Source organism: Dictyobacter kobayashii (genome assembly GCF_003967555.1).
Taxonomy (GTDB): domain Bacteria; phylum Chloroflexota; class Ktedonobacteria; order Ktedonobacterales; family Ktedonobacteraceae; genus Dictyobacter; species Dictyobacter kobayashii.
The window spans coordinates 1,095,761-1,152,653 of the sequence record NZ_BIFS01000001.1 but is presented as its reverse complement, the minus strand read 5'-3'; the positions used below and the strand labels follow the sequence as shown (position 1 = coordinate 1,152,653).

Here is a 56,893-nt window from a genome sequence, read left to right as displayed (position 1 = left end):
ACTATATTTATAGCCTGGAAGTGCCCGGAAGGAGAGTTTTTTAGCGCACGCTTTTGATTGGGATAATAATCACTGCGCCAAGCAAGGTTGCAATGCCAGCAATCGCAAATGCTGCTGGATAGCCATTAAAGAGGCTAAAAGCAATCGCGGCAATCAATGGAAATAACAACTCGGGCAGAATATTGGCTGCTGTGATCAAGCCTAGATCTTTACCCTGGCTTTGTGCTTTAGGTAAGACCTGGGTGGCCAGAGCGATATCTGACGAGAGGTAGGTACCGAAGCCAATGCCAAAGATAACGGCTACCGCCAGTACGACTGGCCAGCTAGGCACAAAGGCAATCAAAAATAGTGCCACCGTCATGATCAGGCTGGCCGCGATCACGAAAGGTTTGCGGCGCTGGAGCTTATCAGAAATGATACCAGATACAATAGTTGACACGATCAGAGCAAGGGTCTCGATACCCTGGAACATCGCAACACCCTGATCAGCTGTCTGGCCGGGGAAGAGTCTATCATAGTGGATTACATCTTGTAGATAATAAAGGATAAACTCGACCAGCACTGTTTGCGCCAGGATCACCAGGAAGCGGGCGATCCAGGTGTAACGATAGTCAGCTGATTTGAGAGGACTGAAGAAGCTCGTGAAGAACTCTTTCCATGAGAATGGAGGTAGAGCGTCTTTTGCTAGTGGCTCTTCGCGTGTTACCAGTAAGAATATGGCGAGCACGACTGTCAGAATACCAGCGATAACGTAGTAGGAGGTCTGAGTGGATTTAATGACCTGGGCGATCAAAATAATACCAATCAGAATACCCAGCGGCTGGGCTAAGCCGACAAAAGCCGAGACCACAGCACGTTGTTTGACTGGTACCATGTCTGGGATAATGGCCAGCAATGGCGAAAGAATCATGCCCATTACCAGGCCAAAGATGGAAAATAAGATAACCAGGGCGATGATACTATGGGCATTAGCCAGCAAGACCATGGAGATGACTGTCAGCATCAGGCCTGCCAGAATCCAGGGGCGGCGGCGGCCAAAGCGCGAGGTGGTTCGATCGCTGAAGGCACCCGCCAGAGGCTGGGCAATTACAGATGTGATACCGGACAGTGATAAGACCAGCGAGAGCATAGCTACTTTATTCTTTGGGTCAATCGCTGCGACCTGATTTGGTAATAACAGCTGTTGCAGTGGAATAATCGATAGCCAGACCACTGTATTAGCCAGTGAAAGGAGTAGCTGGAAGGGCAATTTGACGGGTTTGGTTGGTCCCGACTGCAAGTTCTGGGCTTCATTTCCCTGTAACGACTCTGCGCCAGTCGTTTGTGTACTCACAAGAATATCCCTTTCTTTGATAAAGAAAAGATAAAAAATAATAGAACTTTCAGATATAAGGTACCTGACGCCTTTGATGGTGTGAGAGATCCAAATTGATCCCTCGCACCATGGACGACAAAACGAACGCCAAAAATATGACTATCCGTTTAGTTAGTCAAGATGACTTTTCCGCGTGTTTTTCCAGCCTGGATAGCCTGGTGAGCCTCAACAGCCCTGTCCAGCGGAAACGCGGAGTCATGGATCACATGAAGCTGCTTAGAGCTGATGTACTTGAGCAGTTCATGGCTGGCGTGCATCTGATCTGCCAGGCTCTGTATATTGGTGTTATAACCAATGACACTGATGCACTTGCCGGTTAGCGCCTGTGCTGCGAAGAGCGTCGGTGCTCCAGTTAACGTTCCATATACCATCATGCGACCAAAGGGAGCAATACATCCCAGGCTCTGTTGTCCGATCTCACCACCGATCGTTTCGAGCAGGACATCAACTCCTCGACCTCCAGTCGCCTGTAACACCTGCTCTACCCAGGATGCATCTTTCGTGTTGATTACTACATCGGCTCCCAGGGAACGAATGTACTCAACTTTTTCAGCACTGGTAGTGGTACCAATCACTGTGCTGGCACCTAACAATTTTGCCAGTTGAATGGCGATTGAACCAACTCCTCCCGCCGCTGAGTGGACCAGGACCTGATCGCCCTGGTGCAGGCGAGCTGCTTGCAATGCCAGGTATGCTGTCTGTCCCTGTACTGGGATCATGACGGCTTCGGCAAAGCTGACAGCTTCTGGTAGCACTATGATATCGGTGGCGTTGGCCAGCGCATATTCAGCATAGCCACCATCGACGAGCGAGACCACACGTGTGCCCAGGCTCAATTCTGAGACACCCGCGCCCACCTCTTCAATTACGCCAGCCGCCTCGAAGCCCAGCGTCAGTGGTAGTGGCATCAAATAAGGATAAGCACCTGTACGCTGACCAATATCTGCATAATTGATGCCAGCCACAGCTACCTTGATCAAAACCTGGCCCTGGGCGGGTTGAGGCCGCTCAATCTCCGTAACTTTCATCACATCGATAGCACCACGTTCTTGAATACGTATTGCTTTCATATATTTTCTTTATATATCCTTTCATGAGCAGATCTGTTGTAAATATGATAAGTATCGTTATTTACGGCAGATCTAGTAATTTTTTTGTGCTGACTGTTCATCGATGGCCCGGCGTTGTTCATTGGGTGAGAACACTTCCATCGTAATGGCATCGATAACAGTGCCTGTGCGATTATATTGGGGACCTGGCATACCAGCCTTGCGAGCGCGGATCAAATTGATCAAGGTTGCTGCACTGTTGCGGGTTACTTCTAACTCTTTTTCTGTCGCGCGCGTGCGTTGCAGGCGTGAAATCATATTATTCAAAGCGCCACCTACCGACCACAGCACATTATCCTGTGTCAGTGGCACGCGGGCATTCAGGTCTCCATTGGCAACACGTGATTGAGTCTGAATAATCAGTTCAATGCTCTGTTCCAATTGTTCTTTTTCGCGCATAATCTGCATCGACTGCTCAGAGAGATCGCTCTCCAGCCGTGCGATCTCCTCGGCCTGGTCTTTCTCGCGCAATGCTCTACCAAGGCTGAGATTCCAGAGGAACGAAACGCCAGCTACAATTACTTGGACGGTTGCTGTCAGCGCTCCACCATTGGAATAAGCAAATTGAAGGTCCTGTTGTGAAAGGTTGGGAGCATGCATATAAGTAATGGCATAAAAGCTAAATACAATATTGATGAGAGCCATAATAAATACCCAGTACGCTGGGAGCATAGCGGCGGCCAGAATTTCTGGAATAACGAGAATCGCAAAGAGGGGTACAACCTGTACTGTAATGCCTCCAGGATTAGTTGCCACGTTGGCCATCATGCCAATGGCCAGAAAGAAGACCACCAGGGCACCTGCCCAATTAACATGTCCACGCTTATTCAGAAAAAAGGCCACTATGGTCGCGATGAGTTGTATTCCCAGGATCGGAAGTAAAATTTTGTTTGGACCAATGATAGCCGCTGGTAGGGATGGAAAATTGCCGATAAACACGATCAGGATAATGATGCTGGCCAGACGTGAGCGCCGTATAACCTCACGCTCTTCATATGGTGCCGCACCACCTGGTTCTGGTGGTGTCGAAATTCCATACCACCAGTTCGCGATACGTCTCCAGAAACCTACATCCTGTTGTACTATACTCCTGTCGAAATTACCTTGCATAATTTATGTCCGTTTATCCTCTCTGGAGGATGTTTGCTGTACATGTCTTATCCTCCTATCTTTAACTTATCTCATGGAAAACCCGAGGCTTGAACCCATGCAATGTTTTTTGCCGTAAATACATATCTGAGTTTGAATCCAGATCAAACAGGCCTTACCAGGCCCCACGAAACCAAATCGCGTAAGATGTTCTCGATCCTATCTGGTGTGGTTCTCAGCAGATAAGCTATCTCCGCTACTGAGCGTTTCCCATCTACATTGGCATACACCTGAAAATGTGGTCGCGGCAGTCGCGAGAGATCGGTTGATGAAAGTATGTCCACTTTTCCTGGTATCCAGGTAGGATTATTAACCGGGCGTGCTGGTGAGAATTGTTGTTGAATACCCGATCCACTATAGGGTGACCATGGAACTGGTGGCATAGCTGGTGGGTTAGCTGGAGACATTGTTGAGATTGATTGATGCGATTGGGTGTTAGTATTAAAGACGGTGTATACTCGAGCCGGAATAGAATTGACCGACCCCCAAGAAGGCGGTATTCTGAGGAAAATCAAAAACACAACCTCAGGAGACCGACATGCTCAGGAGTCAGACCGTGAATACAATACACGATTTACATCAACAAGGGAAGACGGTTCAGGAAATTGCCCAGAAATTGGAGATTTCGCGGACCACTGTGCGCAAATATCTTGCCCATCCAGAAGCGGTGATCCCGAAACCACGCCCGCCTCGGCCTTCAAAGCTTGATCCATTCAAAGAACAGATTACGCGTTGGGTGATGGAAGATCATTGCATCAATTGTGAAGTGATCTACGCACGATTACAGCCGATGGGGTACACCGGCGGGATCAGCATCTTGAAGGAGTTCGTCCATCCCTCCGCCGGTGGTGGCAGGACATGCGCCCGTGCAACGCTATGAAACCGAGCCAGGCCACCAGGTCCAATTTGATTGGGGCGAGTTCACGTATGAACAGGAAGGCATCATCCATAAATTCTATGGCTTTACCGCGGTGTTGGGCTATTCGCGCATGCGCTTTGTGACCTTTGTGAAGCGCTGCGATACTCCAACGCTCATTCGCTGCTTGATGGAGGCGTTTGAATACTTCGGAGGCCTGACCCGGTCTGCGCTGACTGACCGCATGAAAAGCGTGTTGCTCGAAATGCAGGAGAACAAACCTCGTTGGAATCCTCGCTTTGCTGACTTCATGGTCTCCATTGGGGTCACCGCCCGCGTCTGCAAGCCTTACACCCCACAGACGAAAGGCAAGGTCGAGCGCACCGTGAGTTATGTGAAGCAGAGCTTTTGGGCCGGGGTGACTTTCACCGATCTCGATGATCTCAATCGCCAGGCCCATCGCTGGTGTGAGCGCATCAATTCCCGCGTGCACCGCACGACTCATGCTCGCCCGGTCGATCGTTTGGAGGTGGAGAAGCTCCAGCCCTTGCCTCAAGCCTTTGCCTGGGAGCGCTTTGCCACCGAAGAACGCAAAGTCACCTGGGATGGCTATGTCTCCTACGATGGCGTGCTCTACGGGTTGCCAGGCACGCTGCATCTGGCCGGAACCACAGTGCAGGTTCGTGAACGCAAGGGTGTGCTCACGGTTTGGTCGCAGGGCCAAGAGGTGTTCGCCATCGAGAAGCGTCCTCGCTCACAAGAGAGTGTGCCGCATCCAGAGCAATGGACGGGTATTCCCTCAGCCTCGGCGATCCGACGAGCAGGAGCACCCTTAGGCCACCAACAGCAGGCACCACAGGTGCAAAGCCGGGCCCTGGCCGAGTATGACCAGTATTGTGGCGTGTCGGCCGGAGCGGAGGTGGGAGCATGAAGTCAATCACCGCGTACAAGCAACTGAACTTGACCCACCTGCAAACGGCGTTACCCCAGTTACTGGAAACGGCCCGGCGAGAACAATGGACGTATGAAACCATGGTGGAGCGAGCCTTGGGCGCAGAGCTGGATGGCCGCGAGCAAAAAGCCACAGCTCGCCGTCTCAAGGCTGCACGCATTCCCAGCAAAAAAACGGTGGAGGGTTTCGATTTTTCGTTCCAACCCTCGCTCTCCGAGCGGCGCATCCGGGAGTTGGCCGATCTGTCCTTTGTGCGGACCTGCACCAATGTGATCTTTCTCGGCCCTCCGGGAACGGGCAAGACGCATTTGAGCCTGGCTCTAGCCAATCGGGCACTGGCAGAGGGACACAGCGTCCTGTTTACGACGCTGGCGGAACTGGCTCAGTCCCTGGAGAGTGCCTCGCATCCTGGTCTCATGCGTCAGCGCCTGCGGCGCTACATTGCGCCCAGTTTGCTCATCATTGATGAGGTGGGCTACACCAGGCTCACCGCCGAACAGGCTCATCACTTCTTTGAGTTGGTGGCAGCCCGCTATGAGCACGGCTCCATTATCCTGACGTCCAATACCAGCTTTACTGGCTGGGGAGCGTTACTGGGGGATGAGGTACTGGCGACGGCTTTGCTTGACCGGCTCCTGCATCATGCAGAGGTCATCGCCATCAATGGGAGCAGTTACCGCATGAAGGAGCGCCGAACAGAGAGCCGAACCCCCTCAACCTTGTCAGACACAGCACGACATGCCGCCGGCGATTTGCCCACCGGCGTGTAGTCAACCGGCGTTCACGATGTCGGCGTTGGGATCGCCTGGATTCCGGCGCGGTTTGGTCGGCGTTTTCATCGCTGACGTTCTCAACGTTTGTTTTTTACCGTTCGTTTGATTGGGGCGACCAATTCCAAATCGGCTCGTCATGACACCGGCCTTGACATTAGTGGCGGCCGGTTCGAAGAGCCAGGGTAGCACACCCAACTGAGCAATCGTCTTCAATGCCTCATCCCCCCGTAAATATTTTTGAGCGCCTTTTATATCACATGACTGAATACGCCCATGGTCGATTGCCATCTCAATACGAAATGGTTCTCTTACTCCCTTTCCTTTTGGGACATTGGCAGAGAGCGTTCCTGAGAGTTGACGACGCATCAGGACAGATAGGACTGCTTCTAGATTCAGATTGTATGTTTGGTGCATTTCTCTTCCCGACAATATAGCTTATATCCCCCTTGCCATTTCGCAATTGGGAAGGAATTGCCGCTCTCCTTTCTCCTTTTTTTCTACGGCGGTAATCTTTCTTTGCTGAGCTTATCTTCAAGGGCTGCGAGGTAGCTTTCAGGAGAAGCGCGGAAGCGACGTTGCATACATCGAGCCTCTTGCCGCTGATTCAGCTCGCTCCGTAAAGCACGCCATCGAGTGAGGCTAGATGGGGAAAGTTGCTCCAGAAAAGGTATGCAGACGAGAGGCGACAGAGGCCACGACTCGAACCGCTCCACGGACGACAACACCGGGCGACGCCTGTTTTCGCCCGGTTGCTCGTCGTTCATGATAGCGCGCCGAACCAAAATACTGCTCTAACTCGTTGTTGGTACGCGGGAGATCAGGCTGGTTGTAGCAATGAAAGAGACCAGGCCAATAGCTCGCCGTCACTTTGCGAAAGGTGGAGAGCATGGTAGCGAGAGGTTCAGAGGAGGTCGGCGTCTGCTCCATTTCTGCCAGGAGTGTTCCGTAGGTCTGGCGTATCTCTGAAGCCGACAGGTTGTCATCGTTGGAGAGCAAATGCGCCGCCCGATGCACCCAGGCATAGCCTTGTTCGACATCAGGCCACAGGGCGGCGGTTTCGGTGAGTCCTTTCGTCAAAAACGCGCGCATGCGTTCGAGCTCACGCGGCAAGCCCCCTTTTTAGAGACCCGCGTGAGCGAAGTCGCAATGGCAGTAATCCGTTCATAGAGCTTGAGCCCTGGAGCCCCTAACGGTAGTCGGCCATCATCGGTCAAGGCACTGCGCACCGCCAGGCAATAGCCGCAGATAGCCTCAGCCTCTACGTCATTGCGTTTTTCGACGGCTCGTTCAATCGGACGGACGCCACGAACATGCTTTTTCAGTTCTTTCTTGGCGTGCCGATCTGCTTCATAGACTAGCTTGGCTGCTTCGCGCAGATAATGGAAGTGGCACAACTGATGTGGCATGTCCGGTAATACTGTTTGAACCGCATTGCGAATGGAATGTTGCCCATCCGAGACCACTCCCCGAATAGGGATGCCGTCAAGCATTTGCTTCACCTCACGCAGCAGATTTGCCAGATCGGCTTCGCATGCACTTAACAGACTCCGAGCGAGTAGCACCTCTCCAGAGAGACAATCTCGCACAACCCAGAGAACTTCGTGGCCCACATCTGGTTGTAACCCATCAAGTGCCAGGATCACCTGCCCCTGCTCTTTGAGCCGGTCGCGTAAACGAGCCTGATCAGTCAGATGAAGTGCCACCAATTCCTCGTAGCGCTGGAGCAGGTGGGTGACTGTTCGCTCAGCTATCGGCACACCTCGGCCACAGAGAGCCTGGTGGATTTCGGGAACACTCTGATGAGCGGTATAGCGCAGCGACCCCACCAGGGCAATCACATCCAGACCGAACTCCCCGTGCGGTAAGGCCCATTTTCCCTCCTCTTCAGGCCGAAAAGCGCGATGATACCACTCGCAGGCTGGATTGTGACACCGACGCACACGCAGAATGAGCCGACAATTGCCCTGCAATGTAGTAATGGTTCGTTGCGTGCGGTACGCCACTACTATCGGGTGACCACAATAGTCGCAATGAGTCCGCAGGCACGTCAGCGTTTGCTCTGCCGAGGCTGGGGCACGACAGTTTTTTCTCGCCATATTTGTGTTCTCCAGGCCGTAGGCAAGTTCCTTTCTCCTCCACTGAATCTGATCGAGGAATGCTCGACAGACACACCAAACACACAGAGACGCTTTTCACTTCACCTGATCCCCTCCCGACGAGGGAGAGGCCAGGGAACTGCCCCTGCCTCGCCAGACAGGGGTACGCAGGAGGAGAAGCGTGATCAGCGCCAGGGTTGCTATGCCATAGATACCGACCCCAAAGGAAAAAAGCGGGGTTGAACGGCTTGTAGCCCAGAAAGACGATGAAACCTGTCGTCTGGTCGTTGAGGGCATGCAGATAGGCTGCGAGCAGAACACTCCCTGATCTGAGCACGGCAGTACCGAGAACGATCGCAAAACCCATCGTGAAGAGCACAGTCAGCAGCAGACCGAGTAGTGGATAGTTTGGATAACTGAAGCCCATGAGAATGAGCGGCCAGTGCCAGGCTCCCCAGATCACGCCCACCAGCAGCACACCGCGCACCCGCCCCATCTTCAGCAGCTCGCTTTGCAGATATCCCCGCCAGCCGTACTCTTCGCCAAAAGCAATGACGAGCGCCAGGATCGGCGCGACCAGAATTGCTTCCACCCCGATCAGAATCACGAACGGAGTGGGGCTGATTTTTGGAGGGATGGCTACAAGCGACGGATGGACCGGACCCAAGCCAAAGAGGGCATTCAGCGCTACTTGCAGCACGTAAAACGCCACGATGGCCGGGGCAAAGCGCAGCCAATCTTGCCACTTTCCCCAGGACAGTCCAACTCGGCTCATCGCCTCGCGACCTGCCACACGGCGGAGTATCAGGAGCAGGAGCAGGCCCACCACAGCGAGCCCTTCAGGAACGACGGCGGCGACCAGCCCCGCTCTCCCCTGGACCGGACCCAGATACGTTCCCAGGATGGCCAATACAGAGATGACAGCGAACAGGAGGAAGAAGGAGTAAAACCACCGCTCCCGCCCGACAGGCCGTTTCTGATGGAGTGGACTGATCCGAAAAAAGAACCTCTGAAGCACGATCGCGCTGAATGCCGGGCAGAGCATTTGCACTTGCACGACGCCCAGGCTTCCTGGTGTGCCCAGGCCACCATGCATGTAGATGATCAGGTCAAGCAGCCAGGTTAACCCGAAGGTGAGGCCGAGAAACGCTCCGACATGGCCCCAGTTGGGCCGCTCCGTGAGGCGTTCTGGTATGTTTGGCGCTGTTTCAAGCATCTTGTGTTTCCCTTTTTCTCTGGGATGCGCAACGAAAGGTCGCGAAACGAAGTGATGTGAGATCATCCTGTCTTTCACCCATCATCTACCGAAAAGCTACCTCCTCCGGCGTGCCCTGGTGATGTGTGCGAATGTTACCGCCTCGTGCGATATTCATAGACATAGTAGAAAACGGCGGCAAAGATATTCAGAAACAAAAAGGCCGCAATCCAGTACGTCTTTTCGGTGCTCGACAAACGAGTATTTCCCCCTAAATCCCAGGCCATCCAAAGCCAAAAACTGGCTGCCAACAAGGTACAAATGATTGGAAGAACGATGAGCGGGTTCATGCTGGCTCCTTTTGAAACACGTCAGTTTCTTTCGTGGTGTTACCCCTGCGCTCTTGCCTCCACCGCACGGATCTGTTTCGCAATGGAGTCTCCAATGATGTGCAGCACGAGATCAGCAGTGAAATGGGCCAGCATCGCCGCCTCAAGGCCATACTGCCAGAAGAGGTAACCGAAGGCGATGCCAAGAATGCCATTGAGGAGGATAGCACGTATGACCAGCATGGGAGTCAGCTTAACCAGCGCGGCAGTCGTCGGCAGGTGCGCGAGGCCAAAGATCACCGCAGCGAGGATATTGGCAACCCAGAAGGCTCCCAGCGCCGGTCGCCCATCAGACACATGCCAGACCAGGCCGATGAGCCAGGCCAGCAACGAAAGCAAAAACAGGCGACACAGCAACTCCTCCGCGATGCCGCCATAGAAGCACGCCAGGAAGCGTTTCCAGAGGGCAGGAATTGGAAACGCGGTGCGCATAGCCTGCGGCAGGCGCGGCCAGAAGACCGTGATCTCCAGGAGCAAGAGGAGCACGGTGGGAACCCCTCCCAGGATCAGGGCAGGCACGATGATCGCCTGCGCCTGCGCCGTGACCGCTTTGCCTGCAAGCAGGCCCTCAAGCAACGGGGCGCCCAGGCCGAGATGATGCGCGATGAGCAACCCCAGGCCGGTCGCCACTGCCATCAGGACGGCGTTCTGCGCCCCTGGAGCAGCCCGAGCACCCACAGTGGCCGGCGCATCCGCTCCTGGGCCTTTCTGAGCGTATCGCGGCCCAGTTCCAGCGTGTAGGGGGTGACGCAGACGACGCCGAACAACGCTGCGCCGTATATGATGGCAAATTCAGACCAGGAGAAACCGAACATGATATTACCTCATTTCTCTCATTCAAGAGATGCTGACGGGGTCGTTCTCGTCGTTTTCGGACCTTTCCCTTTCCAACTCGGGAAGGAGAATGGTGGTTAGCAAATATCGGCTTCGACCAGGAGCAGGTTCTTGCTTGAGCCAGGGCAACAGGGCAGCGTTGATCTCACGACTAAATTGGACAAACTCTTCAGCGCTCATGTAGACGGTGTTCTGGTGATATCCGGCATCCGTATAATGGCTGTCTTCTTTGAGATCGAGGTAACGAGCGTGGTCACCAATGAGCTTCGAGACAAAGGCGAGAAAGCCTTGCTGCAACTCGTCTTTCGAGGCATGAGCGATTTCATCAGGACTCAGGAGTTCTGAGGCTTCCGAGAGCGTATAGACCTTTTCGTGTAAGGTGCCACGGACAAGACGCTCTTCAACGATCCTTATGATCCCGGCCTCGGTGAGCAGGTTGAGATGATGATAGAGGGTCGCCGGAGCCACATCTTTCAACTCAGCGGCCAGTTGTTTGGGCGTGAGTGTTTGGTTGTTTAAAGCCAGAATCACGCGCATCCTGACTGGATGGAGAATCAAGTCAGCTCTCTTCATAAAAACTTCCTTCGTTACAAATTTTTAGAGTGATCCCAAATGTAAGGATAGCATAGAACTTTGGAAAACACAAGAAAAGGGAGACCTTTCGCCATCTCTCCTCTGGGGGTTGGGAGATGCGCTAAAACCGGCGAAAGGGAGGCATGCCCATGTTGAAAGAGGACCGGTTCCCAGGCGCGAGATGGAAGAAGCCCATAGGGAACCGTTTTCCCAAAGTTCCACTGGTGTTTAGCCGTCATGCTTATGACTCCGGCCTCTCGAAGAAAAACTCAGCAAAGAAAGATTACCGCCGTAGTTTTTTTATCTAAATCGTTTTGCGTATATTCCAAACAGTAAAATGGTTGTCGCGCAACGCTGTGTTGTTTTATATATGCGATTGTATCGATTAATTGGGACAGGTCAGGTGTTGTTAATTTGGGAATAAAGAGAAGGTTGTGTTGTTTACTATTTTCCTGTTGTGGTGCCTGGATTAACAAAAGCAGATAGTGAAGGACAAATACTTACCCCTTATTATGAACTTTGGCTGGTCATTGCCAACACTTAAGGCTAGGAGTATTTCTATATTCGATTACTCATAACATAGCCTCTCAATCTGTACAAGAATTATCTTAGCACTACAAACAGAGAAAAGCAACGAATATCACACAGAAATTCTTAGTAAGTACTTTTGTAACATACTATGCCTTTATTTTTCTAACTAAGACTATTTATAAATTGGTAGATTAAAGAATAGCGTGAAATGATTGAATAAGATCAAGCCTTAAACGAATCTTTAACTTCTGCTTCCCGTCACCTATCAAAGACAGATCACGTACTCAATGCATCTGTCAGAGCATCAGTGAGCACGGTAAGCCTTATCTAATATATAAAATTACAATGATCATAAAAAGTAACTAAAAATTATTTTAAGTGGTAAATAATAGTATAAAATGTTTGATAGTTAGAGTGCTAAAATGTGTATTGATGAATCTAACAGGTCATCAAGGCATATAAAAATAGCATATACTTAAGTGGTATTTGATATTTTTTTCTACTAATAATGTTATTGGGCGTTGATGCCAGACAATTATTTGTGATGTTAAAAACAAACGAGAATTCAAAAGCATAGCGACAGTCTCTATTGATCATTGTGTGGTAAAGAGGGTATCACAAGAATAATTTACATCAGTAGTTTAAAGCGGAAATCTAAGGAGCGTGCAGGCTTCCCATTGGGTGGCATATATTCGTCTGCTGCTGGCAGGCAAATAAATGATAAAAGGTTGCCATGTTTCTCATACAGTACCTTCTGCCTGCCTTCTTATATCCGCACATCTACTTATCTATGCCAATCGTATTAGAGGTATCCTGGTTTTAATTAATGGGCGATTTTCCCTCCCTGTGGAGTCTTCTCTGCCAGTAGAGGGCATAAAAAGGAAGACATAGATGCACGAAGTACCAGAGTGGCAGGGAGGTTCTCTTTCTAGAGAGGATATAATCAATCTCACTGGAGCTAATTCTCAAACCAATATCCTTGAAGAAAATGTTAGACTGATGCATCGTGCTATCGATAGTGCGCGCAACGGTATCATTATTACTGATCATCAACAGCCTGACGACCCAATCATTTATGTTAACCAGGCCTTTCTCAATCTGACGGGTTATAGCAAAGATGAAATTATTGGTCGCAATTGTCGTTTTCTACAAGGACAAGATCGCGAGCAAGAGGCTCGTTTTCAACTGAAGCATGCTATACAGGCGGGCGAATCTCTCCATGTACAAATCAAGAATTATCGCAAAGATGGCACGTTTTTCTGGAACGATCTGCTGATTTCTCCTATTACCGATGAGCATGGAACGGTCACACACTTCTTTGGCAACCAACTTGATATCACTGAGCGTAAGGAAGCTGAAGATCAGCTACAGCACGAGAAGCATCAATTGGAGCAACGTGTTCACGAGCGTACCATCCAGTTACAGGAAACCAACGAATATTTGACGAGTATTGTCGAGACCATTCGTGAGGCACTGGTGATCCTGGATGGAACTATGCATGTGCTCGCGGCCAATGAAGCCTTTTATCGTACATTTCAAGTACAGCCAGCTGAGACGGAAGGGAAACTGCTCTATGACCTGGGTAACAGGCAATGGAATATCCCTGCCCTGCGTGAATTACTTGAACGGATCCTACCCGAGCACAATCCATTCGAGGATTTTGAGGTCACACATAATTTTCCCTCCATTGGTACGCGAACCATGCTTTTAAATGCCCGGCAGATTAAACACCAGGAAAACTATCAGGATTACATTTTATTAGCTATTGAAGATATCAGTGCTCGCAAAACTGCGGAAACCGACTCCATGCGAAACCAGGCTCTTACCCAGGCTGTACTCAATTCGTTAAGTGCGCATGTGGCTGTTCTCGATAAAGAGGGTGTAATTGTAGAGGTCAATGAGGCCTGGAAACGCTTTGCTCTTGAACAGTCATCATCTAGCGAGCAAAACACTTTTGCGGGACAGAATTATCTTCGTGTATTGGAGCAGTCCAGGGGAGAACAATCCGAGGAGGCACCGCAAGCACTGCGCGGCATTCAACAGGTCATGTGTGGCGAAAGGCCCTTCTTTTCTCTTGAATATCCTTGTTTTACACCACAAGACAATCTGTGGTTTTTGCTACAGGTTACTCCGCTCAAAGGAGATGGTGGTGGCGTAGTGGTAGCGCATGTTGATATCACCGAGCGTAAGCGGGTCGAACTGCGCAAAGATGATTTTATTTCGATGGCTGCCCACGAGCTTAAAACTCCTCTGACCAGCATGAAATTATTTGTGCAAGGGCTTAGCAAGCGCTTTGAGAAGGAAGGGCAGCGGGATGTTACTGTTCCATTGCAGCGCGTTGATGCACAGATTGAGAAACTTACCCGCCTGGTAAAAGAGCTACTCGATGTCAGTAGAATATATGCGGGAAAACTCCTTATTGAGCAACAGCCATTTGTGATTGCAGAGCTAGAGGCTGAAGTAGTCAATACCTTCCGCATGATAACTCCAGATCGAACCATTACATTTCAGGGCGACACCTCTGCCGTTGTAGTAGGGGATCGCGACCGTGTCAGCCAGGTTCTGACCAACTTGCTTACAAACGCCGTTAAATACTCTCCTGATGGGAGCCCGATCATGGTCGCTGTCAAGGAGCAGGCTGATCATGTGACGATCAGCGTACAAGATTTTGGTATTGGTATCGAGCCACGCTATCATGCCAGACTCTTTGATCGCTTCTATCAAGTGACAGAGCCAAACGTCCAGACTTACCCTGGCCTTGGAGTCGGGCTCTACATCTGCCAGCAAATCATTACGCAACTGGGTGGAAAAATCTGGGTGGAAAGTGTGCAAGGAGAAGGATCAACTTTTTCATTCAGCTTACCGACCAGCCATAAAGATAAATAAATTGTTGAACTATTCCTGTTTAAATACAATCATCAAAGCAAATCATGCGCTATTTATTAAGGAGCATATATGGGCACTTCTATTCTAGTAGTCGATGACGATCCCGATATCTTAGATGCAGTAGAGTTCACCCTTGAGAGTGAAGGTTATATTGTGCAGACAGCCGTTGACCCCGCAAAGCTCATGCCGCTGTTAGGTGAGCAGCACCCCGCCCTACTCGTCCTTGACTTTCTCATGTCTGGTGTTGACGGAGCCAGTATAACCAGGCAGCTAAAAGCCCACCAGGCCACACGGAGCATGCCGATCCTGATGATTTCCGCCCATCCTGAGGCTGCACAGGTGGCGCAGGAATGCGGAGCGGATGGTTTCCTCGCCAAGCCTTTCGATATCGATGAACTACTAGAAACCGTACAACAACTCACTATCGCCGACTAAATCAGACTAAAATAAGTATGCAAGAATATATTCATAAGTTTTTCTGTTAATTATCATCCTGACAGGGAAGTATAACTGTGAATGTAGAACCTTTTCCATGCTCGCTTTTTACTTTGATTTGTCCTCCATGCCGCTTCATGATTTCATCGCAGATATAGAGGCCAATGCCTAATCCTGACGAGGTTTGTTTTTTTTGCTCACTGACACGATAAAAGCGTTGAAAAATTTTCCGTTGATGAACCCTGGCAATGCCGGAGCCGAAATCCTGTACCTGGATGATGGCATTTTCCCCTGTTGTATCGGTTTCGACACGTACAAGCACGCGATCTACTTGTGGAGAATACTTGATCGCGTTAGTGAGCAAATTCATCATAACTTGTTCAATTCGGTCTTTATCCGCAAAGACCTGTACAGGTACCTGGTTCTCTATCATTATCTGGTGGGTTTGCGTCGTCTCTTGTACCGCCTCCACTACTTCTTGCACAAGTGTGTCCAGCGCAAATAATTCTTTATGATATTCGAGATGTCCATTTTCCATCACCGAGACATCTAGCATTTCATTAATGCGTTTGGTAATCTTATCGAGTTGCCAATTCATACGTGATAACAGGTGTACCGTATTTTCATCATCCTGCTGTTTAAAACGGCGTAGCAACACTTGCGTAAAGCCTTTTAAACTGGTGATGGGGGTTTTCAGTTCGTGGCTGGCCATGCTGATAAACTCATCCTTGCGTCTCTCTTCGGCTTTTTGTTCGCTAATGTCACGCGCAATTTTTGCCCCCCCAATAATTCGTCCTTCACTATCTTTGATCGGAGAAATACTCAAAGAAACATCAATGCGTTTTTTGTCTTTTCGAACTCTTATAGTTTCATAGTGTCGGATGCGAATACCGGCTTTAAGTTTCTTAATAATTTCCACTTCTTCATGCTGTAATTCAGGAGGCACGATCATGGTAATTGGTTTTCCAATGGCTTCTGCTGCTGTGTAGCCGAACATTTCTTCCGCCGCATGATTCCAGGTCATAATAATGCTATCGAGTGTTTTGCTAATGATTGCATCATCGGAAGAATCAACAATTGCTGCGAGGAGTGCCTTTTCTTCTAGCGACTGCTGGTAAGAAATATCTTTAGCTTGCTGGCTCTCGGTAATATCAGTATAGGTAATCTTTTTGGCTTGTGATGCCATGTCATTTTATCCTTCTTTTAGAAGCGGTAAATATCCTAACAGCAACATCTTAATCTAATATAGCATCAGCGCAGCATTTTTCTGGTGAGAGGATTGCTTATAGTCTGCATGCCTTTTCTGACATTGTTTCTCCTGGACTTGCTACTTCACCCTGATATTATACCTTTTTTGGAGAGGCATGGACAAGTATAAAATATTGTCTGGCTTGTAGAACTTTTGCTGCCCTAAATACTATTCCCATGTAAAGGATGAGATAAAGTCCGTGCTGGTAACGCTCACCATTGTGCTTATGCGTGTACTGAGAGCTGTTTCGCAGCATAAGTGCGAAAATTAAAGAAACTAAAGTATTTTGTGTCTATTATATAATGAAAAAATCTACAATATCAAAATAATATTTATTTAACAAAACCATATTCTAATCTTAAAAATCTTATGTTACTCTTTTTCAGATGCCCACATGCTAATGCGATTTTTGTGTTCACATATAACGAGAGGAGACTATTTGTATGTTAAAGCTGAACGGCAAAGTCTGGATAGCTTCCTTGCTGGCCCTTATTGGCTTGTTTGGTAGCTCTTTGCCACAGGCCGCACTGGCAGCTCCCAATCAGCCTGATATTGCTCGTGGCGTGCTCGTTAGAGACGAATCCGGCGATACAACCACTCCGATCAAACATGTCATCGTCATTATTGGCGAGAACCACACCTATGATAATGTCTTTGGGACATATCAACCAGTTCATGGTCAATCGGTGAATAATCTGTTATCTGAGGGCATCGTAACCCCATCCGGCAACCTGGGGCCAAACGTCTCAAAGGCGGAGCAGAAGACTGCAACCGATACAAAGACGTACAACCTCAAACCTAAGAAAACGGGCGCATACAATACCTTACCACAGCCAAATACGACCTATGCACAGGGGCAGCCGCAAAACGTTCCCGATGCACGTTTCCCTGCTAATCTACCCAACGGGCCCTATCAGATCACGAAATATGTGCCCTATCTGAATTCATATGTTGGCGACCCTATCCACCGTTTCTACCAGATGTGGCAGCAGCAGGATGGTGGCAAGGCTGATCTGTACACCTGGGTACACCAGACCGCTGGCGACGATAATGGCGCGAATCCGCCCAAGCCGATCTACCAGGGCGCACTCTCGATGGGTTATTACAACATGAGTACCGGCGATGCTCCTTATTTCAAGCAGCTAGCTGATACTTATTCCAGTAGCGACAACTATCACCAGGCTGTAATGGGTGGTACTGGCGCGAACCATATCATGCTGGGTACTGGTGATGCCGCCTACTACCAGAACGCACAGGGGCAACCAACGGTTCCTCCTAGCAATCAGATTGAGAATCCTAATCCTAAGCCAGGTACCAATAACAACTATACACAGGATGGTTACTCGGGTGGGAGCTACAGTAATTGTTCTGATCGTAGCCAACCAGGCGTCGGACCCGTCCAGCGTTACATCCATTCGTTGCCGTATGCACCATTCCGCAACGGTGACTGCGCGCCGGGTGCCTACTATCTGTTGAACAACTACCTGCCCGGATATACACCCTCGGGTCAGCTTTCCAGTGGCACACCTTATATCGTGCCACCTCAACAATTCCCAACCATTGGCGATGAGTTGTCAGCTCGTAATGTGACCTGGAAATATTATGGCCAGGGTATGAACGATGGGAAAACACCCAGCCCATATTTCTGCGGCATCTGTGACCCATTCCAGTATGCAACCTCGATCATGACAACAAAGTTGAAAAACAACCTGCAGGACTTCACACAGTTCCAGAAGGATGTTACCAACAACACACTGCCTGCCGTCTCGTTCATCAAACCCGATGAGATACACGATGGGCATCCTGCCTCCTCCTCACTGTCGATATTCGAGAACTATTCCAAGGATATTGTGACTGAGGTACAGAGCAATCCGAAACTATTCAAAGATACCGCCATTTTCATTACCTTCGACGAGGGCGGTGGTTACTATGATTCCGGTTATATCCAGCCACTTACCTTCTTTGGTGATGGCCCGCGTATTCCGCTTATGCTGGTCTCACCCTATGCAAAGCGTGGGTATGTGGATCACACCTACAATGACCACGTGTCACTGCTGAAGTTTATCGAGACCAACTGGCGTCTACACCCGCTATCGTCGCGCAGCCTCGATAACCTGCCCAATCCGCGTATGAGCGATCGTAACCCATATAAGCCAACCAATGGACCAGCGATAGGCAATCTAATGGAGATGTTCAATTTCCACCAGGATCGCTAGCTCGGATCTTACTCCTGACCCAACACAAAAGACTGGATTGCGCACCATGCAATCCAGTCTTTTGTGTTGGGTCACTATAATTGGTAGTATGATCCAATGTTAAAAAGGATAAAGCCACCTTATAAGGTCTGCTGCGAATTGGGAGATTTTTTGAGATGGATAAAAAGCAAGAGGACTGTGATGACAAGTAAAAGAAGATTCGCACAACCTCCTAATAGGAGGATAATGAAGATAAGTGCAGATGGTTTTTGGGAAAAGGCCTCCCAGAGTAATCCCATACCCAGGCAAAGATAGAAAAGAATGTAGAGAACAAATTGCCACGTTTTTGTAGCTCCCATAGTTGCGCATCCTTTCAAGTCCGTAAAATTTTTCCCTTTGGTTTTTACACGTTAGATACGTGAGAAACCGTTACGTAAGTTTTCCTGGATGTATCTGATTAGCATCTCTCTTCAAGTCGGGTTGTGGGGCATGGAGTATACTGGTAACCTTTTTGGGGTGGAATGGGACCTATTCATATAGAGTAAGAGTAGCAAATGATCTATGTTTGCTTGAAAGGAAAAGCAGCTGTTATGCATGTAACAAGCTATCCGCAGCTCTCCCACTTGATGGTCCCCCTGGCCATTACCCATGTTACCGTCATTCCTATGGATACTGAGCGTATTCTCCCTGATCAAACGGTACTCATTGAGGATGATCGCATTGTAGCCATGGGACCTGCCTCTGCCATTCCACTGGAAGCTTTCTATACGGTGATAGATGGCACTGACAAGTACCTGATGCCAGGACTTACCGATATGCATGTTCATTATTGGTCTCCCAATGAAGCGGCCCTTTTTCTGGCGCATGGCGTAACGGTTGTGCGCAACATGGCTGGAAATCCCTATCACCTGGCATTACAACAACAGCTCCAGCGCAAAAAGTTGCCTGGACCGCTTCTTTATACCACCAGCCCTTTGATTGAGGGTGGCCCTCCCATTCATTCCGCGTGGCGTGCTATGACGAATGCGGACGATGCAGCCAAACTCGTGCATACCTATGCCGAGCGCGGCTATCAGCAGATCAAGATTTATAATCAACTGAAGCCGGATGTCGTGCGAGCGATGGGGCAAGCCGCGCGCGAGCTTGGTATCCGTATGGTTGGGCATTGTTCCAATTTTATGACCTTTGAAGAGGCAAGCGAGGCAGGACAAAGCTGTTTTGAACATTTCACAGGCGCATGGCGCGGCCATTTTAAACCTGGTTACGAGCAGCGGTCAGATCAATATAATTTGCAGCTGGATGTATTGAACATGGTCAATGAAAAATTAGATTATGATGCGATTCGCCGCCTCGGCCATTACTTAGCCAAACATCAGATATGGAATTGCCCCACCCTGGTCTGCTATCACTATATGTTGAATGCCCAGTGTGAATGTGAAGCAGATCCTCTGCTTCAGTCATTTCTGAAGTATGTTGTGCATGCAGAGCTCAAAAGCTGGGAGGAGCTTGACCCCAGTCGTTATCAAGAGCCGGCATCGTTTGATCCCTGGATTGCGGCTATCCATAAACGCAATGAAGCCTTCTCTCGTATTGCCTCATTGTTGTATCAAGAAGGTGCGCCATTGCTCATTGGAACTGATACGTCCGTGCGCTATATCGTCCAGGGTCTTTCGGTCCACCAGGAATTAGCTTTATTTGTTGCCGCTGGAATGCGCCCATTTGAAGCCTTACGCTGTGGTACGAGTGAGGCGGCACGTTTTCTGGATCAAGAAGATGAGTGGGGGACCATTAAAGTCGGGAAACGAGCGAACATGCTCTTACTCAATGCGAATCCGCTGGAAAATATCCAGGCTGCAAGCCAGATCGAAGCGGTGTGCGTAAATGGTTTTTACCTCTCACGCAAGGATCTTGATGGCATGCTCGCACATTGTGAACGCATGGCGCCTGCTGGCCCTCCCCAATCCCTCCCGCATATTGTGCTTGGAAATATCACTGCTAGAGGTGGAGTGGTAGCGCATGGCACATGGCGTGAGCATTATATGGATGGTGAAACCGGTTATCTCATCTACCGCCATAGTCATCTCCTTGATGGAAACTGGCTTATCGAAGAACAACACATTTTTGAGTATGGAGAGCTCTTTTCTCAGGGTGGTCAGCAGCATCGAAAAACACGTTTTCACCTCGCCGCTGATGGCACCATACGTCAACTCAGTGAAACGCGAGAGTCTTGGTTAGGGAGCGAGCAACTGGAAATCACGTGGTTAAAGACAGGAGCTTACATGATCCGCCGCAAAGAGATTGATGGATATGAGCAGACGCAAGTCCTGACAAGTGTGCCACTGCTGGCAGCGGATACGCTCTCCTTCACTGCATTTTTGTTGCTCATAAAGAACAATATCGATTTAACCAATCGACTGGCACTGAGCATTGATGAAACAGGCACTCATATCGTATCTCTGCATGGAAGTAGTGCAGAGGCTCTCTCGCAGGATGGTGAGACACAATGGCAGGTACAGATCCAACGACCAGATTTACCGATCCAGCTTAGCATAAATATGGCCAGCAATGGAGAATGCCTGCGTCTAGAACAAACCGGAAGGATACATAAGAGAGTATTTGCTGCTATGCAATCATAAAATCATGATGCTTCATCTTCCTACTCTTACTGAGTAGGAAGATGAAGATTGCCCATGCACAAAGTAAATACAATTACTTCAATGTATTTACCAGAGCGGAACCGAAGACAGAGCTTCGTCAATGTCTATATTGACCGAACTGCCATTCGCAAGACCGTACTGCCAGATGAACGCATGACCGGTAGTATGACCACCACAAGATATCCCTGCTGGTGCGAACGAGGGAGCGTCGCTCCTTCCGGTGCGACCGGTAGACGGCTCAGTGGAATGCAAAATCGAATTGCCAATAGCCGGGTTCTTACCCACGGCTGCGCAAAAAGCGCTATTGAAATGGCTGCTGCCTGCATATGGGTTCTCGTAGTACCCAACGGCATAGCCCGCGTTGGAAATAGTTGTGTACCAGCCTTCGATGAAGCCAGCGTCTACCGCCGAATTGCTCTCTATATCATCGATGATTATGGTGCCCTTTGGAATTCCCAGGGCGTGCGCTTTTGTAAGAGCATCATTGGCATGGGTGACTCCATTACCGTAGCCAACATCACTACCAAAATCAGACTGAATAGGTAGAATGCGAATACCCTGACTGTGGATATATGAGGCTTCAGACGCATTCATTGGTGAGAAAGCTATTGCATCGAGGTAGCGACCAATAAACTGAGGAGTACCATTGCTCCTTTTGATCTGGCTGAGGAACGATGGCGTTATGAAGCTCACAGAATCAACGCCCCAGAGGACATTGCTCGATGGCGAACTGGATCCTGAATACGAGGCTGCACTAGCGTGGGTGATGGGCAAAATAGTGGCGAGTCCAACTGTAATGCTCAATGCAAGGGCAAAGAGACAATAAAATCCCTTTCTGCGCACCATGCGTTCTACTCCTTTGTGTACAAATAAAAAATGGGAGAAAGGATGCGACATTTATCATGGGATACCAGAGAAATATCGCTCAGATGAAAGTGCGACCATTTCTGTAAATAACGACAAAAAATATAGCACTTCAATTACTGAAATGATAAGTTATAAATTCATGACTGTAAATATATACACATCTATATACCCATATTTCCTATCTAGGGAAAATGGATAAAGCGAAGCTCTTGTCGAGAAAGGGTTATCGATAAAAAGAGCAACGATAGTGTATTTCATTATAAGGAGAGAGAAAGCAGCGACTCTTCTCTTGAGCACGGGTGTATCAGCTAAGATAGTCCGGAGATATCAGGACATAGCTGGTAGAGCATGGGCGAATGAGAGGTAAACCGTAACACCTGGCTACTTATGCCAGATGTTATGTGATGAATTTGTGGATGAGAGGCTGGTTCTGAGCAATCCGGTTTACTTGCCGAAGCGCTCAGAACATCTCATTGCTTATTTCCTTTGTTTTTCTTTTCATTGAAAATATATAAAATACATGCTTATCAAAAATAAACACTTTTTAATTATTATAATTTATATTCAAATATTTAACTTATATACTCTTTTATACTAAGAAAAGAGCAGCCTCTTCTAGTAAGGGAATATATTTATTGGTGGCAAGAAATAGCCTATGTCGTTCGGGGTTACGGGCATTATCTTCTTCTTGTACTGATAGTTTCTATCTCTTGTTCTTATACCAATGAAGAGAACAGGCTCGGTTGGTTAACCATTAAAAAGGAAGAGAAATACAGCCTATGAGAAAATTTAACGTAATGGGCGCTGCACTGCTGCTTTGTGTGCTGGCAATTTCTGCCAGTATGCTAGCAGGAGCCTTTGCTCAATCTCGTTCAGCTCAGGCTGGTTTGGGACACGCTAGTTCGATGCACGTTCGCGCGATCCAGGCTCACTCAACCAGTTCCCGCTTCGGGCTTTTCTCTCACCAAAAAGGGACTTCTGCTTCTAGGAGTAAGAGCAATAAAGGGCTCTCCTTTAAGAACAATAAGAAGTTCTCTTATGATAACAGCTATGAGGACAGACCTTCCTTTAATAGCTATGAGAGCAACCCTACCCATCAAAAATGCAAAAAATGCAAAAAAATTATCATCATCAAAATAAAAGGCCCGTCAGGACCAAGTGGCCCATCAGGTCCATCGGGAGCGCAAGGACCAGCTGGTCCATCAGGACCAAGTGGCCCGTCAGGTCCATCGGGAGCGCAAGGACCAGCTGGTCCATCAGGACCAAGTGGCCCATCAGGTCCATCGGGAGCACAAGGTCTAGCTGGTCCATCAGGACCAAGTGGCCCATCAGGTCCATCGGGAGCGCAAGGACCAGCTGGTCCATCAGGACCAAGTGGCCCGTCAGGTCCATCGGGAGCGCAAGGACCAGCTGGTCCATCAGGACCAAGTGGCCCAGTCAGGTCCATCGGGAGCGCAAGGTCTAGCTGGTCCATCAGGACCAAGTGGCCGTCAGGTCCATCGGAGCGCAAGGTCTAGCTGGTCCATCAGGACCAAGTGGCCCGTCAGGTCCATCGGGAGCGCAAGGTCTAGCCGGACCGTCGGGACCATCAGGCCCATCGGGAGCGCAAGGTCCAGCCGGACCGTCGGGACCATCAGGCCCATCAGGAGCACAAGGTCCAGCCGGACCGTCGGGACCATCAGGCCCATCGGGAGCGCAAGGTCCAGCCGGAGGAGTATTAGATTTTGCAGATTTTTTTGCGTTGATGCCTCCAAATAATGCTGCAACAGTTGCTCCCGGCACAGATGTAAGTTTTCCACAAGATGGACCTACTAGTGGGACTGGTATTGCTCGTACAGGTCCTGGGACATTTAACTTGGCTGCAATTGGCACGTACCAGGTCTTATTTCAGGTGAGTGTGACCGAGGCGGGTCAATTGATTTTGACGCTCAATGGCGCCGATCTGGCTTATACGGTAGTTGGACGAGCAACCGGCACTTCCCAGATAGTAGGAATGGCTCTTGTCACGACGACAAGTGTCAATTCAATACTGACTGTACGAAATCCTGCTGGCAATTCCACCGCACTAACCATCACTCCTCTTGCAGGAGGAACAAGGCCTGTTTCAGCACACCTTGTTATCACACGACTCCAATAGATGGGTCAAATAAACAATATACGCTATACTAAACCAGACTAAAGCCTGGTTTAGTATAGCGTATATTATTAGTACAAATCTGGTATTATGGCTGTGATGCATTGGGCTTGCAGGGTACGATTTTTGTCAAGTGACGCAAGTTTTTCAATGATTTGCTTGCGTAAGGAGAAGAGATTGGTTTTTACCATCTATTTCACCTGGACAAATGTCTGTTTCTTCTAGCCCTAATGCGTCATCATAATATGATGTGACAAGGACTTTTGCATCTTGAGATGATATAAAAAGAATCTCCTTTTAAATATGTATTATGCTATTTTATATTATATTACTATACATTTCTATATATTTTTCGTAAAAAAAGGTTTTTTGGTTTTTTACTCCTGGGTGATTTCGAGTTGGTCCGTTTTCCAATCTTCTCAATGAGATAACGGGGTGCTCCACGTTCGCCGAACGGTTGATTTTATTGCTCGCTATGGTTATGTTGAGAATGAGCTGAAAACAGAGCGTAGCAGTTGTGCTACTACTACTTCTCCACAAAGACTGGGGTTGTTCGGTCAACTGAAAAATTGGTCCTTGGCGAGATAATACCATCTCTTGCACGCCTGCACGCCTTCCTGTAAGGCGACAGGAGTGCGTTCATTGCTCCTGGTGATGTCTATGGTCGTTGTCACGAAACACATGATTGATGCTTTTAATACAGCATGAAATTCTTTGCGATCTTATCTAATAAAATTTGTGCTTTGCTCTTCCCTTTTCTTTTTTGAGTTATCTTTTTCTTCTTCCCATATTTTATTTTGTCAAGTATTGCTTCATAAATAAAACCGTTAAAAATACCATTAATACTATTATTAATGCATAGGATAAATGATACATACTCCCTTCTTAAATAGACAGAACATTATTAAAATGCTCACATATACAATAACGTTTCTGTCTCGTGTTTTTCCAAAGTAGATGTTAGAACGAGCTGTCTAAACGCTCGCTTTGAGGTACTTTCACAGGAGTTTGACACCCTGCTGCGCTCGGTGAATTGGTAGTGTGATATTGCTCTGAGCGGTCCAGCAAGTAAACCGGACTGCTCAAAATACATCACTGGATGGTTGGTTGTTTGACCTTCTTCTCGTTCTCTATTGTCTGTGGGTGACTCGATCCCATAGATATAAAAAAGTCATCATGAAAAGAGAGAAGAGAACGGCGAAAATTATTACAGAGATGAAGGCTGTAAGAACAGATTCATGCATTATGACGATCTGTATTCCGATCCAGAGAATAGCAGCGATAGGCCCGTTAAAATGTATCTTTGATTATTAGAAAGTTTTTCCATGCTTTTACCTCCCATTTCTAAATTGTCATCATTCGCTATTTGTAACACGATTTGTCCAGACTTTTCTATACATGAAAGGATTGGCCTATGAATGAGAGTCTTGTGCGGATTTCAGGGGCTTTTTTAGATACTCTCTATCTGAATGTGTGCCAGACGGATAGTAATTTTCAGATAGTCAAGAAGAAACTGCCGGATGAGCTGAAATTTACTTGCTGGTGTTTGGGAGTTACTTCAGGAAGCGGGTATTCCTCACATGCATATCTGTGATTTACGGTATAATGCTCAACGATCTTACTGTCTATGAACGTACATCCGAAAGTGGTCCAGGAGTTGTTAGGGCATAGTTCTATTACTATTACGATGGACCTTTATTCGCATATCCTGCCATCGATGCAGCAAGAAGTTATTGAGAAATGGGATGATGCCTTTAAGCTCCTGGGTAGTCCATTTGAAGAGAATAAGTCGGAAGATAAAGAAGGGGTGAATAAGAGCCATAGAATAGTAAATTGGCCCAAACTTTGAATGTAATCAGATCGGATCTTTTACCCTAATGACAGATTACGAGCATAAGGAGTTATTGTAATCAGAAAGGCAAGGAATTGCGCCTGAACATTGCAAGATGGTGATGAAATAATCAGTCGAATATTCCTTTTCGCAATTTGTTCCAATAGTCGTTTTGAGGCTCAGGATAAAAACTAGATCAGATTTTACTTGCGCTTGCTACATTGATGGGCAAGTCAGAACTTTAGAAGAAATTCCTATTGGTAAAAACAAACAAGCATCTAGACGCAGAAGCAATCCAGACGCTTGTTTGTTTTTACCTTTTTATGCTTATTTGCTTTTGTTAGCCTTCCACTTTTCAAGTTCCTACTTAATCTGTCTACTTTTTTTCTTTCATATTATCTTGATTGATATCTTTACTTAAGTAGACATTGATGAGATTTCCGAGTTGTTGTTTTTGCCATTCCTTATCCTCTATCTGCTCTATTAAAAATTGGGTATGTGTGGCCTTTAGCATATGATCAAGTCGACCGAGCGCATACAGCTGCTCATCAGTTCTTTTATCATGAAATTTATTCATTCCTCCAAGAGCTGTAGCAACTGCGGCCAAAAGAGCACCAGAACCACTGGTAATAATTGCCAGCTCATTTGAATGGAAGAAGAAAGTAACTAAAAAAGAAACAACGCTGAATACCAGAAGGCTTAAGCCCACGTAGATAATAAGATTTGTTTGTTTGAAGCTATTTTTTACCTCCTTGTCAGCAGTATTGTAATACCGTGTATTGGCAGTAATAATACTAGCCATGAACTTTTCGGACATTGTTTTAGCATTTTTAGCTATCTTCTTTGACTCGTCACTCAAATTCTCGCTGTCATCCTCGACATCGATTGGTATTAAACTATTTTGTATTTCTCCCATATTTTGCTGTAAATTTTTAAATTCGGATACGAGAATGCTAGACTGCGCTTTTTGCTCTTCTTCTAACTTACTGATTTTTTCGTCAAACCGTTGATGCATTGCGTTTAGGCATTCATCAATTTTTTGGAGGAACACAACTTGTTCTTTAAAAATGCGCTGATCTCCCACTTCATTTACAACGGTTTGAAGTTGCCCTATCAGATTACTTATCCTTTGTTCAGCCTGCTGCTGGAGAGGTGCTAAGTTTTGCACCTCGGTATGAATAGTTTCTAAGTTTTCTAAGAATCTATCTCGTACACGTATCCACTCTTGTTGATTAGACGCATATGTACTGTTTTCTAGCCTTAAAAGAGTATGTAGATCCTCATACTTTACTCGCATATCTTCCATGAACAGCTGTAATCTATTGTCTATGTCAAGCTGTAGGTTTTGTGTTTTTCTGGAATCAGCTAGCTTGTTATTCGTGTCGATAGCATTCAAAGTATTTCTTAGGTCGTCAAAATGCTTCTGGTTATTAGAAATGCTAGCTTTTATACCGCTCTCGACTATACTCCTCACTGCCCCAAGCTGCTCTGCTCCAATGGTTTTGTACTCAGCTAGTACGTCTTCTATTAAATTTTCTTTAAATACTGACAAATTAATAGCATCATTATCTAACACTTGAGCGTTTGCATCAGAATATCCTGGTTCCCACTCATGGCAAGCCCAGCGATCTATATACCCAGCCATATCAGAACGAGTATATATTTTGGGATATCTTCTTCCCGTATTATCATACAAAGCTTCAACATTTTCATTATCAAGCACACCATCATTTGGCTCAAGAGATAATATCCACCCCCACTTTTCTGAAAAGCCCTTTAGGGGAACTCGTGTTGCAATAACCGTCAATCCATCATTTCTACGCGTATGCATTACAGGAATATCTTCTCTAAAGGCAATGCTGTGAAAGTCTGTCATGTATATTCCCCCAATCAATGATAAAACGGTATATGGTGTTTATAAAATAAAGAACGATATTCATTTTTATTTATCAAATAGAAGTATTCACTGTAAGCAAGTTTTTATGATATAGCAAGTGCCTTCGTGTACGTGAGGCCATATAACAAAGAAAGCACCCAGAACAAAATCTAGGTGCTTTTTGTTTATGAGTTATTCGATTGATAAGAAACCAATTGCAGCAATTCCTAATACAAGGCCAATGAGTTGATAGGTTGACACTTTTTCGTGATAAATGAGTACAGCTACTATAACAGCTCCAATAGCTGAGAGTACAGAAAAGAGAACTGCGCCTTTGCCTAACTCTGCTCCAGTTCTTAAGCTTATGAGCCAGGCCGTGTTGGCTGCAATAAATCCGGCGAGCGACAAAAGTGCAAATGTATATTTGCCACTGATGGCAAACTGCTTCGCTAATATATCTGCTACTAGTTCAAACGCTACTAAAATGAGCAAAAAGTAAAGCCATTTAGGAATGGTTACAAAAAATTGTTGTAGCATCCTGCTTAATTTCCTTTTCTTACTTCCTTTAACCGTTTCTGAAATTTCTGAATGATTGGAGATGGGTTATAGTAATTCAAGTTCAGCTCCCAGGCGTTTTTGTCTATATCATATCGAGGGCTGAAGAATAGTTTTTTGACCAATCTCATTCCATCATTTTCTTCTGACATATCCTCGGTTGCACCTGATGCGAAACCATAGAGCTTGTTAAATTTGATTTCTGGATGGTTTATCCAGTGTTCCAGCATGCTATTAAGAAGTGGGTTGAATGAACTGCTCTTATCTGGCCTGATAACGCAAGAGGTTACATAGCAATTGTATTCCTTACTTGGTTCATACGTTAGAATGTGATCTGCTGTTATTTGCTGCTCACTTAAGTCGTCATACTTTTCGTCTTCTCTTGCCATTTTTTCTCTCCATATAAGCGTATTCATTTTTGCAATAATAAATTGTTTTTTGAAAAAAAAGTCAATCGGCTCAGATGCATTTTCATGATCTGAGACACAGCGCTGCAACACTTTTGATGAGCATGGGAGTGAATATTAAAGTGATACAAGAGTTGTTGGGCCATAGTGATATCGTGACAACATTGGGCATCTATGGTCATGTGTTACCATCGATGCAAGAGGGGGCCGTTGATAAATGGGATGATGCGTTTATGGGCTTTAGTTTTGAGGATGAGGACGTTGAAAATGATGAATAAAAGGTCTTGCTCCCACTTTTGCTCCCAGTGACTACAATGACAGTTTATACACCAAAACAAAGCCGCCTGTGAAGCGGGTTCACAAGCGGCTTTGTTGGTGGAGATGGGGGAGAGTTGAAAACCACGAGTGATGTCAAGCTAAATGTCCTTCCTGGGCGTTTCGATGCCCTTTGCAGGCTGATTGAGCCGTTTCATTTTTGTCCAGTGGTGTTGAGTAAAGTGTAGTGAAATTTAGCCTCTAAGATGTCAAAATGGATGTCAGTTTTTGTACTGTTCTCTTGCTGGTTGTTTACGTCTATCGTATAGAGTATGGTATAATTGCAGCTAAGATAAGCTGTGATTATCCGTGCATGTCTCAATTGAAAGGGACTCTTCTATGGCAACTCAAGATGAGCGAATAGGCACGTTAGAATATAATCTGAACCAGTTCAAGACGGAAACTTTTAAGGCCTATCAGGATCTTACCATGGAAACGGTGATGTTGAAAGGTTTAATGGAAGATTCTGTCAAGCGATCAATGATTATGAGGAATCAGATTGCAAGTCTTGAACAGAATATGAACGGTCGTTTTGAGGTAGTAAATAATCGGATTGAAATGTTAGAGCAGACATTTAATAGTCGCTTAGATCGCATAGAAAAGTTACTCCTTGATCGTCTTCCACTTGTATAAATAATATCAAGAAAGCACTTGGTTTACAAACTCCAAGTGCTTTCTTTTTAGTTTGTTGGCTTTTTATTATGATAGCGTGCTATTTGTCTAAATGCTTCACAAGCGAATCCTGCAAGCAGTTGTAATTATACCTAAAAAGGCGATACATGAGAGCCAAATAATATGATCCCTTAATTGTTTCATCATAGTCTGGTATTTCTAATTCTTCAATTTTTACGTTAAGCCTTCTTCCTTCTATATAACTTCTAAATATAAGATCAGCGTGATCATTAAACTTGGTTTTAAAATCCTCTTTTTCTGCATTCTTTATAGTATAGACTAATACCATTTGTATCGATTGGGTGATCATGTTAAAGTTTTTAAAATATATTTTTGAGGATGGAGCGTAGAAAGAGATTAGCATAGAGATTCTGTCTAGCGGCAATTCATTAAAATCTTTAGAAGCATTCTGGTACTTCTGAAAGAATTCTCCATACACGGTGAATTCTGTGCCAGTAAATTGTTGTGTGCCTTGAGCTTGAGCAAGTATACAATAATATACTTGGTTAATTAGAACATATATTTCTTCAATTTTTTCCCGTTTTCTTCTGTTTTTTTCATCTTTTGCAACACTGCGAGAGGTTAAATAGGTTCCTGCGGTTGCAATGATGGCACCTACTATAGTAGATATTACGCTAACTACTGCTATAATTATTGCCGTTTGATTTTGGTCTAACATACTGTTGCTCCCTATGATATAGTGATCCTCTAATTTTATTAGAACGTTGTATCCGATGCAGCATAAAATTACCTCAACTAAATTACATATAAGCTTTGTTATCAATGATAAAAATAAGAGCACCTAGAATAAAAAAATCTAGGTGCTTTCTTTGCGGATGGGCGATTATTTTTCTTTCTGGTAAGCGCAATCTTTGTCTTTTATATGCTGTTGATACTCCTTAATAACTCTGGCTATTCCTGGGCGTTTTAGGTCAAGCACATAAGCATTATCAGCGATATGGTAAAGCGGAGAAAAGAACAGTTTACGTACTATAACGTCTCCGTTGTCACTTGTTACCTGAGCATATATTTTTGTGATTTGCCTTTCTGGATATTGTGTACACCAATAATTTAAGACTTCCCTTAACAGGTGATTTAGCTGGTATGGATGCTCTGGGTGTACTACAATGCTTTCTGCAAGAAGGGTATAGTCTCCTTTACGGTCGTATGCCTCAACTTCATCTGGAGAGATTGAAAGTTCAGAACGTTTGCCGCTAAGTATTTCCATGATGATATTTTCTGGTAAGGGTACTAGGCTTATATAAGCAAGCACGTTTTCTCGACTTTCTTTGTCGAAGATACACATAGTAATATGATCATTCTTTTTAAACCATGATATATATAATCCTATGTCGCCTACCATTTCCTCTTTGTAGACTGCGAAGTCTAACTTCAATATAGCGGGTAGATCAGATACTTTCATCCAATCTGCAAAGTCTTTCGCCTCTGTCTGTTTTTTATTATCCTTTTTGCTTTGATTTATGATGGCTTCAATGTCTGCTCTGCTATATAATGCACCTCTTTGTTTTCCTCCAGGCATGTGACTTCTGATTGCTTTCTCTCGCACTTTACGCCTGAATGTGCTTTCAGAAAGTCCTACCGCTACAAACAGTTTGATTGCATCTGCTGACTCTATGTAAGCTTCCTTGTTCATGTTATTTGGCCTCCCTCGATGTTGTTCTTTCATATTACTGTTAATTCTATCAAACAATCAGTCAAATTACCAACCCTCTCAAAAATAACAGTTATTTATTATTGACATTCTCAAAAATAACAGTTATTATATGTACATGACGAAGACGATAACAGTTAATGAATTTTCGCTCTGACTGTTATTCCGATCTGATAGTGTTCTTAGAGGAATCGGGCTAGGTCGAGGCTCTTGAAAGATGTATCTGAACAATCAGTTTAAACCACCTTGTACCGTCGCATGGCGAGGGTTGTGCGATCACTACAAGGGACATAGAAAACTGTACATACTCTGCGAACGAGCCTAAAGCTAAGATTAGGGTACTGGATAGTGTTGCTTGGAGGTGGTGTGGTGATGGATGGGCCTAAGCAATGCGACGAAGGGAGACGAGGATCGAACCAAGGGAAGGGAGCAGAGGCCATGCTAGATGGTGAATGCTCTCGTTGTGACTCGCTCTCACAACAGAGCCCATGGCCTGCGTATGGAACATCTTTTACTGTCTTTTTAGATTGTTTCGTTGTGCGTGCTTATCCTCCCACATTTCTATCCTTTGGCTTTTCCTCGATTTCTTCCTCACTATCTGCAAAGGTTGGCGGCTGGCAGTCGCGTTTCGGTGTGATTGCTAGACGCGAGTCCTTGTAGTCTGTTTTCTAGCTTTCCTGAAAGGCGGTGATTCTATGGCTTATCGTTGTGAGTGTTGCCATGAGGACTGTGACATGGTTTATCCGGTTGCTGATCTTGATGATCCAAAGCAGGAACAAACGATGTATATCTGTGCTGAATGTTGTGATTGTCTTCTTGATGTGCCTTTGAGCCTGTCATATGTTCCTGTGAGTCTGTCATATGCGGCTTAGAATGGTGGTGGATATGCGTACCTTGCAAAACTGGCTGGTGGTGTTGCTGCTGGTCCTGGCTGCGGTGGGCATCTATCTGGATTGGTCGTTACTGCTGCGGTTCCTGCACGTGTTTGGCTAGTTCTTCATGGAGGATGTGACATGATGTCGCTGCTTCGTGATTGGGGATTGTATGCGGTCGTGATCCTGGCTGCGGCTCTGGCGGTCCTGGTCACGAATAGGCCGGGCAATCCTCGCATTCTTCGTATTCTGGCTCGTAACTTGTTTCTCCTGGTGCTTTTTCTCTTCGCCTATCAACTGTTTGCTGTGACATTTTTTGTGAAAGTTCCTGCTGTTGCCAAGGTTACAACGCCTGTTTCTGCTGCTGGTGATAGTGTCGTCGGTGGTCCGTCGCTCTCGGCTGTGTTCATCAATCAAGTGCTTGCTGATGCTCACTCTCCTGCGGCTGGCAAGGGTCAATCTCTCTATGATTTGAGCATACAGTATCACATTGATGATGCCTATGCGCTGGCAACGTTCCAGCACGAGAGTACCTATGGCAAGTACGGAGCTGCCTTCATTGATCATAGTTTAGGTAATATCAACTGTGCTGGGTATCCGACGTGTGACGGTCGTTTTCGCTGGTATGCCACATGGGAAGAGGGCTTTGAAGACTTCTTTCGCTTAATTGCTCGTGAATATATCGCGCAAGGTCGGACAACGCTGTCCAGTATTATTCCTGTCTATGCTCCTTCATCTGAAAATGATACCGGGGAGTACATTCAAACGCTTCGTAGTGCGATCCACGCATTTCGTCGGGGACAGATCGTCTGAAAGGTGTGTGCCTATGAATACTGGTAAGTGTGACGTTCTTGGTCACGAATGGATTGTGACGTCCGCTCCTGGTTGGTTTCGCTGCCAACGTGTTATTGATACCAAAGTGAGCAAGCGCAATCCGGTTGGTCACTCCGTCTACTGTGGTGCGGTGGCGCATTGTCCTGGCTGCCTGGGGTATGTGTTGCAAGGGTATCAAGTGGTGATGTGCCGGGATCATGCCTGTGTCAATATCCAGCGGCTTCCTCTGATGACTCCAACTCGTCGTCAATCATTCTCGTCATATACCTCTGAGCAACAACAGCTCTGGTAAGATCCTTTCTTCTCACGATTGTCATTTTCTACGGCTTGCTACTTGGGTATCAAGCTGCATCTGCATGGTGTTTTAAACAACAAAGAAAGAGGTACGAACATGGCTATGACATTTACTGGTTTCGTGAAAGCTGGCGGCGTCTATGAAGTTGGCAAGGACAAGAAACCGATGATTTCTTTCACGGCAGTTGATGAGCTTGGGAATACGTACGCCTGCCAGATGTGGCAGGATGATCCTCAGTTCCAGCAATTAGCACAAGCTATTCCTCAGTCGCGTCGTCAACAAATTTCGTTTGAAGTGGCTGCCTACACATCGCGTATGCGCACCTTTAAGGATGGGAGTGAGAAACCTCAAACAAATTTTATTGTGACTCGTGTTTCGGTTCCTGCGCTTGGTTTGCAGGCTGCGTAAAACATTTCTCGGTGATGCTCTGGCCTGGAGGGTCTTTCCTTCAGGCCATGTTTTCAACGCAAAGAGAGGTGCTACATGTTCAGTTTGAAACGCATGTTAGGGATTCATCAGGGGCGTGAACGTTTAGACGTGTTGATCTCGTTGGTGCTGCCTGGGTTCCTGATGGTGATCTCGTCGTATACGAATGCATGGGCCTTTACAGGTGGCAACTTGACCTTTAGTACCTGGGCCGAAACGGTCAATACGCTGGATGCGGTGTTTCGTGGTCTGTTTGTGGAGGCGTTGGTCTTTACCTGCTTCAAACTGGTGAAAATGTTGTGCTCAGCAAAAGATTGGCGTCTGTACTTTGCGGCGCTGATACCTGGTTTTGTTGGACTGGTGGCGGTGATTGTCTCGGCTGGCTGCGGCCTGGCCTGGGTGATTAAGTCGGGGTCAATGGACTGGATGGTCCATGCCATTGCTCAATACTTACCGTCCTGGGTCGTCGGCGTGTTTCAGTCTGGCATGGGGTTGCTGTTTCCCGTGTCCTTGATGGTGCTTGCCATTTATGATCTTGGGAGCCTGATTGAAGAACATATTCATCGAGGGATTCACCTGCGAAGTTTGGCAATGCGCGTTCAAAGTGCTGAGCATCATCAAACCATGCTCTCGATGGCGCAACAAGAAGCCAACGAGGATGCGGAGATTCAAAACTCGTATAAAGACATGGCGCGTGTCAATGCTCGACAGGCCGTTGACGCTGCCCGTAATGGTGATTATACCTTTGGGTTTGCCAAGGTCACAGAACAACTTCCTGCTTCTGGGCCAACACAAGTGAAGCGCATTAGCCCGAACATGTCCTATCCCGGCCTGTCAGCTCCACCAACTCCGAACCAGCTCCGCGCTCCCGGCGTTCCTCCAATTGCTCCACAAGCATCGTATATCAACGGTCAATATACAACGAATGTCGCTCCAACTGGCGTCACGCAACCGATTACCATTCCACCAGCTCCGATGCCTCAACCTGAACCATCAATGGTTAAACGAGCGTTAAGCTGGATGGGTGGCGCAACAAACGGCGCTTCTTGAACGCCGGACGCCTGCACGCCGGATGGTGGCACGCCGAATGTCTGCACCTGGCACGCCTGCACTCGTGCAAGCGTGCCTCTCCCTTCTTTTTTTTGCTGTTAAGATAGTACGTATGTTCTAGAAAAGCAAGCAGGCGAAAAAATCCTGCGGCATTATCTGGCTTCCAGAGGCACAAAACGAACACGTGCGCGAATGTCGCGCCGTGACGGTGCGAAGCAAGCGTACTACCTTGATGCCAGTGTTAGGCTCGAAGTGCGACGGTGCCAGTGATTGCAGTCCTGCGTATATCACCTTGGCACCGTCGGCACGTAGTGCGTAACACTGAGGGTCAAGGTGGAGACGCTAGTCACGAGATATGTTGGCGTCGGGGCGGGGTGGCTCTCCCGTTCCTGTTCAAATACCTGGAGGTGTTCCGTGATAGAGGTCGCTCTTGATGTGCGTGCAATCAATAAAGCTATTGATCAGAATTGTAAAGGCCGTGGCGGTGGTGTGTATTGTTCGCGGCAAAAATATAGCGGCTTTGCTCGTATTATGCAGGCAAGAAGCATTCGAGGTCAGTTGGTTGTGCGTTGTCTGGATGATGCTCAGTGGGTCTATCCATTGGCTGTATACAAGGAATGGTAAGAGGAGGCGCTACGATGGGATTACGGCCATTTAATCCTACGACTGACTATCGTTATGAGTGTGTGTGTTCTGATCCGTCATGCCAGTGTGTTCAGCAACGACGCAAAGTTATTCGTGTGGCTGAAACGTATTGTAGTGAATCGTTCTGTCAGTGTGGTCATGTCATGTTAGTGACACATATCGCTCTGGGTGATTGTTCTGTTGATGGCGTTGGTGCTCTCAAGCGAAGACATCTCCAGGTCTTCAGTTTGGACCAGTGCCGCAATTGGTTTCTAGATCAAACTGATCCTCAACATTCACAGATCAAAGGACACGCCTACTATACTGTTGCGGGTCTGTGCGGTGATGGGCGTAAAGATGATCAGGCGGTCAAGGATACCTTATGGGTGCTGCAAAAGCACTGTGAGATTCATAATCCGGTAGCATCTGAGGTCTTTTCATCTGCGCTCTCCTACCTGCTTTCAGTATAATGCTCCCTCGCTTTCCTTCTCTTATGGGTTGTGCTTTTCATTTCCTGTCGAGGCCTATCAGGCATAGGAGGTACAATATATGTCCGCTCCTTATATTGTGGTCGCATATGATCTAGCATCAAATACCTGCCTGGGTATTGTTGCTGTAGCTCTTTCTATGGAACAGGCAGTAAGTATTGTGAAGGCGTTTGCATTCGTTGCACTAGCTTGCCATAGTTCTCTCCATTACTATGTTCGTGATAGTTCTTCTGCCTCGCTGTATGGTCCTGAGTGCTCCGTCAATCTCTTGGCAAGCTGGCAACTTCCATAACACATAGAAGTGACATGTGTCTGTCTGTCTTCCTGCGGTGCTGCCTGGGTGGGTAGCACCGCACACCACGAAACTAGTAACACGTGGTGTGCTATTTACAGTCTTTTCCTCGCTCTTTTTCTTCCTTGGGACGTTGTGACTCTTCATGCTTGCAAGGAGGTGCGTATGCAGAAAAATGTCGTGTATGACTATGACGTGGCGCTCTGGCGCTATTGGCCTTCCTCTGATTTCCCTATTGTGGCGTCGGTTCGGGCGTCTGCCGTGCCTTCTGCTCTGGTGGCTGCATTGCGTGTTATGGCAAAACGTCGGATACGGCATGTGTCGTATGTGGCGGTTCGCTGTCCTGATGGGACGTTCCAGCGGTGGGAGAACGGTTTGACACTGCATGAGGAGGTGGTTGCATCATGACAGATGAGCAAAAAATTGTCCACTTCGGTCCTGATACCTTCCTGGTGAACTGGAAGTTTGCCAATGAGCAAGATATTCCGACAGGTGACGAGCTGCCTTTGCATGTGATTGAACTGCTTGACGCTTATCAGGATGAAGCGAAAAAAGCACATGCACCTGTGCCAACAGATTTAGAGTGCTATGGACGAACGCTCTTTATCCGTTCGCATGGCTCCGGTACCTTCTCCTGGCTGCTGTTTACTGATGAGATCACACTTGATATGGGCTATGGCACACTGCAAGGGCATGTGTTCTGTCAGGCGCGTTTCTCGTCGATCCTCCTCAATAAGATTGGTCCTGAAGCCTGCATTGTCGCCGTTGAGGAGATGTTAGCGGGTTTGCTTGGGGAAAAGTTTCATAAACAGGCGTCTGAGATTCATTTGTGTGCTGATGTGGTTGGTATTGATTTCTCACAGGTCAATCCTCATCAGGATTTTGTGTCTCGTGTGGTGCGCATTCGTGAGCGTCCAACAGTGCCAGAAGAGGATGAGTTAGGTGAAAGTCTGTCACCTGGGCAGATTGAAAAGCTTGAACAGCTCGTGCAGCAACAACGAGAAGAGGGCATTGTTGAACCGCTTATCACGTCTAATCATCGCAAGATTGCCACGATTGACTTTGGGTCGCATGGTTCACAGATCTCCTGCCAGATCTACAATAAGGTGGCCGAGGTCAAGAAGCGCAAGAAGGAATGGTACTATCCCATCTGGCAGGCGCATGGATGGGATGGTACGTCCGTGGTCTGGCGGGTTGAGTTCCGCTTTAAGCGCAAGTTTTTGCAACGCTTTGATCTCAATGAAGCCTATGAGGTGATTGAGCAATTTCATTTGCTCTGGAAATATGCCACTGAGGAATGGTTGCGCTATGTAGATCATTCTCGACCTTCTAAAAATGTTTCTCGTTATCCTACACATTCAGCATGGGAGGTGATTCAGTCGGCGTATGCTTCTGAGGAACGGCTTGTGTGTGATGAGGCGACAGAACAGGCGTTGAGGATGGATCTGGTTGTCCATGATAAACCACTGGAGGTGATGGAACAAGCACAGGGCGTGATGGTGCATGATGCCTTGTGGTTAGAAGTGGATCGTCTGCACAGTGATATTGTGGCTCTGGCTTTGGCGTTGCTGATCCCTCCGACTTTTCATAGATGGGTGCTGGTGTTCGTCTTGCTAACCTTTGTTGAAAAGATGTTGTACAGCAAGATGTCTACTGAGATACATGCGGTCACTGTGTCGATGAAAGAGAAACCTGTTGAGGTCTTGCGCGAATTGGCGGCTGAACAGGTTGCCTTGCTTTCTGAGGAGCAACGGGTAGATGTGGTTCATCATCTCTCTACCTCGCCATTTCGTGAAGTGCGTTCGACATTGATTGAGCGACAGCGGCGCATTGCAAAACAGAAGGCATGTGTCGCGGCTGCGCTCGGCAATTTGCGTACGGCGGTGGCCTTGATGCCACTAGACGAGCTGCCGGGGCACTTGGCTCATACCTGCCGTGTACCTGGTCGCACGTATGTTGATTTGCTCTCTTCTATGATCTGGTTTGTTGGTAAGGCGTACCACTATGACAAAGAGAAGGGGCGCGTCTTTGTTGAGGAGGTGAACAAAAAACGGCTAGCCTTTGGGTTGTTGACGGCTGCTGAGTATGAGCAAGAGATGCAGCTATACGGTGCTGATGTGACTGCGGATGATTGGTTGAGTATTGATCGTGAGCTTAATGCTCTGCGCTTAAAAAATGCGTCTTCTGTTGAACCTGATATGTCTGCATAGGGGGTGCTTAATGGCTCGTCGTAAAAGGATTTCGACTGCTCAGCCTGTATTGTTGAGCGTGGCTGATGTGGCTATTATGCTTGGGGTTTGTCGTACTACCGTGTACCAGTACCTTAACCATGAAGGATTGCCTTCTATTCTCCTGCGTGGTGTTCGCCGTATTCATCCTGACTCTTTGCAAGAATGGCTAAAATCTCATGAGGAATTAACAGCTTAATTTTTGTTGGTTTTTCTGCCTCGTTGCTCTATGAAGCACGAGGCTTGTTTTTTTTGAGGTGTTTTTTATGAAGAAAAAAGGGCGTCGCGGTCATGGTGAAGGTACCGTTACTCAACGTAAAGATGGTAGATGGCAAGGTGCCTTTTACTCTGAGGATGGGAAGCGACATTTTGTCTATGGTTCTACTCAGCAAGAAACGCTGGTGAAGCTTCGCAAAGCTCAACGGGAAGATGAGCAAGGAACCCTTGCTACCGGTCCTAATTTAAAGGTTGATGCTTACCTGCAACAGTGGTTAGAAGAGGTTCAAAAACCTACCGTTCGTATTAGTACCTACGTGAAGTACAAAAAGCTGATTAACACTTACATTGTGCCTGCTCTCGGTGGCTATCAGCTACAGAAATTGATGCCTCAACACATACAAGCTTTATATACCAAGATGGGGAAAAAAGGCTTGTCTGTTAAGACTATACAGAATGTTCACGGCCTTTTACATAACGCGCTTGATAATGCTTTGCGTTGGAACATGGTTTCACGCAACGTAACAAGCGTGGTTAAACCACCTCGTATTAGGAAAAAGGAGAAACAAGTTGTGAATTTAGAACAAGCTCGTGTTCTGATGCTGGCTGCTCGTGGGGAACGTTTGGAGATGTTCATAGCTCTGGCTTTGACTACTGGTATGCGTCGGGGCGAATTGTTGGCGCTGCGCTGGTCTGATGTTGATCTTGATAGTCGTGTGCTTCATGTTCGGCGAACTGTTGATTTTATTGCACGTTACGGTTATGTTGAGAATGAGCCGAAAACAGAGCGTAGTCGCCGTGATATTCTGCTGCCGTTGTTCGTGATCAACATGCTAAAAGCGCACAGGGTTAGCCAGAGGGAGCAACGGCTTAAAGTTGGTAAGAAGTGGGTGGATCTGAATCTTGTGATTTGTGGCCTGGAAGGTAACTACCTCAATCCTCGTTACATCTTGAAGATGTTTAGCAAGCTATTGCAAAGTGCTGGCCTGCCTCATATGAGAATACATGATCTCCGGCATAGTGTTTTGTCTCTCCTGGTCGGTATGCAAATTGATCCTCTTTCAGTGCAGGAACTTGCAGGCCATGAAGACATTACAACGACGTTGGGTATCTATGGTCATGTGAATTATGCGATGCTGCAACTCATAGCAGATAAGTTTGATGAGGTTTTTAAACAAGATTCGTAGTATCCATTGTGTATAAGTTAATTAGCAGCTATGAATTCTAATTAGGATTTATGGCTGCTTAATATGTCATATATAAATAAAATAAGTTGCTATAGTGTATATTATTATTGAGGTTCATGGGTCAGAATAGAATATAATGGGCTTTACTATATTAATATTTATAAGGGGTTATTTGTTATGGGTGTTTCAAGAGATACAAAAAGAAGGATTGTAGATTTCTTACTTATGGATGGAAAATTTTATGGGCACCTGGATTTACCAGAATTTTTAGATCATATTTGGGATTTGCGTTCTCTACCTTCTAATGATAATAGATATGGCAATGCTTACTATGACCTTTGGAAACACACAGTTGAATTTGATGACTATAGTCCAAGAGAAGTGCTTTTTGATCATCTAGATATTATGTCATGTGAAGATACGGTTTTTCTCAAATTTTTAGAAGAATGTACTCACCCTTTGGTTGTCTTTGATAATCAGGTGATTGATACCCGTGTGTCTACAATTAATGATCTATTGGTGCATGATGGTTATATGTTAAAGTTTGACCATCGTGTTCAGGGTGATCCCGTATATAAAGCTGTTGAAATTGTTGGAGATGATACTACCACCCGAGCGGTTGAGATTATAGAACGTATAGCTAGGAATTTTCATAAAGCAGTCAATGTCTTATGCAATCGTCATAAAGAGAGGACTGCTTTTGTAATAGAGGATGAATACGATGTACAAGACTTATTTGGAGCTATGCTTCGATCCTTTTTTGATGATGTTAGGGCTGAAGAGGTGGTACCGAGTTATGCAGGTGGGCATTCGCGTATAGATTTTTTGATTAAAGATGAGAATATCATAGTGGAACTCAAAAAAACTAGGAAGAACCTAAAAGATAAAGAGATTGGGAATGAGTTATTGATTGACTTAAGTCGTTACAGCAGCCACCCTAATTGCAAAACTTTCATGGCCTTTGTTTATGATCCTGACAGATATATTAAAAACCCTGTAGGTTTAGAAAGAGATCTTAGTAAACCTGGTCAATCATCTGCTGAGATGCGCGTAAAAGTAATCATTGCACCCCATTAATAGTGCTGACTAGTGTTGGGACATATATATTTTAAGATTGATAGAAGAGGAAAAGATGTCAATCTTATATTGGATGTCAAATTAGATGTCAAAAGTTTTAAAGGATGATTTGTAAATAATTATCTCAAGAGTATAAAGCGAGGCTAGAAGCGGATTTATGGTCCTACTTCTAGCCTCTGTGTTTGGTGGAGATGGGGGAGAGTTGAACTCCCCGTCCAAACAGCCCTACCGAGGAATGTACTACAGGCTTAGTCGATGTTTTTCTTATACGCCTCGGTCTCCCATCGACAGGATACCTAAGCGTTGGCCCTCTGGTCTTTGATAACGGTTAGAAGACGGTGGCCGTTACCGCACCTCGCGTTTATGGCGCCTGGATCCGACCCACGAGGAAAGGTCGGGCAGACGTCGCGTCACTACTTCTTAGGCAGCGAGAGCGAAGTTTGTTGCTGGTTTGGCAACTAATTTTTTGTCGGTTGTTTAACGAGAGTGCGTACCGACACCTCGGCCTGCAATTCTTCAATCTGACTACCTGTCGAAACCCGACATCCCCAGATGAAGAATCCATGCAATGTGTGTAGCCGATGAGGGCTAATACACGATTGATGTACTGAATAGTATAACATAATAGTTGACAAATAGCAATATTGGAGGCTATGTTTTTGGTGGTTGTGGGGCGAGTTTATGACACGATTTGACTTTGGTGGCGCGTCTGTGAGAGGGCTCTGATTTTCTGTTGCCATGATGGATTTTACCTTTGTATAATGATTTGCGTGATGAGTGCTTTTTGTTTGTAAGATTGGTGGTTTTTTTATGGCCATGTTTCAACGTTCGTTGGTGCGCGTTGCTCATCGCGGCGGCGCTAGTCTGGCACCTGAAAATACGTTGGCTGCTTTCCGTAATGCATTGACGATGCCGGTTGATATGGTTGAGCTGGATGTTCAGTTGAGTCGCGATGGTCAGGTGGTGGTGTTCCATGATGCAACGGTTGAGCGTTTGACCAATGGGGAGGGAAACCTGTTGGATCTGGATTTTTCCTATTTGCGTTCGTTGAATGCGGCCGCTCATTTTCCTGGTGGCTGGCCGCAGGAACAGCAGATACCGACGCTGGGTGAGGTATTGTCTCTGGCACGCAATCGGATGAAGGTGTGTATTGAGATCAAGTTTAGTGAGAGGGATGGTAACTTTGGGCGCTATCCACGCATTGCTGAGGCTGTGGTGCGCGAGGTACGGGCCGCGAAAATGGTCGAGCGGGTCATGATTATATCGTTTGATTGGGTGACGCTGTCCAGGTTGCGGCGCCTGGAGCCTGGTTTGCTGACAGGTGCCCTGGTAAGCGAACAGGTATGGTCAATGGCTGATGATCCGGGTCTGGTAAAGTTATGCAAACAGGTAACGCTGGCTGGCTGTAACTGGGTCAATCTGGATCGCCAGTTATATACGCCTGAAGTGCTTTCAATTATTCATCAAAATGGTTTTAAGCTGGGGCTCTGGACTGTCAATGAGTTGGATGATTTACAGCAGCTAGCTGGCGCGGGTGTAGATTCGCTGACTACTGATCGGCCCGATCTTTTTGCTTACCTTTAGGCTTATGCTGCCCATGGTTACGGATGGTACTCACAATTAAGTAATGGGTCGCCGCCCAATGTGTCTGCTCTTAATAGTTATCCGTTTGTATTAACAGAAAGAGCAATGGTACCATGTCCTATAGCTCGTACTCGAGGGTATGCTATAATGAGCCCGAATACCAGCCATAAGGCGGGTTGAATCTCGGTTGTGAGTGGAGAATCTGAGGCTATGCAGCAATCTGAAATGGCAATAAAAGAACACGCGTCTGAGCTGGCTACTCCTGAGTTGTTATCGAAGCATATCGATATCACGATTGTCGTTCCTTTGATGAACGAGCAGGAGAGTGTTCGCATTCTTTTTGAAAGAATACAGGCGCAAATTAATCAAATTGGTAAATCGTATGAAATTATTTTTGTAGATGACGGTAGTACTGATAAAACATTTGAAGTTTTAAAAGCCCTCCACGAGGAAAATCCTGGCATCGTGCATGTAGTGCGTTTCCGCCGCAATTTTGGTAAGACCCCGGGCTCGTTGCTGGTTTTGAGCGCGCTCGTGGTGATGTGGTCTTTACTATGGATGGTGATCTGCAGGATGACCCACAGGAGATTCCACGCTATCTAGAGAAACTTGATGAAGGTTATGATCTGGTTACCGGTTGGAAGTTTCCTCGCCTGGATCCCATCTCTAAAACCTTTCCTTCACGTATCTTTAATGGCATGGTCAATAAGCTGACCGGTGTGCACCTGCATGATATCAACTGCGGTTTTAAGGCATATCGCCGTGAAGTGATTGAAGATCCTCATCTGAAGTTGTATGGAGATTTCCATCGCTTTATTCCCGTGATCGCGCAATCGCGTGGCTTCCGCGTGGCAGAGATTAAGGTCACCCATCATCCACGCCAGTTTGGGGTCTCGAAGTTCGGTGCCAAGCGTTTTGCTCAGGGCTTGATCGACCTGATGAATATCCTGTTCCTGACCACTTTCCTGCGCCGGCCACTGCGTTTGTTTGCCCGCTTGGTTTCTGGTCCTTTGTACTGGGTGTTCTGGTCGACCTCTTTATTGTGCTACGTAGTTACTTCTGGATTCATGAGCCAATCCATCAGCAGCCAATGCTGTTTGTGGGTATCCTCCTGATGATCTTTGGTGTGCAGTTCTTCCTGGCAGGCTTACAAAGCGAGATGATTCGTCACTACGCCTTTGAGCGCGATGAAGAATATAGTATCAGGCAGGAACTTGTTTAATGCAGCGGATGTACCGTCTGGGTTTGGGCAAACGGGTATGCCGCATGTGGCTGCCCGTTGGGGTGTTGTGGCATAATTTTTGTGTGGAAAGAGGTACGGTTCGTGGGTAAGGAAATCTGGCGCAAGCGACTGGCCTATGTCCGCGATCAATGGTGCGCTTATCCAGCACCAGAAAGGTTCCCGCGCACCAGGAAGTTCTGGCTTGTGACCGGCCTGATAACACTGGCTGTTATCTGCTTTTGTATTTTTTATATTTCGTATATGGGTGCCAGGCATGTTGCTTTTCAGACTAATGCTGAAGATTTCGGCATTATGGATCAATCCATCTGGAATACCGCTCATGGCAATCTGTTACACGATACTATTTGCAATATTTTAAATGATACCAACTGCGCATCTCCAAATGGGTATGTGCGCTTTGCCATCCATTTGGAGCCTATTTTATTTCCTATCTCCTGGCTCTATTTGATCTGGTCTGACCCAAGAATTCTCTTTGTCGTCCAAACGGTTATTGTCGCGCTGGGCGCTTATCCAGCATACTGGCTGGCACGGCTGCGTTTGCGCAATGAGTGGTTGGCGGGCGCGTTTGCCCTGCTCTATCTGATTTATCCCGCCAGTTACAGGCTACGACGTCAGATTTCCATGCGGTAACTCTGACCGCTTCATTGCTGTTATTTACGCTCTATTTCATGTATACACGCCAGACATTGTGGTTTTTTGTCTTTGCTATTTTGTCGATGGCTTGTAAAGAGAATATTCCCTGGTCGTAATGACATTTGGGCTCTGGTCGGTTATTTTCCAGCGTCGTTGGAAGAGCGGCCTGGCTGTGGCACTGCTTGGCATTGTCTGGTTTGTGGTGGCTACCAATGTGATTATGCCGTATTTTAGTCCAACGGGCACCCATTGTTGAGTGCGCGCTATGGTGGAAGCGCGGGAGGCGGCTCCTTAATTAAGGATGCTTTCTTCCATCCACTGAGTTTCTTGCATACGCATGTATTTGAATATCATCATCTTGCCTATATCCATGCAGTGCTGGCACCGGCTGGCTATATCCCCAGACCTCATGGTGGTGGCATCTTTTACCTGCCGATGCTAGCACCATGGGTGCTAATATTAGCGGCACCTTCATTCGCTATTAATCTATTGAGTTCAAATGCCAGCAGTATAGTGGTCTGTTCCATTATAATGCCGAGATTGTGCCAGTAATTATTTTTTCTACCATTGAGGCTCTATTAGTTGCGCGCTGGCTGACTCGATATGGTCTGGCCGCGCTGGCTCATCGTCGTACCCGCTCGGTGGATTCCGCCAATCTGACTGCTACCGGTACTGGAAGGTGGGTAAGGGGACAACGCCTGATCCCTCAGGCTTTAATGGTCGTATTATTGCTGGGGATTATGTTTAGTTCCTTGCGTACAGACTATTATTTCCATGGTCAACTCCCATTCTCAATTGGTTTTCAATGGCCGCAGAGCTCGCCACATACGGAATTGGCCCAGCACTTTATAGATATGATCCCAGCGGATGCTTCGGTTTCGGCGCAGACAAAGCTGGTTCCGCATCTGAGTCATCGGGCAAGCATCTATATGTTCCCGTATGCCGCCGATCCAAAGTATTTGAATAAACAACCTGTTGATAAACTGGCAGATTACGTTTTGTTAGATGTAACTGGAGATATCTATCCTTTTGATGCTCAAACTGATGCTCAAGCTTATACTCGTGAGGTGAAAAGTGTGCTGGCCAGCGGCAATTATGGCGTAGTGGCTGCCCAGGACGGTTATCTGTTGCTGAAGCGTGGACTTCCAGCTCCGCATACTTTGCCGTCAACTACCACTACAGCGCAGACCTCTGATCCAGCGTCTTTATTATTCGATCTGCCTGCAAGCTTCTGTTCGAATATTTATGTCTCGCCACGAGAGGTCAAAAATCCGCTACAGGTGGATTTTAGCCGACCTGGTAGTGGGACTATGCACCTGGTAGGCTATGATGTTGGCGCTAGTAGCCCTTTCAGTCGCACCAACGGTTATGGGACACTGACAACTTATTGGCGCGTAGATCAGCCCGGTAAGGTGCCCTTGCAGATGCTTACCCTGTTTAAAGGGAGCAATGGTCAGGAATACATGGTCAATATGGATATGCCAGATCTCTCATGGTGTCCTACTCAGAGCTGGAAAGCTGGCACCATTGTGCGTCTTGCAAGTCGTACCTTTAATCTTCAAAAGAGTGGTATTCCAAATGGGCTAGCACAGATGTCCATCGCCCTTTTACCACAAGGACAAACATCGAGTACAATAATGGATGTACAAGCTCGGCTGCCGTTGCAGGTTTTGAATGCACCACCTACCGTTACCGCCAACCAGAGTACGAAGGTGTTGCAGTTGATGCCAATAACAATTGTCGACTAATGTAGTAGTGAGCGGCATCACCAATTCTCTATGGCATGCCCGCAGTAGAATGAAAGAGGATGTAGGATGGGCATTTATTTAGGTCAACTCCCACCCGCGGAAATCGCGCGTTTAAAAGCTGAATTAGCTGAGACGCTGATCGCTAATTTCTGCTATCCACGTTTTTTTGATCATCGCACTGAGACATTGCAAATGCGTCCGGTTGACCGTACGAAACGCCAGGAAGTGTGGCTCTACCTCAGCTCTGTCGATTTTACTGCCTGGAGTCGTATAGACCTGATGTCTCCTGATTTTCAGAATCAGCTAGAACGACTTTTTATACAGTTCGTGCAGCGCAACCGCAATTTTTTTGGTGATCAGGGTCGCCGCAGAATGTCGGATATCCGGTTATTAATTAGCTCGTGTGCTTCAACTGTTGCGCAAAATCTTCGCAATCATCTGACCGGCCAGAAGCCAGCACCGGGCAACCCGCCTTTTGGAAGTCCACGCCCCGTTGTCTCGTGGGCGACCCCCACTATTAGTGGACGCGCCGAACCAGGCTGGGAACAGATTGCGACGGCTACGATGGCGTTACAGCAGCAGATACAGGAGATCCGTGGCGAGGCTCGGCCATCAGCTGCGGCCGCAGCCGCGACGGCGGTGCCAGCTGGTGTTGGAGCTAGCTCGCCTGGTCAGTATGCATCCAATGGGGCAGCGCGCCGTGGCGTATCTACACCGTCTGCTTCGCCCAGTTCGGCGAATCATCCGGTGCAGCAGCCAGCCAGGACCGAAGTTGAAGCGCCAGCGGCCCAGAAACCTGTGGCCCCTCAGCGTCAGGCACAACCAGTTGCCCCGGCGGCTGAAAATCGGGGTGCGGCAGCCTTGCGAGCGCACCAAGTGCCGCGCCATCACCAGTCAGTAAAACTGTTCGCCCGGTAGAGCCAGCACCTGCCGCTCCGCGCAAATTAGATTCTTTATCCAGCCTTATGACGCCAGTGCCAGGAGTGCGGCACCCGTCAACCGCAATTCGCAGTCCAGGGTTGCGTCTGCGGCTCCTCCTAGCGCACCTGCTCAGGTTGGAGCTCCTGCGGCGCCTACCAGGTCTACCACGAGCAATGGTAACCGCCGCCGACATCGCCATTAAGCGAGACCGCGCCCTCGCCAGTTGTTGCTACCCAGGCACCGAGCCGGTGGCACCATCTGCAGCACGTAATGTCTCCCCAGCCCCACCGCCAGTGACTCCTAACAGCTCGTTGGCTACATCAACCTCGAATGGCAATCGTGAAATGATGGCGATTGGCGAAGATGATCTGGCCATTTTTGAGCAGATGCGCCACCAACTTGTGATCTGGCTACGAGTAGAAGCGATTTCTGCCGGCCTGGAGATCACTAACCAGAGCCCACTCAGTTATTGGAAATGTTACGCCAGCAAGCTCGTTTTGATGAGACTCGTTTGCAGGTCGTTTCGACCCTATTAAATCTGGCCAATCAGGTTATCAAAGCTGGCCTGGTGAGTGTCCTGGACTATAAACAGGCCTTGATGTTCCATTTGATGCATACACGACGTCAATAAACAGAAATAGACAGATTAACAAACAGCCCATCCCGTTTCTAAAGCGAGGGGATGGGCTGTTTGTTAAGATCGTACTGCTTATAGTCAGGATGCGGTCGATGAGGCGATGCTGTAATCATTGGCAACAAATCTTTCAACTGTTTCATCCAGGTCTGACCTAGCAGGCGGCGCGGGATGCGGATGACGCCCTGTTGCACGCGGGCTTCATTGCGGAAGCGCCGGTAGAGGATAATGCGGTTGGGAACCACGTTGCGCTTCACCGTCAGCACAAATTCATTGTCCTTGACTGCGATGGCTTCATAGCCCAGTTGTGCCGCCTCTACTTTCAGATTGACCAGTTCAAGCAGGTTATGTACCTGTTCAGGTACGGCCCAAAGCGGTCGGTCATCTCGGCGGTCATGGCCTCTACCTGATGCGCATCTTTGAGATTGGCGAGGCGCTGATAGAAGTTGACCTTCAGCGTGCGATCACGATATATTCATCCGGTAAGTAGGCATCGATTGGGAGATCGACCGAGGTCGAAGGTGCACCCATCTCGGCCTGTTTGCCCTGTAACTCCTGGACCGCGTCTGAAAGGAGTTTACAGTAGAGATCAAAGCCTACTGAATTCATGAAGCCTGATTGTTCAGCTCCTAACAGGCTACCTGCTCCTCGGATCTCCAGGTCCTTCATGGCAATACGGAAGCCGGCTCCCAACTCAGTCGCTTCAAAGATGGCGCGTAGCCGTTTCTCTTGAATGGGCGTCAGTTTAGCATTCTTGCCATAAAAGAAGTAAGCATAGGCCTGCTGCGTAGCTCGTCCCACGCGTCCACGCAACTGATAGAGCTGTGAGAGGCCAAAGAAGGCGGCATTATTGACAATAATCGTATTGGCGTTCGGAATATCCAGGCCATTCTCAATAATCGTAGTAGAGATCAGTACATCATAATCGCCATTTGAGAAACCAACCATGACCTTTTCAAGTTGTTCCTCATTCATCTGGCCATGGCCAACGATAATGCGTGCTTCCGGGATCAAGCGCTGCAATTTTTGGGCCAGCACCTGAATGCCTTGTACGCGATTATGTACAAAGAAGACCTGGCCACCACGATCTATCTCACGCAGTATAGCTTCGCGGATGAGGACATCGTCGTACTCACGAATGGTGGTGCGAATCGGTAAGCGTTCCTGTGGTGGGGTCTCAATAATGCTCATATCGCGCAGATTGACCAGGGACATATGCAGCGTACGTGGGATAGGCGTTGCCGTCATGGTTAACACATCTATTTCTGCCCGCAATTGTTTTAAGCGCTCTTTATGGATAACGCCGAAACGTTGTTCTTCATCGACGACTAGCAGGCCCAGATTTAAGAAAACCACATCTTTCTGTAACAGGCGATGGGTACCGATGATGATATCTATCTTGCCCAGCGCAGGTCCTCCAGGATCTGTTTCTGTTCTTTCTCTGAGCGGAAGCGGCTAAGCAGTTCTACACGCACAGGATAGGCCTTGAGACGCTCCCTGAAGTTGTTGTAGTGTTGCAGGGCCAGAACAGTCGTGGGGACCAGGATAGCAACCTGACGTTGATCCAGGACGCATTTGAAGGCTGCTCGCAGCGCAACCTCAGTCTTGCCATAGCCAACATCACCACAGACGAGCCGATCCATTGGGCGCGGCCGTTCCATATCAGCCTTGACCTCATCAATAGCTCGCTGCTGATCTGGTGTCTCTTGGTATGGGAAACCATCTTCTAATTCTTGTAGCCATGGTTGATCTGAGTCCGGGGGGAATGGATGGCCCTCGGCTGCTTCACGCACACTATAGAGCCGGAGCAGTTCACGCGCTACTTCTTGTACGTTTTCTTTTACCTTTGATTTAGCACGCGTCCATTCGGTGGTACCCAGTTTGCTTAAAGCAGGCACCGAGTCGCCCATGCCGATATAGCGCGTGATGCGGTCTAGCTGGTCCGTCGGATATATAATTTGTCGGTACCAGCATAGTGGATCAAGAGGTATTCACGCTCAACGCCAGTCAGATTCATTTTGACCAGGCCTTCAAAGCGTCCAATACCGTGTTCCTGGTGAACAACATAATCACCAGGATTGACCTCTGCCAGGAAGGAGGCGGGAGTAACCGGTTTACGGCGCTGAATATTGCGTCGTTTTTGACCAACCAAAGATCTCTGTATCAGTATAGACATAGAGGGCCAGCGAGCGAGACTGCCAGCCTTCCATCAATTGACCCTGGATCAAAGTCAAGGTGCCAGCTTCTGGCAACTGATTAATATTGGTGCCAGGGCTGACATCAATGGTACGGTCCTGCAGGATAGCTTCATCTCCGAGGACTTCAGCCATGCGCCGGGCCTGCATCGTTACAATAATGACCCGATCTCGATTATCCAGTGCTTTGCGGCAATCCTGCACAAAGGCGCGCAGGCGACCTCCATAAGAATTGGCACTGCTGCAAGGGGGGATCAAATTCTCCGTTCCACCTTGCTGGCGCATGTCAAAGTCGCTTTCAGCGGTCGAAAGAATATCCGCAAAACGCAATTGGCGTCGCTGCTGGATCTGTGGCTCTATCTGTACCCAACCCAGGGCCGCATTGCGCAGGTGGGCTGGATTTTCGCGTTCATTCTCATGCTGTTCTTTTGTTTCCTGGGCCTGCAAATCCAGTTCCATGATATGATTCTGGATACTGGTTGGATTGTCCAGGATCAGCAGACCATTGCGTGGCAGATAATCCAGTACACTGGCCGGGCTGTGCAGATAGGGCAGATAGAAGGCAATATCTTCAAATGAGCGTTGCTGCCCAGCAATTCAAGATCGCGCTGCCAGCGTTCTTCAGCATCTTTGTGCAGGATACGACTATCCAATTGAGATAGTTCTTTAACCGCTTCCGGTCCGCGACCAGGTAAAGCTTCACGAGCGGGACCGATGATACATTGCTCGATGGTATTCAATGAGCGCTGGGTCTCTTGATCAAAGGTGCGGATCGATTCGATTTCGTCACCAAAGAACTCCACACGTACTGGCCGAGGTAATGTGGGGGGGAACAGGTCAATGATACCGCCGCGATGGCTAAACTGGCCTGGCTCCTCTACTTCAGCTACAGGCTCATAGCCAAGATTGTAGAGGTGCTCGATCAGCATATTCAAATCTGTTTCCTGTGCCGTTTTTAATTGAAAAAGGGCAGCAGAGAGTTCCTGTGGTGGAATAACCAGTTGGGTCAGTGCTCGTGCAGAGCAGATAACAATAGGAGTGCGTTCACGCTCAACCATGGCTATCAATGCTTGCATACGGCGTTGTGTGGTCAGGGTGTCCCCAATTAGTCGCTCGTAGGGAAGGGCATTACGGTCTGGTAGACAAAAGACATCACTCGGATTAGGAACGAAGGCTTTCAGCATCTCGGCCATCTGGGTGGCCTCAGCTTCGTCACTCACTACAAGCAGCATGGTTGTTTTAATGAAACTGCCAGACTGGCAGCGATATAGGGACGTGCCGCTTCCGTGATGCCTGTCAGGGCGGGAATCCCCTCTGTATTTTGAATTTTTTCCTTTAAACGGCGAAACTCTGGTCTTTGTGTAAGTAATGTCAATAAACCCTGTAATGTCACTTCATCCTCCAGCAGTGAGCAGTACGAACAGCACCCCCTCCGAGCCTGCAGTGGGGGTGTCGTTAGCCCTGCCCTTATTCCATACTTTAGTTATCATACCGTACTAACCAGGTTGTCGTCTAGACACGGTGGTATGGATTGCCTCTTTTGTCTTATTATGGAATAATTTAAAGCCATATCATATCAAATTCATCAAACGCTTTTGGACTTATCTCTATTATAAACATATTTCTCAATGTGTTGCTCTTTTTAGTCTCCTACCCAGGGCTTCTTCATGTTCCTCTTTGGCGCCTGCGGCGCCGGTTGGGAGTGTGTTTGGTGGGCGGCCGCCCACCAAACACACTCAACATATGAAAGAATGTATCTTGCGATCTCTGGACGCTCACCAAACACACTCAACATATGAAAGAATGTATCTTGCGATCTCTGGACGCTCACCAAACACACAAACACACCTGAAAGAATGTCCATCTGATCGTTTGCTTGTGATCTCTGGACGAACATTAAAAAGTCCTGTCTCCCGGGGGATATCTTCTCTGCCTGCAGTTGCAATACGAATCATGTTCTCTGCCAGTTGTAGCAGGGCAGCGCGTAGCTCTGGTGGCTGATGGATCACGAAGGGTAGGTCCAGATTCATCAGGTAACGAGCCATTGAGGGTAAGTCAATGTGATGGCTCTGAAAGAGTACTCCTGTGGGCGTTTGGGTTAACTTTCCGTGTGCCGAAGGAATTTTATGCTGTACCAGGTGAAGCTCTGCCTGAAACTCTACCTCGATCAACCATTTTTCTGGTACGGTGATCAGATGCTTAAGAATATAGTCCTGATAATTAAAATCTGCTGCGGGCACAAATGTTTCTGTCAGGATCTGGACCTGTCGTATACGATCCAGCCGAAAAGTGCGGTAGGATTGGCGCAGTAGACAATAGCCTACCAGATACCAATGACCCTTCCAACCCGCAATTCCATAGGGTTCAATTGTGCGTGTCGTAGCTTGATTATGGTGTGAACTATATTCGATCGTGATACGCAAGTGCGCATGTGAGGCTTCGCTCAAGCTCACCAGTAGTGATGCTTCAGGGCGTATATCACGTTGGTGTGGAGAAAGCATCATATTGGACGAGATGGCTTGTAGTTGCTGACGTCCTCTGGCTGGCAAGATACGATAGACCTTGGCCAATGCACCTTCGACCGCTAAAGCAGAGAGCTCAATTTCCAGCCAGGAGGTTCCCAGCAATCCTAGCACGACTGCAGTAGCTTCTTCTTCTGTAAACAAAAGTGGAGGCAATTTAAATCCCGGGCGTAATTTATACCCCCCGCCTGGCCCACGGCTCCCCTCGATTGGCATCCCCATATCCTGTAGCATACCGATGTAACGGCGTACGGTTCTGGGCTCAACCTCAAGGCGCCGCGCCAGTTCTTCACCGCTCAAATACGGATGCATCTGCAGCAGATCCAGGATAGTCAGTAGCCGTGTGCTGGGATGGTACATTCAGCTCTCCAGTTTACAAAAGCTCAGTAAGAACCTCTGTTCAATTGTAGACTATCTCTGCATATCTTGCAAGGATCATAGGAGCTTTTAGTCTGAGGTGGCCAGGTTTTCTACTGTGTCGTGCTCTGGTCCTGAGGTTGCTTTTTGTTGGACAAATTCTTCGGCTTTGCGCTTCTTTTCTTGTTCGCGCCGCTCTTGTTTGAGGCGTCGTTTCTCTTCGGCTTTTTTCTGTGCCTCGGGATCTATATTGATCAGGTTCATGGTGGCATCCAGGCCTTTTTCAAGGTAGAGGGGCACGGCCTCGGCCGCCTTGCGCTCAGCGATCTCTAATCCGATCTGTTCCTCGCCCCCTGGTACGCCCAGCACATAATTGACCGTGTCTATGTGTTTATTGGTGGTCGTCCAATACCGACGCGCAGGCGTGGAAATTGATTGGTGTGCAGGTGACTAATCAGGCTATTGATACCATTATGACCGCCAGAACTACCCTGGGCACGCAGGCGAATATGCCCAACTGGCAGATCCAGTTCATCGTAGATAACCAGAATATCGTCTGGTTCAATTTTAAACCAGCGCACCAGTTCGCCGACGGCCTCGCCGCTATTGTTCATATATGTGGTTGGCTTGACCAGTACCACCTTTTCATATCCAATAGTGCCATTGGCAATCATTGCCCGGCCACGGCGTTCCCAGCGCATCGTATAGGTGTCCGCAAGTAAATCCACAACGTGGAAACCCACGTTGTGGCGTGTTTTTCATATTGTGAGCCTGGATTGCCCAGGCCGATGATTAATTTCATGAGTATTCCTGATTAGCGACCGTAAGCGAGGCGGGTAGCCAGGTACTGTGGCAGTTTCGCCTTCTCGATTTTTGCTTGTGTCTTCTCAAATGAATAGGGTATGCGATAAAACTCGAAACTACCATTGGTATCATAGATCATGAAAGCTGCACGTGGATCGCCATCACGTGGTTGAACCTACGCCACCGGGATTGACGATGGCCCGGTAATTTTCCGGCGCCTCCCAGGTACCTTCAGGTGGCACTAGCATCTCATTGGTAACCTCGATCATGCTCTGGCTGAGTCCAACAGGGTCAATAGCTCTTCAATTTCCTGGTTGATGAGATCCTCGCACTCTGAATAGTCTCTTCGGAGGAGATAGCTCCATCACCTGTTATTTCGTCGGTCGACACTTCCAGGTCATCATCGACCTCATCCTGGTTAGCAATAATGTCTTTTAGATCCGAAGGGGTATCGGGGCTGACTTCAGGAGCGTCATCAGCGATTTGGTGTTGTAAATCGGCAATCGCATCGGCCGCATCGGCTACCATGTTCTGGATCTGCTCAGTCTCTGAATGGGCGCTATCTACCTTATCGCCTACCTGATTGGATTGGGATAGATGACGTGCAGCCCCCACAGGAGTTGTCTCATTCTCCTGTGACTCTGATGTTGCAGCGGTCTCTGAGTCATTGACCGGCGCCAGTTTCTGCCGTATCCTCATCGTCCAGTGCATTAACTATCGCTTCTGTTTCTAATGGACTGGGTTGGAGTGTTGGCCACTGTGTCTGGCTGTTGGAATATGACAGGCACATGGGTATGCCCGACAAAGCAGTAGCGGCTATTGAAGTGTTGAAAGCTTCTTTCAGCCAACACTTCTGAGGTTAGATACTCCCATAAGGGACCATAAGGACTACCGTGCACCAGCAGGCACTCATTTTTTTGAATACGTTCTGGCAAATTGGCGAGGAACGCGCGATTCTCTTCCGTGAGTTGTGTGGCCGTCCCATTCGGCAGAGATGCGTGCAGCCTCACTGAAATCGTCTAGATCCAGTTTCCCAACCGCAGCCCAGTCGTGATTGCCAGCGATAATGACATCAGTGCGCTCTTGCAATTTCTTGATGCACTCATTGGGATTCGGGCCGTAACCAACCAGGTCTCCCAGAAACCAGATTTCATCAACAGGTTCTTCTTGAGCTATTTCATCAATTTTTGCAAGCACCGCTTCTAGTGCTTCTAAATTCGCGTGAATATCGGTAAAGATCGCGTAACGCATGCAGCATACTCTATTCAAAATATATGATACTTGTAAGTGTGACTATTTTACCATGTTTTCAGTCAACCTTACTAGTAGTTATAAAAATAGTACGTTTAAGACGAGGGAAATAGATGCCACCTTGTGCTATAGCGTGTGGTATACTCGAGTACAGACGATGATGTAGTTCCTATTCGACCGCTGCCGCTGGTTAGAGCGCATATATACAGCAGGGTCGATGGGACAATTGATGAAAAATTTGTAAGGGGGACGTAATGGCACGACCTGTCACACTTTTTACTGGCCAATGGGGTGACCTACCTTTAGAGGAGTTGGCCGCCAAAGTGAGCCGCTGGGGCTTTGATGGCCTGGAATTGGCGACATCCGGTCAGCATTTTGACGAAGTTCGCATTCTTAATGAGCCTGGTTATGCCGAGTCGTTGCGCGCTATTCTGGACAAATACAATTTTAAAAGTCTATACTATCGGCGCTCACCTGATCGGTCAGGCGACTGCGATCCAATCGATCCACGGCATAAAAATATTTTGCCTAAAGAAGTATGGGGCGATGGCGAGCCAGAAGGGGTCCGCAAACGTGCTGCCGAGCGCATGAAAGATATCGCACGAGCGGCTGCCAAATTTGGCGTGGATCGTGTAACTGGTTTTACCGGCTCAAGTGTCTGGCATATGCTTTATTCTTTCCCACCTAACGATTTTGCCGAGATTGAGCGTGGTTACGAAGACTTTGCTGAACGCTGGAATCCTATCATTGACGTCTTCGATCAGGAGGGTGTCAAGTTTGCGCTAGAGGTCCACCCGACCGAAATCGCTTATGACTTTGTCACCACCCGTAAGACGCTGGATGCGATTAACAATCGTCCTGGCTTCGGCATCAATTTTGATCCCAGCCACCTGGTACCACAGTTCCTGATTCGGCCACCTTCCTGGCTGAGTTCGCGGAGCGCATCTATCATGTCCACGTCAAAGACTCCAAGCGTCATCTGAATGGACGCCGCAGCATCCTTGCATCTCACCTCAACTTTGGTGAGGCTGAGCGCGGTTGGGACTTTGTCTCGCCCGGGCATGGCGATGTCGATTTTGAGTCGATCATCCGTACCTTGAACCGCATCGGTTATCAAGGACCCCTCTCGATTGAATGGGAAGATTCTGGTATGGATCGCGAGTATGGTGCTCAGGATGCACTGCCTTTGTGCGCCGCTCTGATTTCGCACCTTCCAATGTTGCCTTTTGATGCAAGGCCTTGATCAGCCAAAAAATAGCTTTGGTGCTCGGACAAGGCAAGGAGGACACGAGAGATCGTGTCCTCTTTTTTTATGTAAATTAACTCCTGCTGTATGGCTATTCCTTTGGTAGCAAGATGGGTAGCTGAAAGCCCCAGTCGAGTAGCGCGGCGGCATCTATATTTCGTTGCGCTTCTTCGGGGCTATTCAAAATGACGCCGATCAGGTGATGATGATTGCGTGTAGCGGCAAAGACCAGGCAGTAGCCAGCCGCGAAGGTATGCCCGGTTTTAATACCTGTCGCTCCTGCATAGCTACCCAGGAGCTGATTGGTATTTGTCCAGACCAGGGTCCTACCACCAACATGTGCGGTATAGCTCTGGGTGTGGACGATACTGGCAAACAGGGGGATGCTCATCGCATAACGACTCAACGTCGCTAGATCATAGGCTGTCGTATAGTGTGTTGTGGCATCGGAAGTCAGTCCATCGGGACTATTGTAGTGGGTCTGAAAGAGATGGAGACGTTGCGCAAAGAGGTTCATATGGTTGACAAAGACATCCCGATTGCCGCCACCCAGTTCGTCCGCGATTGCATAGGCTGCGTCATT

The 56,893-nt window shown here is 47.6% G+C and carries 64 protein-coding genes, 1 other RNA gene and 1 pseudogene (1 of these 66 only partly in view); 33 read left to right on the top strand and 33 right to left on the bottom strand.

Annotation, left to right across the window (positions count from 1 at the left end; genetic code table 11):
* Positions 1-40 precede the first annotated feature (40 nt).
* The 4 genes from EL645_RS05160 to EL645_RS05145 form a co-directional block, all read right to left on the bottom strand.
* A complete protein-coding gene (locus EL645_RS05160; protein ID WP_126549027.1) occupies positions 41-1,333 on the bottom strand; it encodes an MFS transporter in 1,293 nt (430 codons plus the stop codon).
* A gap of 149 nt (positions 1,334-1,482) precedes the next feature.
* The gene (locus tag EL645_RS05155) at positions 1,483-2,445 is read right to left on the bottom strand and encodes a quinone oxidoreductase family protein (RefSeq protein ID WP_126549026.1); all 963 of its coding nucleotides are present in this window, start codon (positions 2,443-2,445) and stop codon (positions 1,483-1,485) included.
* A gap of 72 nt (positions 2,446-2,517) precedes the next feature.
* Positions 2,518-3,594 (bottom strand): methyl-accepting chemotaxis protein, encoded by a 1,077-nt coding sequence (locus EL645_RS05150; protein WP_126549025.1) that lies wholly within the window; start codon positions 3,592-3,594, stop codon positions 2,518-2,520.
* Positions 3,595-3,737: 143 nt separating this feature from the next.
* Positions 3,738-4,040, bottom strand: coding sequence for a hypothetical protein (locus tag EL645_RS05145; RefSeq protein WP_136625167.1), 303 nt, complete (start codon positions 4,038-4,040; stop codon positions 3,738-3,740).
* Between the two features lie 131 nt (positions 4,041-4,171).
* Here EL645_RS05145 and EL645_RS05140 point away from each other — a divergent pair, with 131 nt between their 5' ends.
* From EL645_RS05140 to istB, 3 genes are read left to right on the top strand one after another with little or no spacing between them, the layout of a single operon-like run.
* Positions 4,172-4,513, top strand: a complete 342-nt coding sequence (locus tag EL645_RS05140; protein ID WP_126549023.1) for a helix-turn-helix domain-containing protein — start codon at positions 4,172-4,174, stop codon at positions 4,511-4,513.
* Positions 4,500-5,420, top strand: coding sequence for an IS21 family transposase (gene istA, locus EL645_RS05135; RefSeq protein ID WP_161977128.1), 921 nt, complete (start codon positions 4,500-4,502; stop codon positions 5,418-5,420). The genes EL645_RS05140 and istA overlap by 14 nt, the downstream gene beginning before the upstream one ends.
* The gene (gene istB, locus EL645_RS05130) at positions 5,417-6,211 is read left to right on the top strand and encodes an IS21-like element helper ATPase IstB (RefSeq protein ID WP_126548540.1); all 795 of its coding nucleotides are present in this window, start codon (positions 5,417-5,419) and stop codon (positions 6,209-6,211) included. The genes istA and istB overlap by 4 nt, the downstream gene beginning before the upstream one ends.
* On the opposite strand, the gene EL645_RS05125 is transcribed toward istB, so the two are convergent.
* The 3 genes and pseudogenes from EL645_RS05125 to EL645_RS45290 all read right to left on the bottom strand — a co-directional run bounded on the left by EL645_RS05125 (position 6,212) and on the right by EL645_RS45290 (position 8,863).
* A complete protein-coding gene (locus tag EL645_RS05125; RefSeq protein ID WP_126549021.1) occupies positions 6,212-6,628 on the bottom strand; it encodes a hypothetical protein in 417 nt (138 codons plus the stop codon). It lies immediately after the preceding gene.
* 83 nt (positions 6,629-6,711) lie between these two features.
* Positions 6,712-8,217, bottom strand: a pseudogene (locus tag EL645_RS05120) (transposase).
* Positions 8,099-8,863, bottom strand: coding sequence for a CPBP family intramembrane glutamic endopeptidase (locus tag EL645_RS45290; protein ID WP_371865723.1), 765 nt, complete (start codon positions 8,861-8,863; stop codon positions 8,099-8,101). Before EL645_RS45290 ends, EL645_RS05120 begins: the two are co-directional and overlap by 119 nt.
* Here EL645_RS45290 and EL645_RS39955 point away from each other — a divergent pair.
* Positions 8,753-9,436, top strand: coding sequence for a hypothetical protein (locus EL645_RS39955; RefSeq protein ID WP_170207701.1), 684 nt, complete (start codon positions 8,753-8,755; stop codon positions 9,434-9,436). The genes EL645_RS45290 and EL645_RS39955 overlap by 111 nt on opposite strands.
* Positions 9,437-9,660: 224 nt before the next feature.
* Here the strand turns inward: EL645_RS39955 and EL645_RS05110 are convergent, their stop codons facing one another.
* From EL645_RS05110 to EL645_RS05100, 3 genes are all read right to left on the bottom strand, one after another.
* Positions 9,661-9,855: a hypothetical protein gene (locus EL645_RS05110; RefSeq protein ID WP_126549020.1), complete on the bottom strand. Its 195-nt coding sequence runs from the start codon at positions 9,853-9,855 to the stop codon at positions 9,661-9,663.
* A gap of 39 nt (positions 9,856-9,894) precedes the next feature.
* Positions 9,895-10,572, bottom strand: coding sequence for a CPBP family glutamic-type intramembrane protease (locus tag EL645_RS05105; RefSeq protein WP_126549019.1), 678 nt, complete (start codon positions 10,570-10,572; stop codon positions 9,895-9,897).
* A 159-nt stretch (positions 10,573-10,731) separates the two neighbouring features.
* Positions 10,732-11,301: a helix-turn-helix domain-containing protein gene (locus EL645_RS05100; protein ID WP_126549018.1), complete on the bottom strand. Its 570-nt coding sequence runs from the start codon at positions 11,299-11,301 to the stop codon at positions 10,732-10,734.
* Between the two features lie 1,422 nt (positions 11,302-12,723).
* Here EL645_RS05100 and EL645_RS05095 point away from each other — a divergent pair.
* Both EL645_RS05095 and EL645_RS05090 read left to right on the top strand, forming a co-directional pair.
* Positions 12,724-14,718, top strand: coding sequence for a PAS domain S-box protein (locus tag EL645_RS05095; protein WP_126549017.1), 1,995 nt, complete (start codon positions 12,724-12,726; stop codon positions 14,716-14,718).
* Positions 14,719-14,787: 69 nt separating this feature from the next.
* On the top strand, positions 14,788-15,153 hold the full coding sequence (locus EL645_RS05090) for a response regulator (protein ID WP_126549016.1): 366 nt from the start codon (positions 14,788-14,790) through the stop codon (positions 15,151-15,153).
* 46 nt (positions 15,154-15,199) lie between these two features.
* Here the strand turns inward: EL645_RS05090 and EL645_RS05085 are convergent, their stop codons facing one another.
* Positions 15,200-16,339, bottom strand: coding sequence for a sensor histidine kinase (locus EL645_RS05085; protein WP_126549015.1), 1,140 nt, complete (start codon positions 16,337-16,339; stop codon positions 15,200-15,202).
* 506 nt (positions 16,340-16,845) lie between these two features.
* Here EL645_RS05085 and EL645_RS05080 point away from each other — a divergent pair.
* Both EL645_RS05080 and EL645_RS05075 read left to right on the top strand, forming a co-directional pair.
* Positions 16,846-18,618, top strand: coding sequence for an alkaline phosphatase family protein (locus EL645_RS05080; protein ID WP_126549014.1), 1,773 nt, complete (start codon positions 16,846-16,848; stop codon positions 18,616-18,618).
* A gap of 569 nt (positions 18,619-19,187) precedes the next feature.
* On the top strand, positions 19,188-21,233 hold the full coding sequence (locus tag EL645_RS05075; RefSeq protein ID WP_161977127.1) for an amidohydrolase family protein: 2,046 nt from the start codon (positions 19,188-19,190) through the stop codon (positions 21,231-21,233).
* 87 nt (positions 21,234-21,320) lie between these two features.
* Here the strand turns inward: EL645_RS05075 and EL645_RS05070 are convergent, their stop codons facing one another.
* Together EL645_RS05070 and EL645_RS40700 are read right to left on the bottom strand one after the other, a co-directional pair.
* Entirely contained in the window at positions 21,321-22,100 is a 780-nt protein-coding gene (locus EL645_RS05070) for a glycoside hydrolase domain-containing protein (protein ID WP_161977126.1), read from the bottom strand.
* 1,117 nt (positions 22,101-23,217) lie between these two features.
* Complete coding sequence (locus EL645_RS40700; RefSeq protein ID WP_218031742.1) at positions 23,218-23,595, bottom strand: collagen-like domain-containing protein; 378 nt, start codon at positions 23,593-23,595, stop codon at positions 23,218-23,220.
* 9 nt (positions 23,596-23,604) lie between these two features.
* Here EL645_RS40700 and EL645_RS05060 point away from each other — a divergent pair, with 9 nt between their 5' ends.
* The gene (locus EL645_RS05060) at positions 23,605-24,258 is read left to right on the top strand and encodes a hypothetical protein (protein WP_218031741.1); all 654 of its coding nucleotides are present in this window, start codon (positions 23,605-23,607) and stop codon (positions 24,256-24,258) included.
* 1,624 nt (positions 24,259-25,882) lie between these two features.
* The gene (locus EL645_RS05055; protein WP_126549011.1) at positions 25,883-26,104 is read left to right on the top strand and encodes a hypothetical protein; all 222 of its coding nucleotides are present in this window, start codon (positions 25,883-25,885) and stop codon (positions 26,102-26,104) included.
* Between the two features lie 358 nt (positions 26,105-26,462).
* Here the strand turns inward: EL645_RS05055 and EL645_RS05050 are convergent, their stop codons facing one another.
* The 3 genes from EL645_RS05050 to EL645_RS05040 form a co-directional block, all read right to left on the bottom strand.
* Entirely contained in the window at positions 26,463-27,962 is a 1,500-nt protein-coding gene (locus tag EL645_RS05050; RefSeq protein WP_126549010.1) for a hypothetical protein, read from the bottom strand.
* 192 nt (positions 27,963-28,154) lie between these two features.
* Positions 28,155-28,499 (bottom strand): hypothetical protein, encoded by a 345-nt coding sequence (locus EL645_RS05045; protein WP_126549009.1) that lies wholly within the window; start codon positions 28,497-28,499, stop codon positions 28,155-28,157.
* Positions 28,500-28,504: 5 nt separating this feature from the next.
* Positions 28,505-28,906 (bottom strand): hypothetical protein, encoded by a 402-nt coding sequence (locus EL645_RS05040; RefSeq protein WP_126549008.1) that lies wholly within the window; start codon positions 28,904-28,906, stop codon positions 28,505-28,507.
* A 74-nt stretch (positions 28,907-28,980) separates the two neighbouring features.
* Here EL645_RS05040 and EL645_RS05035 point away from each other — a divergent pair, with 74 nt between their 5' ends.
* Together EL645_RS05035 and EL645_RS05030 are read left to right on the top strand one after the other, a co-directional pair.
* Positions 28,981-29,202, top strand: coding sequence for a tyrosine-type recombinase/integrase (locus EL645_RS05035; RefSeq protein ID WP_126549007.1), 222 nt, complete (start codon positions 28,981-28,983; stop codon positions 29,200-29,202).
* A 376-nt stretch (positions 29,203-29,578) separates the two neighbouring features.
* A complete protein-coding gene (locus EL645_RS05030) occupies positions 29,579-29,872 on the top strand; it encodes a hypothetical protein (protein WP_126549006.1) in 294 nt (97 codons plus the stop codon).
* Between the two features lie 79 nt (positions 29,873-29,951).
* Here the strand turns inward: EL645_RS05030 and EL645_RS05025 are convergent, their stop codons facing one another.
* Positions 29,952-30,590, bottom strand: a complete 639-nt coding sequence (locus EL645_RS05025) for a hypothetical protein (RefSeq protein ID WP_126549005.1) — start codon at positions 30,588-30,590, stop codon at positions 29,952-29,954.
* A 165-nt stretch (positions 30,591-30,755) separates the two neighbouring features.
* Positions 30,756-31,565 carry a hypothetical protein gene (locus EL645_RS05020; protein WP_126549004.1) on the bottom strand — a complete coding sequence of 270 codons (810 nt, stop codon included), beginning with the start codon at positions 31,563-31,565 and terminating at the stop codon, positions 30,756-30,758.
* A gap of 1,031 nt (positions 31,566-32,596) precedes the next feature.
* Between EL645_RS05020 and EL645_RS05015 the strand changes: the two genes are divergently transcribed.
* The 11 genes from EL645_RS05015 to EL645_RS40695 all read left to right on the top strand — a co-directional run bounded on the left by EL645_RS05015 (position 32,597) and on the right by EL645_RS40695 (position 41,172).
* Positions 32,597-33,268 (top strand): glucosaminidase domain-containing protein, encoded by a 672-nt coding sequence (locus EL645_RS05015; RefSeq protein WP_126549003.1) that lies wholly within the window; start codon positions 32,597-32,599, stop codon positions 33,266-33,268.
* A gap of 13 nt (positions 33,269-33,281) precedes the next feature.
* Complete coding sequence (locus EL645_RS05010) at positions 33,282-33,581, top strand: hypothetical protein (RefSeq protein WP_126549002.1); 300 nt, start codon at positions 33,282-33,284, stop codon at positions 33,579-33,581.
* Positions 33,582-33,680: 99 nt separating this feature from the next.
* Positions 33,681-33,992: a hypothetical protein gene (locus tag EL645_RS05005; RefSeq protein ID WP_126549001.1), complete on the top strand. Its 312-nt coding sequence runs from the start codon at positions 33,681-33,683 to the stop codon at positions 33,990-33,992.
* A 129-nt stretch (positions 33,993-34,121) separates the two neighbouring features.
* The gene (locus EL645_RS05000; RefSeq protein WP_126549000.1) at positions 34,122-35,060 is read left to right on the top strand and encodes a hypothetical protein; all 939 of its coding nucleotides are present in this window, start codon (positions 34,122-34,124) and stop codon (positions 35,058-35,060) included.
* 414 nt (positions 35,061-35,474) lie between these two features.
* Positions 35,475-35,684 (top strand): hypothetical protein, encoded by a 210-nt coding sequence (locus EL645_RS04995; RefSeq protein ID WP_126548999.1) that lies wholly within the window; start codon positions 35,475-35,477, stop codon positions 35,682-35,684.
* Between the two features lie 14 nt (positions 35,685-35,698).
* Entirely contained in the window at positions 35,699-36,154 is a 456-nt protein-coding gene (locus EL645_RS04990; RefSeq protein ID WP_126548998.1) for a hypothetical protein, read from the top strand.
* 469 nt (positions 36,155-36,623) lie between these two features.
* Positions 36,624-36,872: a hypothetical protein gene (locus EL645_RS04985; protein WP_126548997.1), complete on the top strand. Its 249-nt coding sequence runs from the start codon at positions 36,624-36,626 to the stop codon at positions 36,870-36,872.
* Positions 36,869-38,674 (top strand): hypothetical protein, encoded by a 1,806-nt coding sequence (locus tag EL645_RS04980; RefSeq protein WP_126548996.1) that lies wholly within the window; start codon positions 36,869-36,871, stop codon positions 38,672-38,674. Before EL645_RS04985 ends, EL645_RS04980 begins: the two co-directional genes overlap by 4 nt.
* A 10-nt stretch (positions 38,675-38,684) precedes the next feature.
* Positions 38,685-38,891 carry a helix-turn-helix domain-containing protein gene (locus EL645_RS04975; RefSeq protein ID WP_161977125.1) on the top strand — a complete coding sequence of 69 codons (207 nt, stop codon included), beginning with the start codon at positions 38,685-38,687 and terminating at the stop codon, positions 38,889-38,891.
* Between the two features lie 67 nt (positions 38,892-38,958).
* The gene (locus tag EL645_RS04970; protein ID WP_126548994.1) at positions 38,959-40,095 is read left to right on the top strand and encodes a site-specific integrase; all 1,137 of its coding nucleotides are present in this window, start codon (positions 38,959-38,961) and stop codon (positions 40,093-40,095) included.
* Positions 40,096-40,272: 177 nt separating this feature from the next.
* The gene (locus EL645_RS40695) at positions 40,273-41,172 is read left to right on the top strand and encodes a PD-(D/E)XK nuclease domain-containing protein (RefSeq protein ID WP_218031740.1); all 900 of its coding nucleotides are present in this window, start codon (positions 40,273-40,275) and stop codon (positions 41,170-41,172) included.
* A 183-nt stretch (positions 41,173-41,355) separates the two neighbouring features.
* On the opposite strand, the gene ssrA is transcribed toward EL645_RS40695, so the two are convergent.
* Positions 41,356-41,722, bottom strand: a transfer-messenger RNA (tmRNA) gene (gene ssrA, locus EL645_RS04960).
* 260 nt (positions 41,723-41,982) lie between these two features.
* On the opposite strand from ssrA, the gene EL645_RS04955 reads away from it, so the two are divergent.
* The 8 genes from EL645_RS04955 to EL645_RS04920 all read left to right on the top strand — a co-directional run bounded on the left by EL645_RS04955 (position 41,983) and on the right by EL645_RS04920 (position 47,837).
* The gene (locus EL645_RS04955; RefSeq protein WP_126548993.1) at positions 41,983-42,756 is read left to right on the top strand and encodes a glycerophosphodiester phosphodiesterase; all 774 of its coding nucleotides are present in this window, start codon (positions 41,983-41,985) and stop codon (positions 42,754-42,756) included.
* 210 nt (positions 42,757-42,966) lie between these two features.
* Positions 42,967-43,359 (top strand): glycosyltransferase, encoded by a 393-nt coding sequence (locus EL645_RS43935; RefSeq protein ID WP_126548992.1) that lies wholly within the window; start codon positions 42,967-42,969, stop codon positions 43,357-43,359.
* Positions 43,311-43,871, top strand: coding sequence for a glycosyltransferase family protein (locus EL645_RS04945; protein ID WP_126548991.1), 561 nt, complete (start codon positions 43,311-43,313; stop codon positions 43,869-43,871). The genes EL645_RS43935 and EL645_RS04945 overlap by 49 nt, the downstream gene beginning before the upstream one ends.
* A 209-nt stretch (positions 43,872-44,080) precedes the next feature.
* Positions 44,081-44,629 (top strand): DUF2079 domain-containing protein, encoded by a 549-nt coding sequence (locus tag EL645_RS43930; RefSeq protein WP_126548990.1) that lies wholly within the window; start codon positions 44,081-44,083, stop codon positions 44,627-44,629.
* A 118-nt stretch (positions 44,630-44,747) separates the two neighbouring features.
* A complete protein-coding gene (locus tag EL645_RS43925; protein WP_126548989.1) occupies positions 44,748-44,888 on the top strand; it encodes a DUF2079 domain-containing protein in 141 nt (46 codons plus the stop codon).
* A 286-nt stretch (positions 44,889-45,174) separates the two neighbouring features.
* The gene (locus tag EL645_RS04930) at positions 45,175-46,380 is read left to right on the top strand and encodes a DUF2079 domain-containing protein (protein ID WP_161977123.1); all 1,206 of its coding nucleotides are present in this window, start codon (positions 45,175-45,177) and stop codon (positions 46,378-46,380) included.
* A gap of 66 nt (positions 46,381-46,446) precedes the next feature.
* Positions 46,447-47,298, top strand: coding sequence for a hypothetical protein (locus tag EL645_RS04925; RefSeq protein ID WP_126548987.1), 852 nt, complete (start codon positions 46,447-46,449; stop codon positions 47,296-47,298).
* Positions 47,299-47,345: 47 nt separating this feature from the next.
* Positions 47,346-47,837, top strand: a complete 492-nt coding sequence (locus tag EL645_RS04920) for a hypothetical protein (protein ID WP_161977122.1) — start codon at positions 47,346-47,348, stop codon at positions 47,835-47,837.
* Between the two features lie 133 nt (positions 47,838-47,970).
* On the opposite strand, the gene EL645_RS04915 is transcribed toward EL645_RS04920, so the two are convergent.
* The 13 genes from EL645_RS04915 to EL645_RS04860 form a co-directional block, all read right to left on the bottom strand.
* The gene (locus tag EL645_RS04915) at positions 47,971-48,201 is read right to left on the bottom strand and encodes a hypothetical protein (RefSeq protein WP_126548985.1); all 231 of its coding nucleotides are present in this window, start codon (positions 48,199-48,201) and stop codon (positions 47,971-47,973) included.
* A gap of 56 nt (positions 48,202-48,257) precedes the next feature.
* Complete coding sequence (locus EL645_RS45285) at positions 48,258-48,392, bottom strand: TRCF domain-containing protein (protein WP_371865721.1); 135 nt, start codon at positions 48,390-48,392, stop codon at positions 48,258-48,260.
* Positions 48,389-49,291 (bottom strand): helicase-related protein, encoded by a 903-nt coding sequence (locus EL645_RS04905; protein ID WP_126548984.1) that lies wholly within the window; start codon positions 49,289-49,291, stop codon positions 48,389-48,391. The genes EL645_RS45285 and EL645_RS04905 overlap by 4 nt, the downstream gene beginning before the upstream one ends.
* A 38-nt stretch (positions 49,292-49,329) precedes the next feature.
* Positions 49,330-49,833: a DEAD/DEAH box helicase gene (locus EL645_RS42390; protein WP_161977121.1), complete on the bottom strand. Its 504-nt coding sequence runs from the start codon at positions 49,831-49,833 to the stop codon at positions 49,330-49,332.
* Between the two features lie 35 nt (positions 49,834-49,868).
* On the bottom strand, positions 49,869-50,087 hold the full coding sequence (locus EL645_RS04895) for a CarD family transcriptional regulator (RefSeq protein WP_161977120.1): 219 nt from the start codon (positions 50,085-50,087) through the stop codon (positions 49,869-49,871).
* Positions 50,050-50,589, bottom strand: a complete 540-nt coding sequence (locus tag EL645_RS04890) for a hypothetical protein (protein WP_126548982.1) — start codon at positions 50,587-50,589, stop codon at positions 50,050-50,052. The genes EL645_RS04895 and EL645_RS04890 overlap by 38 nt, the downstream gene beginning before the upstream one ends.
* A 35-nt stretch (positions 50,590-50,624) precedes the next feature.
* Positions 50,625-51,350, bottom strand: a complete 726-nt coding sequence (locus EL645_RS04885; RefSeq protein WP_126548981.1) for a hypothetical protein — start codon at positions 51,348-51,350, stop codon at positions 50,625-50,627.
* Complete coding sequence (locus EL645_RS39075) at positions 51,350-51,523, bottom strand: hypothetical protein (RefSeq protein ID WP_161977118.1); 174 nt, start codon at positions 51,521-51,523, stop codon at positions 51,350-51,352. The genes EL645_RS04885 and EL645_RS39075 overlap by 1 nt, the downstream gene beginning before the upstream one ends.
* Positions 51,524-51,905: 382 nt before the next feature.
* Entirely contained in the window at positions 51,906-53,012 is a 1,107-nt protein-coding gene (locus EL645_RS04880) for a helix-turn-helix transcriptional regulator (RefSeq protein WP_126548980.1), read from the bottom strand.
* Positions 53,013-53,099: 87 nt separating this feature from the next.
* The gene (locus tag EL645_RS04875) at positions 53,100-53,378 is read right to left on the bottom strand and encodes an aminoacyl-tRNA hydrolase family protein (protein WP_126548979.1); all 279 of its coding nucleotides are present in this window, start codon (positions 53,376-53,378) and stop codon (positions 53,100-53,102) included.
* A 14-nt stretch (positions 53,379-53,392) separates the two neighbouring features.
* Positions 53,393-53,737: an aminoacyl-tRNA hydrolase gene (gene pth / locus EL645_RS04870; protein WP_161977117.1), complete on the bottom strand. Its 345-nt coding sequence runs from the start codon at positions 53,735-53,737 to the stop codon at positions 53,393-53,395.
* Positions 53,738-54,104: 367 nt separating this feature from the next.
* Positions 54,105-54,524, bottom strand: a complete 420-nt coding sequence (locus EL645_RS04865; protein WP_126548977.1) for a hypothetical protein — start codon at positions 54,522-54,524, stop codon at positions 54,105-54,107.
* 198 nt (positions 54,525-54,722) lie between these two features.
* The gene (locus tag EL645_RS04860; RefSeq protein ID WP_126548976.1) at positions 54,723-55,064 is read right to left on the bottom strand and encodes a metallophosphoesterase family protein; all 342 of its coding nucleotides are present in this window, start codon (positions 55,062-55,064) and stop codon (positions 54,723-54,725) included.
* Positions 55,065-55,318: 254 nt separating this feature from the next.
* Here EL645_RS04860 and EL645_RS04855 point away from each other — a divergent pair, with 254 nt between their 5' ends.
* The gene (locus EL645_RS04855) at positions 55,319-56,047 is read left to right on the top strand and encodes a sugar phosphate isomerase/epimerase family protein (RefSeq protein WP_218031739.1); all 729 of its coding nucleotides are present in this window, start codon (positions 55,319-55,321) and stop codon (positions 56,045-56,047) included.
* Entirely contained in the window at positions 55,987-56,307 is a 321-nt protein-coding gene (locus EL645_RS45280; RefSeq protein ID WP_371865720.1) for a sugar phosphate isomerase/epimerase family protein, read from the top strand. The genes EL645_RS04855 and EL645_RS45280 overlap by 61 nt, the downstream gene beginning before the upstream one ends.
* Before the next feature lie 94 nt (positions 56,308-56,401).
* Here EL645_RS45280 and EL645_RS04850 read toward each other — a convergent pair whose 3' ends face one another.
* A protein-coding gene (locus EL645_RS04850) for a D-alanyl-D-alanine carboxypeptidase family protein (protein WP_126548975.1) crosses the window boundary here: on the bottom strand, positions 56,402-56,893 show its 3' portion. 483 nt of this gene lie beyond the right edge of the window; only the last 492 of its 975 coding nucleotides appear in the window; its start codon lies off the right edge, out of view; its stop codon occupies positions 56,402-56,404.

Coding starts and splice junctions, on each gene's coding strand:
- EL645_RS05155 (WP_126549026.1), bottom strand. CDS start 2,445: ATGAAAGCAATACGTATTCAAGAACGTGGTGCTATCGATGTGATGAAA.
- EL645_RS05150 (WP_126549025.1), bottom strand. CDS start 3,594: ATGCAAGGTAATTTCGACAGGAGTATAGTACAACAGGATGTAGGTTTC.
- EL645_RS05145 (WP_136625167.1), bottom strand. CDS start 4,040: ATGTCTCCAGCTAACCCACCAGCTATGCCACCAGTTCCATGGTCACCC.
- EL645_RS05140 (WP_126549023.1), top strand. CDS start 4,172: ATGCTCAGGAGTCAGACCGTGAATACAATACACGATTTACATCAACAA.
- istB (WP_126548540.1), top strand. CDS start 5,417: ATGAAGTCAATCACCGCGTACAAGCAACTGAACTTGACCCACCTGCAA.
- EL645_RS05125 (WP_126549021.1), bottom strand. CDS start 6,628: ATGCACCAAACATACAATCTGAATCTAGAAGCAGTCCTATCTGTCCTG.
- EL645_RS05110 (WP_126549020.1), bottom strand. CDS start 9,855: ATGAACCCGCTCATCGTTCTTCCAATCATTTGTACCTTGTTGGCAGCC.
- EL645_RS05100 (WP_126549018.1), bottom strand. CDS start 11,301: ATGAAGAGAGCTGACTTGATTCTCCATCCAGTCAGGATGCGCGTGATT.
- EL645_RS05095 (WP_126549017.1), top strand. CDS start 12,724: ATGCACGAAGTACCAGAGTGGCAGGGAGGTTCTCTTTCTAGAGAGGAT.
- EL645_RS05090 (WP_126549016.1), top strand. CDS start 14,788: ATGGGCACTTCTATTCTAGTAGTCGATGACGATCCCGATATCTTAGAT.
- EL645_RS05085 (WP_126549015.1), bottom strand. CDS start 16,339: ATGGCATCACAAGCCAAAAAGATTACCTATACTGATATTACCGAGAGC.
- EL645_RS05080 (WP_126549014.1), top strand. CDS start 16,846: ATGTTAAAGCTGAACGGCAAAGTCTGGATAGCTTCCTTGCTGGCCCTT.
- EL645_RS05075 (WP_161977127.1), top strand. CDS start 19,188: ATGCATGTAACAAGCTATCCGCAGCTCTCCCACTTGATGGTCCCCCTG.
- EL645_RS05070 (WP_161977126.1), bottom strand. CDS start 22,100: ATGGTGCGCAGAAAGGGATTTTATTGTCTCTTTGCCCTTGCATTGAGC.
- EL645_RS40700 (WP_218031742.1), bottom strand. CDS start 23,595: ATGGACCAGCTAGACCTTGCGCTCCCGATGGACCTGACTGGGCCACTT.
- EL645_RS05055 (WP_126549011.1), top strand. CDS start 25,883: ATGAACGTACATCCGAAAGTGGTCCAGGAGTTGTTAGGGCATAGTTCT.
- EL645_RS05050 (WP_126549010.1), bottom strand. CDS start 27,962: ATGACAGACTTTCACAGCATTGCCTTTAGAGAAGATATTCCTGTAATG.
- EL645_RS05045 (WP_126549009.1), bottom strand. CDS start 28,499: ATGCTACAACAATTTTTTGTAACCATTCCTAAATGGCTTTACTTTTTG.
- EL645_RS05040 (WP_126549008.1), bottom strand. CDS start 28,906: ATGGCAAGAGAAGACGAAAAGTATGACGACTTAAGTGAGCAGCAAATA.
- EL645_RS05035 (WP_126549007.1), top strand. CDS start 28,981: ATGCATTTTCATGATCTGAGACACAGCGCTGCAACACTTTTGATGAGC.
- EL645_RS05030 (WP_126549006.1), top strand. CDS start 29,579: ATGGCAACTCAAGATGAGCGAATAGGCACGTTAGAATATAATCTGAAC.
- EL645_RS05025 (WP_126549005.1), bottom strand. CDS start 30,590: ATGTTAGACCAAAATCAAACGGCAATAATTATAGCAGTAGTTAGCGTA.
- EL645_RS05020 (WP_126549004.1), bottom strand. CDS start 31,565: ATGAACAAGGAAGCTTACATAGAGTCAGCAGATGCAATCAAACTGTTT.
- EL645_RS05015 (WP_126549003.1), top strand. CDS start 32,597: ATGATGTCGCTGCTTCGTGATTGGGGATTGTATGCGGTCGTGATCCTG.
- EL645_RS05010 (WP_126549002.1), top strand. CDS start 33,282: ATGAATACTGGTAAGTGTGACGTTCTTGGTCACGAATGGATTGTGACG.
- EL645_RS05005 (WP_126549001.1), top strand. CDS start 33,681: ATGGCTATGACATTTACTGGTTTCGTGAAAGCTGGCGGCGTCTATGAA.
- EL645_RS04990 (WP_126548998.1), top strand. CDS start 35,699: ATGGGATTACGGCCATTTAATCCTACGACTGACTATCGTTATGAGTGT.
- EL645_RS04980 (WP_126548996.1), top strand. CDS start 36,869: ATGACAGATGAGCAAAAAATTGTCCACTTCGGTCCTGATACCTTCCTG.
- EL645_RS04975 (WP_161977125.1), top strand. CDS start 38,685: ATGGCTCGTCGTAAAAGGATTTCGACTGCTCAGCCTGTATTGTTGAGC.
- EL645_RS04970 (WP_126548994.1), top strand. CDS start 38,959: ATGAAGAAAAAAGGGCGTCGCGGTCATGGTGAAGGTACCGTTACTCAA.
- EL645_RS40695 (WP_218031740.1), top strand. CDS start 40,273: ATGGGTGTTTCAAGAGATACAAAAAGAAGGATTGTAGATTTCTTACTT.
- EL645_RS04955 (WP_126548993.1), top strand. CDS start 41,983: ATGGCCATGTTTCAACGTTCGTTGGTGCGCGTTGCTCATCGCGGCGGC.
- EL645_RS43935 (WP_126548992.1), top strand. CDS start 42,967: ATGCAGCAATCTGAAATGGCAATAAAAGAACACGCGTCTGAGCTGGCT.
- EL645_RS04945 (WP_126548991.1), top strand. CDS start 43,311: ATGGATGGTGATCTGCAGGATGACCCACAGGAGATTCCACGCTATCTA.
- EL645_RS43925 (WP_126548989.1), top strand. CDS start 44,748: ATGACATTTGGGCTCTGGTCGGTTATTTTCCAGCGTCGTTGGAAGAGC.
- EL645_RS04925 (WP_126548987.1), top strand. CDS start 46,447: ATGGGCATTTATTTAGGTCAACTCCCACCCGCGGAAATCGCGCGTTTA.
- EL645_RS04920 (WP_161977122.1), top strand. CDS start 47,346: ATGACGCCAGTGCCAGGAGTGCGGCACCCGTCAACCGCAATTCGCAGT.
- EL645_RS04890 (WP_126548982.1), bottom strand. CDS start 50,589: ATGGAACTGGATTTGCAGGCCCAGGAAACAAAAGAACAGCATGAGAAT.
- EL645_RS04880 (WP_126548980.1), bottom strand. CDS start 53,012: ATGTACCATCCCAGCACACGGCTACTGACTATCCTGGATCTGCTGCAG.
- EL645_RS04865 (WP_126548977.1), bottom strand. CDS start 54,524: ATGCACTGGACGATGAGGATACGGCAGAAACTGGCGCCGGTCAATGAC.
- EL645_RS04860 (WP_126548976.1), bottom strand. CDS start 55,064: ATGCGTTACGCGATCTTTACCGATATTCACGCGAATTTAGAAGCACTA.
- EL645_RS04855 (WP_218031739.1), top strand. CDS start 55,319: ATGGCACGACCTGTCACACTTTTTACTGGCCAATGGGGTGACCTACCT.